The sequence below is a fragment of the Alterinioella nitratireducens genome (assembly GCF_013155465.1).
Taxonomy (GTDB): Bacteria; Pseudomonadota; Alphaproteobacteria; order Rhodobacterales; family Rhodobacteraceae; genus Alterinioella; species Alterinioella nitratireducens.
In genome coordinates, this window is sequence record NZ_JABJVX010000007.1 from 164,029 (window position 1) to 218,560 (window position 54,532).

Sequence of the window (54,532 nt, forward strand, 5' to 3'; positions counted from 1 at the left end):
GGTGGTGGGGATCGACCTGGTCGAGGTCGCGCCGGATCATGACGCGGGCGATGTGACCTCGGTGCTGGCGGCGCAACTGCTGCTGAACCTGATCGGGCGGGTATTGCACGCGGGCCACGCGAGGTAACGCTTGACCGGATGGCGGCAGGCGGCGTCTGCTGCGGGTCAAAAGGAGCCTCTGCAATGTCCGATCTGATGACTGTCCAGAACGCCGCCGGTCCGGTGGCCGAGATACGCCTCAACCGCCCCGCCAAGAAAAACGCGGTGACGCTGGAATTGCTGGCCGACCTGGTCGCGGCCTGCGAGGCGCTGGCCGACGAGCCGGGTCTGCGGGCCGTGGTTCTCTCAGGCGAGGGCGGCGATTTCAGCGCCGGGATCGACCTCTCGGTGCTGATGTCCCTTGCGGGCGACCTGGAGGGCGTGAAGGCCGAAATGCTGGCGATGGAGCCGGGCCAGCCGAACCGGTTCCAGGCCCCGGCCAAGGCGCTGATGGACCTGCCTGTGCCGGTGATCGCCGCGATTGAGGGCGTGTGTTTCGGGGCCGGGATGCAGCTGGCGTTGGCCTGCGACTTCCGCATTGCCGCGCCCGGTGCGAAGCTGTCGATCATGGAGGGCAAATGGGGCCTCATCCCCGATATGGGCATCAGCCTGAGCCTGCCGCGCCTGATGGCGCCGGATCGCGCCAAGGCGCTGATCATGACGGCGCGGGTGCTGTCGGGCGAGGAGGCGCTGGCCGAGGGGCTGGTGACGCGTGTGGAAGGTGATCCGCACGGGGCCGCGATTGCGTTTGCCGAGGAACTGGCGGCACGCTCGCCCGATGCGGTGCGGGCGTCGAAGGCGCTGGTGGATCAGCTCTGGGGGCAGGCGGGCGACGGCTTGCGGCTGGAGGCGGAGTTGCAGGCGGCACTGATGGGGGCGCCGAATCAGATGGAAACGGTGATGGCGCAGATGCAGAAGCGCGCGCCGGTCTACAAGTGAGCCCGGGCGGCATCGACCGGCGCGCCGTCCTGTTGGGCGGTCTGGCGGCGGGGCTGGCCGGGCCGGGATCTGCGCAAGTGCCGGGGAAAAACCCCCGGCCCGAGGTGCCGGTGGTGGTCCCGCCGGAGCATCCGCGCGTGGCGGGACTGGTGGGGCAGGTCTCGGCGGTCCGTCTGCGCGCGACGGTCGAGGGGCTGACCGCGTTCCCGACCCGCTGGAGCCCGTCGCCGCAGTTTCCGGCGGTCGAGGATTGGGTGGCGCGGGCGATGGGGCAGGCCGGACAGCCCGTGGCGCGGCAGGGCTACACGCTGCAGACCGGCGTGACACGGCACAATATCGTCGCGGGCAATCCGCTTGATCCGCGCGGGGTGGTGTTGGTCGGCGCGCATTTCGACAGTATATCTGAGCGCCCCGGAACGGACGCGCCGGGGGCCAACGACAACGCCTCGGGCATGGCGGCACTGATCGAGGCGCAGCGGATCCTCGCGCCGCTGTCCTTCGCGCATGAGATCGTTTTCGTTGGGTTCTCGGGCGAGGAGCAGGGGCTGGCCGGCTCCACCGCCTGCGCCAATATCGCCGCGCGCGAGGGGTGGCGGGTGGCGATGATGCTGAACCTCGACATGCTGGCCCGCCGCCGCGACACTCCGGACGCCCCGCTTTTCATCGAGGTCGATCAGGGCAACGCGACACCAGCGAATGACCGGGCGGCGGAGGCCTATGGCGCGCTGGCGGCACGGCTGGCCGCGGAACACACCAGCCTTGCCACTGCCCATACCGATATCTGGGACAGCGATTACATGCCGTTCGAGGCGCAGGGCTTTCCTTGTATCGGGTTCTACGATGGCGGGGCGGAGGCGCCGGAATATCACAGCAGCAGCGACGGGACGGACCGGCTGGATTGGCACCGGCTGGAGCAGGCGGCGCGGCTGGTCGTGGCCACAGGCGCGACGGTGGCACGGCTGGCGTGAGGCTGGTTTCGGGCGGGAAACCGCGGCGACGCGGTTTGCGCCACGCGTTTTCGAAAACGCGTTTCGCGCTCAGCCGTCCAGGTCAGCGACCGGGATGATCGGGAAGAACGTGGCCTGCGACCAGACGCCGAACCAGTCGGTGCCGTCGATCACGTGGGATTCGCCGAGATCGACCAGCCGGTAGAAGCTCTTGCGGTCGATCAGCGCCTCCATGCCCGCGCGCACCATGACGTAAGGTGAAGGCTCGCCCTCCTCGTCGCGCACCACGCGGATAGGATGCTCGGGCCCGGCGATGACGGTATCCTCCACGCTTGTGGTGAAACTGATGACCTGCTCGGCGCCCGCGCCCGCCGCCTCGATATCGACCGCGACGAAGGGCTTGTCGACGACGCGGATGCCGACCTTTTCCACCGGCGTGACCAGGAAATACTGGCCATCCTCCAGTTTCAGGATCGACGAGAACAGCTTGACCAGCGCGTGCCGCCCGATGGGCGTGCCCATGTAGAACCAGGTGCCGTCGCGCCGGATCTCCATGTCCAGATCGCCGCAGAATTCAGGGTTCCACAGGTGGACGGGCGGAATTTTGCCGCCCTTCTGGGCCTCCCTGGCGGCTTTCATCAGGCTGTCGGCGGTTGGTTTCACGATGATTTGTCCTGTTTCGGCTTTTGCCATTTGTGGTCGGCGCGATAGTTGTCTTTACTGAGCCGATATAAATCCTCGAGCGGAGCATTGCCATGTCTGACCCCGAAAAGCTTGTCGACGAGATAGAAGCGCTAGGCCGCCGGTTGGCCGAGGCGCGCGCCTCGATCGCTACGCGGATCATCGGCCAGGGGCAGGTCGTGGACCTGTCGCTTGCGGCCCTTCTCTCGGGCGGTCATGCCCTGTTGATGGGGTTGCCGGGGCTGGGCAAGACATTGCTGGTGGACACGCTGTCGACGGTCATGGGCCTCACGGCGGCGCGCATCCAGTTCACGCCCGACCTGATGCCCGCCGACATCCTTGGCTCCGAGGTGCTGGAGACCTCGGATGACGGCGCGCGGTCGTTCCGGTTCATCCAGGGCCCCGTCTTCTGCCAGCTTCTGATGGCCGACGAGATCAATCGCGCCAGCCCGCGGACGCAATCGGCGCTGTTGCAGGCGATGCAGGAGCGTGAGGTAACCATCGCGGGCGTGCATCACCCGCTGCCCGCGCCGTTTCACGTTCTGGCGACACAGAACCCGATCGAGCAGGAGGGCACCTATCCCCTGCCCGAGGCGCAGCTTGACCGCTTCCTGGTCAAGATCGACGTCGATTACCCGGACCGCGAGACCGAACGCGGAATCCTGTTGGCCACAACGGGGACCGAGGAGGCCAGCGCGCACCAGGTCTTTACCGCCGAGGATCTGATGGCCGCGCAGCAGGTCGTGCGCCGGATGCCGGTGGGCGACGGGGTGGTCGAGGCGATCCTGGACCTCGTGCGCGCCTGCCGCCCCGAGGATGAGGGCGCGCCGCAGACGGTGCGCGATCACGTCGCCTGGGGGCCGGGGCCGCGCGCGGCGCAGGCCTTGATGCTGACGGTGCGGGCGCGGGCGCTGCTGGACGGGCGGCTGGTGCCCTCGGTCGAGGATGTCGTCGCGTTGGCACGGCCGGTGCTGTCGCACCGCATGGCGCTGAGCTTTGCCGCAAGGGCCGAGGGCGTGGTGCTGGAGGATGTGATCGACGAGGTGACGGCCCGCGCGACGCGGATCGAGGCGGCCGCTTGACCCTGAACACCCGCCATACGCCGGAATCCCTGCGCTCCCGCTCCGAGGCGGTGGCGGGCAGCCTGCCGTCGCTTCTGGCCGATGCGCAGCACCTGGCGGCGACGATCCTGCTGGGCGAACATGGCCGCAAGCGGGCGGGCACGGGCGATGAGTTCTGGCAATACCGGCAGGCCGAGGCGGGCGATGCGTTGCGGTCGATCGACTGGCGGCGCTCGGCGCGGGCGGATGTGCATTTCGTGCGGCAGACCGAATGGCAGGCGGCGCAATCGGTGATGATCGGCGTCGATGACGCGCGCTCGATGACCTATTCGGGGTCGAAGGCGCGCCCCTCGAAGCTGCGCCGTGCGCAGACCCTGGCGATGGCGCTGGCGATCCTGGCGGTGCGCGGCGGCGAACGGGTCGGGCTGACCCATCTGGCGGAACCCCCGCGCGGCGGCGAGGCGCAGTTGATGCGCATGGCCAGCGCCCTGATGGACCCCGAGGATGCGGGCGACTATGGCACGCCGCGCCCACAGGTGATGCCGCTGGGCGCGCGCGCGGTGGTTTTCTCGGATTTCCTGGGCGAGGTCGGCCCGGTCGAGGAGGCGCTTGGCCAGGCCGCCGACCGGGGCGTCAAGGGCGCGCTGGTGCAGGTGCTGGACCCCGACGAGGAACGGTTTCCCTTCGACGGGCGGACCCTGTTCGAGAGCATGAGCGGCGCGATCCGCTTCGAGACGCTGAAGGCGGGGGGCCTGCGCGCGGCCTATCTGAAACGGCTTGCGCTGCGCAAGGCGCAGCTGCGCGACATCGCGCGGCACACCGGATGGCGCTATCACTGCCACCATACCGGAGAGGGGGCGGAGCCGAGCCTCTTGTGGATCTATCGCGCGCTTGAAAAGGTGCGGTTGTGACGGGCGGGCGGGGCATCTTTACGGGGGCGGAAAGCGGGCCACGCGTCGATGCGCGTTTTCACCGTTCAAATTCTAGGGGGCACCCATGATCGGAGGTCTCTCCTTTGCCGCGCCGGGGCTGTTGCTGGCGCTGATCGCCTTGCCGATCCTGTGGTGGCTGTTGCGCGCGGTGCCGCCTGCGCCGATCCGCAGGCGCTTTCCCGGTGTGGCACTGCTGATCGGCCTCAAGGATGATGACAGCCAGACCGACAAGACACCCTGGTGGCTCTTGCTCTTGCGTATGCTGGCCGTGGCCGCCGCGATCATCGGCTTTGCCGGGCCGGTGCTGAACCCGCCCGAGGAGCGGGAAACCGACGGGCCGCTGCTGGTGCTGATGGATGCCTCCTGGGCCTCGGCGCGCGACTGGCCGGTGCGGCTGGACCGGGCGCGGGGGCTGATCGAGGAGGCGGGGCGCGATGGCCGCCCGGTCGCACTGGTGCAACTGACCGACCTGCCGGCGGGCGAGGGCGTGGCATTCCAGGCCGCGAATACCTGGCTGGCGCGGCTCGACAACCTGGAACCGCAGCCCTTTGCCCCCGACATGGGCGCGGCGCTTGACTGGGTGCAGGGGATCGAGGGCGAGTTCCAGAGTTTCTGGTTTTCGGACGGGCTGGACCATCCCGGCCGCGACGACCTGGCGCAAGCGCTGGCGGATGCGGGCGGTGTCATTGCCTTCGAGGGCGGGCGCGACGTGTTGGGCCTTGGGCCCGCGCGGTTCGAGGATGGCGTGATCCTGGTGCCGGGATACCGGCTGGAGACCGAGGCCGACCGAGCCGTTACCGTGCAGGCCTTCGGGCTGGACCCCACGGGGGTCGAGCGGGAACTGGCGCGCGGAGACCTGGCATTCGCGGCGGGCGACGGCGAGGCCGAGCTGGAGCTGGACCTGCCGCCGGAGCTGCGCAACCGGATCAGCCGGTTCCAGATCGCGGGCGAACGCAGCGCGGGCGCGGTGAGCCTGACCGATGACGGGTTGCAACGGCGCGAGGTGGGGCTTCTTGCCGGGGCCTCCGAGGCCGAGGGGCAGGAGCTTCTGTCGCCGCTGCATTACTTGCGGCAGGCGCTGGCGCCCACGGCGGACCTGCTGGAGGTGGGGCTGTCGGACCTGCTGCTGGCCAGCCCCGATGTGATCATCCTGGCCGATGTCGCCACGCTTTCGCCCGAGGAAACGCAAGGCTTGCAAGCCTGGGTGGAACGCGGCGGGATGCTGGTGCGCTTTGCCGGGCCGCGGCTTGCGGGCTCGGACGTGGCGCGCGACCAGCTTGATCCGCTGCTGCCGGTGCGGCTGCGCGAAGGCGGGCGCACGGTGGGCGGCGCGATGAGTTGGGGCGAACCGAAGGCCCTGCGCGCCTTCGACGAGGACAGCCCGTTTTACGGGCTTCGCATCCCCGCCGATGTGCGGGTGAGTTCCCAGGTCCTGGCGCAGCCCGACCCCGAGCTTGCCAGCCGCTCCATCGCGGCCCTTGCCGATGGCACGCCGCTGGTGACGCGGGCGCGTCTGGGGCAGGGACAGATCGTGCTGTTCCATGTCACCGCGAATGCGGAATGGTCGACCTTGCCGCTGTCGGGCCTGTTCGTGCAGATGCTGGAGCGGCTGGCGATTTCCACCCGCCCCGTGGACCCCGACGCGATCGACCTGGCCGGAATCACCTGGGTGCCGGAAGTGTTGCTGGACGGGTTCGGCACGCGGCGCGAGGCGGGCGTGATGCCCGGTGTCGACGGGATCGACCTGGCCACCGCGCCGCTGTCGGCAGCGTTGCTGCCCGGTCTCTATTCCGGGTCCGAGCGCCGGGTGGCGCGCAACGTCCTGGGGGCCGAGGAAATGCTGAGTGCCGCCAGTTGGCCCGCCGCCATCCCGGTCGAAGGCATGGATGCGCGCCCGGTGGTGACGCTGGCCTGGGCCTTCCTGAGCGGGGCGTTCGTGGCTCTCTTGATCGACTCGCTGGCCGCGCTGTGGCTGTCGGGGCGCTTGCCGGGGCTGGCGCGGACCGCCGTGCTGCTCCTGGCCGTGACGCTCGCGCCCGAGGCGCAGGCGCAGGAGGAGTCGGACGAGGCGCTGGCACTGCTGGCGACATCGGAGGTCACATTCGGCTACGTCCTGACGGGTGACGCGCGGCTTGACGAGACATCCCGCGCGGGGCTCTACGGGCTGGGCCTGACACTGGCGCGGCGCAGTTCGGTGGAGCCCGCGCCGCCCATCGGGATCGACCTGGAAAATGATGAGCTGGTCTTTTTCCCGATGATCTACTGGCCGATCAGCCCCGATCAGCCGATCCCGTCGGATGCCGCCTATGCCCGGCTCAATGCGTATTTGCGCGGGGGCGGCATGATCGTGTTCGACACGCGCGACGCCGATATCGGGCGCTTTGGCACCTCGACCCCCAATGGCCGCGCGCTTCAGGAAATCGCCCGCCCGCTGGACATTCCGCCGCTGGAGCCGGTGCCCGCGGATCACGTGCTGACGCGCACCTTCTACCTGTTGCAGGACTTCCCGGGGCGCCATCTGGGCCGGGATGTCTGGGTCGAGGCCGCGCCGCCGGATGCCGAACAGATCGAGGGGATGCCGTTCCGCAACCTCAACGATGGCGTCACGCCGGTGGTGATCGGCGGCAACGATTGGGCCGCGGCCTGGGCGATGGGGGAAAACGGGCGGCCTCTCTATCCCATCGGGCGCGGGTTTGCCGGGGAACGTCAGCGCGAGATCGCGCTGCGCTTCGGTGTCAACCTGGTGATGCATGTGCTCAGCGGCAATTATAAGTCCGACCAGGTGCACGTGCCCGCCCTTCTGGACAGATTGGGGCAATAGCGATGACCGGAACCCTTCTTTTCGATCCGCTGCTGCCCTGGCTGGTGATCTGGGCCCTGGCCGCGCTGGCCGCGCTGTTCCTGGCGCTTCAGGTCTGGCGCAACCTGGCCGGTTGGCCGTTCCGCGCGCTGGCGGCCCTGGCGCTGCTTCTGGCGCTGGCGAACCCGTCGCTGCAGGACGAGGAGCGCGAGCCGCTGACCGATATTGTGCTCATGGTGATCGACGAAAGCGCCTCGCAACGCATTTCCGACCGGCCCGACCAGACAGAGGCGGCGGCAGAGGCGGTGCGGCGCGAGGTTGACGCGCTGGATATGGAATTGCGCGAGGTCCGGGTGGGCGACGGGCCGGACAATACCGGATCGCTGGTCATGGGCGCGCTGACCGAGTTGATGGCCGAGGAGCCGCGCGCCCGGATTGCCGGCGCGATCGTGATTACCGACGGGCAGATCCACGATGCCGAGCTTGCGCCCGATCTGCCCGCGCCCCTTCACGCGCTGATCACGGGGGCCGAGGAGGACTGGGACCGGCGGCTGATGGTGCAGAACGCGCCCGCCTTCGCCATCCTGGGCGAGGAGGTCGTGCTGACCCTGCGTATCGAGGATGAGGGCGCGGTGCCCGACAGTATCGGCGGGCTGGCCGAGCTGCGCATCTCGATCGACGGGCAGGATGCGCGCAGCTTCATGATGCCGGTGGGCCGGGAGTTCGACCTGCCGCTGACCCTGCCGCATGCGGGCATGAACGTGATCCAGTTCGAAGTGCCGGAGGCGGAGGGCGAGATCACCGATCGCAACAACGCCGCCGTGGTGCAGATCAACGGGGTGCGGGACCGGTTGCGGGTTCTGCTGGTCTCGGGCCAGCCGCATCCGGGGCAACGGACCTGGCGCAACCTGCTGAAATCGGACCCCTCGGTCGACCTGGTGCATTTCACCATCCTGCGCCCGCCCGACCGGCAGGACGGGGTGCCGGTGACCGAGTTGAGCCTCATTGCCTTTCCAACCCGCGAGCTGTTCCTGGAAACGCTGGACGAGTTCGACCTGGTGATTTTCGACCGCTACCGGCGGCGCGGCATCCTGCCGATGATCTACCTCGACAATGTGCGCGCCTATGTCGAGAATGGCGGCGCATTGCTGATGGCGACGGGGCCGGATTTCGCCAGCGCCGCCTCGCTCTACCGCACGCCGCTATCCGAGATTTTGCCGGGGCGGCCCACGGCGCAGGTGATCGAGCAGCCGTTCCTGCCGCAAATCTCCGACCTCGGCCAGCGTCACCCGGTGACGACGGGGCTGGAGGATACGCATACGCCGCTGCCCGGCAGCGATGCGCCCTGGGGCCGCTGGCTGCGCCAGATCGACATCACCGAGCAAAGCGGCCAGACCGTGATGACCGGGGTGGATGGGCGGCCTTTGCTGATGCTGGACCGGGTCGGCGAGGGGCGGGTGGCGCTCCTGGCCTCGGATCACGCCTGGCTGTGGGATCGCGGCTATGAGGGCGGCGGGCCACAACTGGAGCTTCTGCGCCGTCTTGCGCATTGGATGATGGGCGAGCCGGAACTGGAGGAGGAGGCCCTGCGCGCCGAGGCGGATGGGCAGACCATCGTGATCACGCGCCAGACGCTGGAGGACAGCGCGGGCGATGTCACCGTCACCGCGCCAGACGGGTCCGAGGTGGTGGTCGAGCTTGAGGAATCCACGCCGGGGCGCTTTACGGGCGAGTTCACCGGGCCGGAGATCGGGCTTTACCGTCTGCGCGAAGGCGACCGCGAGGCGGTCATCGCGCTTGGCCCCGCCGCCCCGCGCGAGTTCGAGGAGACGCTGGCCAGCGGCGCCCTGCTGGAAGAACCGGCGGCGGTTCTGCGCGGCGGCGTGATGCGGCTGGAGGACGGGATGCCGGATATCCGCACCGTCTCGGAAGGGCGCAACGCCTCCGGGCGGGGCTGGATCGGCGTGACCCCGCGCGCGGCCTACCTGACCACGGATATCACCGTGACGCCGCTGCTCCCCGCATGGCTGTTCCTGTTGCTGGCGGCGGGGCTGATGCTGGCGGGCTGGATCCGCGAGGGGCGGCAATAGAGCGTTCCGGGAAATACTGAAACGCCAGGACCCTGCCACGCCTTCAGCGCTCCCGTGTTCTTGGCGATACCATGAGCAATTGGTGTTTCCCGAACCGCTCTGGTCAATCGAGCGCGTGGATGGTTGTCTCTTCGGCCCATCCCGTCACGTTGGTCGAGGTCCGGATATGGACCGTGTCGGCGCCGTCCGGGATTGCCACGTCAAAGAGGCTGCGGGTAAAGGGTTGCTCATCCACATGCGGATGCGCCAGCACGCGGGTCTCCAGGATCGTGCCGTCGGCCAGTTCCACCCGCCATCCATCGGCGTAATCCTCCCACCCCGTATCGGCATGTGCGACGGTCACGTCGAAGCGCCAGAGGCCGCCCGATTCGGACGCCTCCATGGCCACGATCCGGGCGGGATCGGCCATGGCGGGCAGGCCGAGACCAAGCAGAACGGGCAAGGCGTGCAGCAATCTCATGCCCCCTTATCCCACGCCGGATTCCCCTTTGTCATCTGACGCCTGCGTGAGCCCCGTCATCCGATAACAGCTTTCCGACATTGCGTGTCAGGGACACGAACGGTCAGTCTGAGAGCAGCGCCCGGACAGAACCGGACGAATTTTCGCAACAAAGGACTTTAGACCCATGTTCAAACCGTTCCTCAAACCCCTTGCCGCCGCCGCGGTCGTGGCCGGTGCCCTTGCGGGCGTGGCCGCCCAGGCCAACGGCGTCGCCTTCATGGTCGTCGACGGCAATGCCACCGTCGCGCCGATCGGCAACACGCGCATGGTCGCGCAGGAGGCGCGGCCCGCCGCAACGCCCGGTCTGCAACTGGAATGTGCCGTCGCCGGCACGCCGGTGGAGTTCCCCAACGACATCAAGGTCTGGTCGAGCCAGGCCATTGCCGCGGGCACCCAGGTGGCCTGGAACGTGCCGGGATCGACATTCGACGGGTTTTTCGAGTTGCCCGCCCTGGCCGCGAACCAGCACGCGTTCCTGTCCAGCGTCCTGCCCGGCGGCTTGCCTGCGGGCACGCCCTGCGAGGCGGTGGCGCAGTAGGCACCAGCCAGCGGGGGCCGCTGCCCGTAGCGGGCCCCGGCCCAATTTTTGCCCCACTCGGCGCGTAAACCTTGCCGCGACACCGTTCCCGCCAAGGACCAATGCCCCATGCGCGCGCTCCTGTTCCTCCTCTTCTCGGCGCTGGCCGCCCCGGCGCAGACCCTGCCCGTCATCGCCCCGGCAGGCCCTCCGCTGGAGGCCGTCACCGGCGTCGGCACGGATCGGCAATGGCAGGCCGTAGGGCGGATCGACACAGGGCCGGGGTTCTGCACCGGCACGCTGATCGCCGCCGACCTGGTGCTGACGGCGGCGCATTGCCTGTTTCACCCCCAGACCGGAGAGCGCCTGCCCGAGTCCGGGTTCAGTTTCAACGCGGGGCTGCGCAACGGTCGCCCGGTCGCCTTTCGCACTGTCCGGCGCAGCGTGATCCATCCCGGCTACGCCACCGACCTGGCCGACCAGCTGGACCAGGTGCGCACCGATATCGCCATCCTGGAGCTTGACCGCGCGATCCCCGCCGAGATGGTTCAACCGATCCCCGCGCGGGGGCAGGCGGCGGTGGGCGATCTGGTGCAGATCGTCTCCTACGGGCGCGACCGGGCGGATTACGCCTCGCTGGAGGATGGGTGCGATGTGCGCGCGGGCGAGGGTGGATTGCAGGTGCTGTCGTGCCATATCGACCCCGGCTCCTCCGGCGCGCCGGTGTTCCTGCGGCAAAACGGGCGGCTTGGCATCGTCTCGGTCATTTCGGCCCAGGCCGAATGGTACGATGATCCGGTGTCGCTGGCCGCCGATCTGGGCGGCGGGCTGGCCCCGATCCTGGACCTGCTGGACCGCACCGACGACGTTTTCAGCCGCGAGGCCAGCCGCATCCGCACGCTGAGCGCGGGCAATGACGGGACCGAGGATATCGGCGCAAGGTTCATTCGCGTCACCCCTTGACGGGCGGGCGCAGGGTTCCCAAATCGCATGTTGTTCCGGTGCCCGCAGAAAAGGGGCCGGGACAAGACTCAAAGGGCGGTGCCATGACGGACCGCCCGACAGATCGTTATCGCTCAAGACAAGCAAAGAGGATGACCACCATGCGTACCCATGATTTCACCCCGCTTTACCGCGCCAGTGTCGGCTTTGACCGTATGGCGGACCTGCTGGACCGGGTCATGACCCAGGATACCGGCGCCACGACCTATCCGCCCTACAATATCGAAAAGACCGACGACGACGCCTATCGCATCTCGATCGCGGTGGCCGGTTTCGCCGCCGAGGATCTGAATATCGAGCAGCGCGAAAACGGCCTGATCGTTTCGGCCCGCCGCGAGAAGGACGAGTCCGATCGCACCTACCTGCATCGCGGCATCGCCACGCGCGCATTCGAGAAGCGGTTCCACCTGGCCGACCATGTCCGCGTGACCGGCGCCAGCCACGAGGCCGGCATGCTGCATATCGACCTGGTGCGCGAAGTGCCCGAGGCGCTGAAACCGCGCCAGATCGAGATCGCGACGGAGACGCCCAAGGCGATTGAATCCGAGGCCGCGTAAGCCCTCGCGCCCGGATCCGAGTGATCAGACGCAGCCCCTCGGGGCTGCGTTTTTCGTCTCGGGGGCCCCGTTAGCGCTGCGGAAACCATTTCATGGCCTTATGGGCGCGACTGACAGCGATAGCCGGGCCAAGGGACATGGACGATCAGCAGCCATTGGGGCGGGAAATGCTCTGGCCCGACCTCGACGAGGCGGGTGCTGCGCCGACGCGCGGGGCCGATCAGTTCGTGGTGCGCGAAGGCCCCGGCCATGAGGTGATCGCGGGGTTCTCGCCCGGTGTCGGCGACCGCATCATCTTCGACCGCTACGAGATGCAGACGATGGCCGATATCCGCTCACGGCTGCACCCCTCGGGCCGTGACGCGCTGATCCGGTTCGACGATGGCGGGTCGCTGCGGTTGACGGGTGTTGCTCCGGGCGCGCTTGAGGATCGTCATTTCGTCTGCCTTGGCGGGCCGGTGCAGCTGACCGCCGACACGTTGGTGCAGACGGCGGAAGGTTCCAGACCGGCGCGCGACCTGGTCGAAGGCGATCTTCTGCGCACCCGCGACCATGGCCTGCAACCGGTGCGCCAGATCATCCGCCAGGCCCGTCGCTTTGCCGGACCGGATGACCCCTCGCGCCCGGTCATGATCTCGTTCGGCGCGCTCGGGCGCGGGGTGCCGTGCCGTGCACTGACCGTCGCCCCCTATCAGCGCATCGTGATCCGACATCCCGTCACCGGGGCGGAGCTGCTGATCGCGGCCAGCAAGCTGGTCGGACGGGCCGGTGTCACGCGGGTGCGCGGCTGCGCCGAGGCCGGTTTCATCAACCTTGCGATGGACGCGCATGAGGTGATCCTGGCCGAGGGGCTGGCCACCGAAACCCTGCTGATCCATCCGCGCGACCGGCTGATCGCGGGCCAGACCGCGCCGTGCCGGATGACGCCCGCGCGGCCCATCTACCTCAAGGATCCGGCCTTTCACCCCGACCGGCTGGATCCGCGGTTCCGGGGCCTGTCACGGCCCGACGTGGCCTAGAACCACTGGCCCGGTTCCATCAGCCCCAGTTCCATCAATTGCTGGGACGACCAGAAGAAACGGGTCGATTTGTGCCAGCGGAAACTGTCCACGTCATGGCGCGATCCGGGGTTCGACCGCAGCGCCTTGGCGACGCGGAAGGAACAGACCGTGGCCGACATCGAGTGATGCCAGGGGCAGGTATAGGTGTTCATCTCGGGGTCGGACAGCGTGTGATCGTCGTTGAGCGTCAGCCCCGGCATGGCCTGGAACAGGCTCGACCGGTCGATGCGGCGTTTCGGGGCCGGGACATGCTCCTCGAACCGCCAGCGCAGCCCGCCGTAGAAGTTGAGCTGCCGGTCCAGAACCTCGTCATCCGCGTTGCGCCGGGTCTCGGCGTAATAGCCTGAGCTGTCCAGATGCGCGGTTTCCAGCGACACGGCATCGGTATAGCGGGTCAGATCCTCGGCATAGAGGTCGATCACATAGGTCGGCACGACATTGCGCCGCTCCTCCATGACAAAGGCGATGGCCTCGCCGATGCGGCGCTGTTCGCAGAAGGGGAAGAACAGGTATTCGGCGTTGTAGCAGTAGTGAATCCACTCACCCGGCACCAGCTTGATCAGGGCATTGACGATGGCGGGCGCGGTGCCCGGCTGGCGGGTCGGGTGGCGGATCACCTCGACGATGGAGGCATCGTCGATATCGTCGGGCAGGTCGACATCGTCGGGCGCAACCAGGAACAGGCGGCGAAAGCCCAGATGGGTCAGGTGATCCAGCGTCGTCGTCAGCTCGGTCCGGTCCTCGGCGATGACGATGGCGAAGGGGCCGCGCCCGAGCGGTGTGCGCCGCGCCTGGGCGGCGAAGCTGGAAATGGAGGAATGGATCATCTGGGTTGGCCCCGGTTTTTCTGCCCGGCGCATACTCTGCCCTTTGGCTTTCGATTTTGCAAACACCCGTGCGCATTGAAGCGGGGCGGGGCATGGGGTAGATGGCGCAGGTGATCCGCCCGCAATGGAGGCCCCCGCCATGTCCGCGCCCAAGAAGCTTTTCGTCAAGACCTATGGCTGTCAGATGAATGTCTATGACAGCGAGCGCATGGCCGAGGCGCTCGGGTCGGAAGGTTATGAGCAGGTCGCAACGGCGGAAGAGGCCGACATGATCCTGCTCAACACCTGCCATATCCGCGAGAAGGCCGCCGAGAAGGTCTATTCCGAGCTTGGCCGCTTCCGCCCCCTGCGCGAGGCCAAGCCCGACCTCAAGATCGGCGTCGCCGGATGCGTGGCGCAGGCCGAGGGCGAGGAGATCATGCGCCGCCAGCCGATGGTCGACCTGGTTGTCGGGCCGCAGACCTATCACCGCCTGCCCGCAATGGCGCGCGCGGTCGAGGCGGGCGAAAAGGCGCTGGACACCGATTTCCCGGAAGAGGACAAATTCCTGCACCTGCCGAAGGCGCGCAAGCCCAGGCGGGGCCCGACCGCGTTCCTGACCGTGCAGGAAGGCTGCGACAAGTTCTGCGCCTTCTGCGTGGTGCCCTATACGCGCGGGGCCGAGGTGTCGCGCCCGGTGGAGCGGTTGCTGACCGAGGCGCGCGAGTTGGTCGATCGCGGCGTGCGCGAGATCACGCTTCTGGGCCAGAACGTGAATGCCTATCATGGGCAAGGGCCGGATGGCGAATGGGGTCTGGCGCGGCTCATTCGGGCGATGGCCGAGATCGACGGGCTCGACCGTATCCGCTTCACCACCTCGCATCCCAATGACATGGAGGACGACCTGATCGCCGCGCATGGCGATTGCGCCAAGCTGATGCCCTATCTGCATCTGCCGGTGCAATCGGGGTCCGACCGGGTGTTGAAGGCGATGAACCGCAAGCACAATGCGGCGGAATATGTGGCGCTGATCGCGCGCATCCGCGCGGCGCGGCCCGACCTGCTGCTGTCGGGCGATTTCATCGTCGGCTTTCCCGGCGAAACGGAAGAGGAGTTCCAGGCCACGCTGGACCTGGTGGAGGCGGTCGGCTACGGGCAGGCCTATTCCTTCAAGTATTCCGCACGCCCCGGCACGCCTGCCGCCGAGAAACCGCCGGTGCCCGATGAGGTCGCGTCGGAGCGGTTGCAGCGCTTGCAGGCATTGCTCGGGCGTCAGCAAAGGGCGGCGCAGGACGCCATGGTTGGCCGCGAGGTGCGGGTGCTGTTCGAGAAACCGGGCCGCGAGGCGGGGCAGCTCATCGGCAAGTCCGACTATCTGCACGCCGTCCATGCCGATGCGCCGGCGGACCTGATCGGTCAGATTGCCACCGTGCGGATCGTGGAAAGCCGGGCCAATTCGCTGAAGGGCGAACTGGTGACGCAGAGCGTTTCGGCCTGAAGAGGTATCGGTTTTCCCTGCCTGGTCCCTTTTCGGAGCCGAACGCGAAAACCGATACCTTGGGTCCGGTGGAACCTGAAACGCTCGGGAAGGGGCCGCCTGATACGGCCCCCTCGCATCACTGTTGCCAGCGCGGCGGTTCGCTTTCGATGATGTTCAGCATGGTCGATCGGATATTCTCCGGGTTGCCGACCCCGGTGGAGTCGCGGCAAACCCGTTCGCCGATGGCATGCGCCTCGGGGTAGGTATAGCCGATGCCGACCAGGCTATCGACGAAGACCGGCTCGGGGCGGTCCCAGATCACCTCCTCCCAGGGGCCGCGGAAGCAGCTGATCGTGACCGTCGCGCTGATGACGCGGACGTTGCGGTACTGGTGGCCTTGCTGATTTGCATAACCGTGCTGGTGGCCGTGGCCATAGCCGCCATGCACGCCGCCGGCCACGGCGGGCGCGGCGGTGGCCAGGGCGGCGATGAGGGCAGTGGCAATCAAGGGGCGTTTCATTATCTTCCCATCCTTTTTCGTGACGTAGTGATGACCATCTGCACGATGATGGGCGGGCCGGTTCGCGCCGATCCTCTTCCCCCCTTGCCTGTTAATCCGATTTTAACTTTTTGGCAGCGGCTGTGAAGTCCGGTCGTACCCGGCCTGCCGTTTTGCGAAACAAAGGGGCGGTCTTGGCCTATTGTTCGCAGGGCCGGGACAAAGCGGGCCGTTGCCCGCCATGTTTCCTGCAATTTTCCTAAAATCCGCCACAATCCGGGGGTTCCGAACATGGGGGCGCCCGAATCGGTTAACGCGTCGCGCGGTCCCGATCCGGGCGTTTCGCGGCGATCGGCGGCGCGGGGTTCTCCTGCGATTTCAGCCATCTTCGAGGCCGGTCTTTTCGCGCGGCGCGTGTGTTTTTGCCAATTCAGGCTTCCAATGGCGCGCAATCTTGCTACTGTTTGAAAAACAACCGGGATTTTTCCACTCGGCCCTGCCAGGCCGGGACATCAAGCAAGAAACGCGCCAGGAAATTGGCCGACGGACAAAGGGGGTGCTGCCGCAATGCGTTTACTATTACCGAAATTCGGGTCTGCCATCGTGGGGGTCATTGCAATCGGGGCGGCGTCTCTGCTGCCGGGCTTGGCCGCCGCGCAAAGCACGGCCACGATCACCGGCACCGTGGAGCCGACCATCTGGATCGACCCGGATGGCTGCATGCACTGGGCCGCCGATGGCGGGGTCGAGGGCTATATGGAGGGCCGGGTGAACCCGCAGAACGGGATGCCGGTCTGCCTGGACATGAACACCTGCTCGGTGGAAAACACCGACACGCTGTTCCACACCGACAGTGCCCGCCTGATGCCGGGCGCGCGCGAACGCCTGTCGCAGTTCTTCACCAGCGCGGGGGCCTTCGCCTATGCGATCTACGGCCATACCGACAGCCGCGCCTCGGATGAATACAACATGCGGCTGTCGCAGCGCCGTGCCGCCTCGGTTGCCGCCGTGGCGCGTTCGGTCGGTGCGCAGGTGGCGCGGGAGATCGGATATGGCGAACGCCGTCCGGTGGCCCCGAACAACAGCGCTGCGAACATGCAGCTGAACCGCCGCGTCGAAATCGTATGCTACAGGTGACTGCCATGATGACTTTTTCCACACCGCTGAAGTTCACGGCCACCCTTGGCACGGCGCTGCTGCTGTCGGCTTGTGCCGAAAACTTCGAGGGCGTGACCTCGACCAGCGATCCCGCCCCGCTGCGCGCCATCGGCGATGACCGGGGCCGCGACGCCGCGCATCTGTCCACGATGGAGGCCGGGATCTATATCGACCCCGACGGCTGCCAGATCTGGATGATCGATGACGGGCTGGAAGGCTACTGGTCGCGCCGCCGCGATCCGGTCAGCGGGCTGCCGGTCTGCACCAATGTGGCGCCTCCGGGCTCCATCGTCGGTGACACCCAGGCGGGCGCCGGTATCCGCGACCGCGTGCCGCGCACCCCGTAACCGGGACGACCATTTTCCAGGCGGGCGGTCCATGACGGGCCGCCCGTTTGCCGTTGGGGGCCTCCATTTCGGTCTTGCAGCGTTCTGGCGGTTGCCTTGCCCCGGCTGGCTTGCCACAGTGGAGACAGATTCACCTTCACGGGAGACGCCCTTGGCGACAACCTCCATGTCTCCGGCCCAGGCCGAGACCCCGCCGGAACTGACCCTCGAATTTCCCGACAATCGGTTGTTGATCGCGCTATGTGGCGAATTCGACCGCAACCTTGCCCAGATCGAACACCTGATGGATGTGCAGATCATCCGCCGTGGCAACGCGGTCGAGGTGCTGGGCGGCGCGCGCGAGGAAGCGGCGAAGGTGCTCGAGGTGCTCTATGAACGGGCCGAGGCGGGGCGCGGCCTCAGCCCCGGCGATATCGACGCCATCGTGCGGCTTGGCAATTCCGGCGAGGGAACCGGCGCGCGCGACGGCGACCAGATGGAGATGTTCCAGGGCGGCGCGCTGGAGATCAAGACCCGCAAGAAGACGATCGAGCCGCGCACATTGGCGCAGCAGGCCTATGTGCGGGCGCTCTTCGACAATGAACTGGCCTTCGGCATCGGGCCGGCGGGCACCGGCAAGACCTATCTGGCGGTCGCGGTGGCGGTGAACCAGATGATGGGCGGCCATGTCGACAAGATCATCCTCAGCCGTCCGGCGGTCGAGGCGGGCGAACGCCTGGGTTTCCTGCCCGGCGACATGAAGGACAAGGTCGATCCCTACATGCAGCCGCTCTATGACGCGCTGAACGATTTCCTGCCTGCCAAGCAACTGGGCAAGCTGATCGAGGAAAAGCAGATCGAGATCGCGCCGCTGGCCTTCATGCGGGGGCGGACGCTGTCCAACGCTTTCGTGGTGCTGGACGAGGCGCAGAATGCAACCACGATGCAGATGAAGATGTTCCTGACCCGGCTTGGGCGCGGCAGCCGCATGGTGATCACCGGCGACCGCAGCCAGGTCGATCTGCCGCGCGGCGTGACCAGCGGCTTGCGCGATGCCGAGCGGATTCTTGAGGGGATCGAGGGAATATCCTTCAACTATTTCACCGCCAAGGACGTGGTGCGCCACCCGATGGTGGCCAGGATCATCGAGGCCTATGATGCGGATAGCCCTGCGTGAGGTGGTGCGAAAAATCTTTCTGAAGATTTTTCCACCCGAAGAATTTTGCGGAAAATTCTTCCTGCCAAGGACCGCGCGATGAGCGTCGATGTCATCGTCGAGGCGGGCGACTGGGACGATGCGGCGTTCACCGCGCTGGCCGAGGCCGCCTGCGATGCGGCGCTGCGCCATCTGGAGTTGGACCCGGACCGCTTCGAGATCAGCCTCCTGGCCTGTGACGATGCCCGCATCGCCGATCTCAACGCCGATTTTCGCGGCAAACCCACGCCCACCAACGTGCTGAGCTGGCCCGCCGAGGAGATTGCCCTGCCCCTTGGCGAAAGGCCCGACCTGCCCACAGCCCCGGCAGGCGGCCCACCCGTCGAACTGGGCGATATCGCCATCGCCCATGAGACCTGCGAGCGCGAGGCGCGCGACCTCGGGCGGCCTTTTGCCCATCATCTCAGTCACCTTCTGGTGCATGGCACCCTGCATCTGTTGGGTTTTGATCACATAAACGACGCCGATGCCGCCGTCATGGAGGGGCTTGAGACGCGCATCCTTGCAATTTTGGGGGTGCCTGCCCCATATTAGGGTCGCGGGCGCAATTTCCGCGCGCGCGTCACCTTTTGGAAAGGAGCCATGAGCTCAAACCCCGACAGCTCGTCTAGCGCGGCGCAAAGCGCGCCACCCGAAGATGAGAGCGCAGACCAGAGGCCGGGCCTTTTCGCCCGCATTTTCGGCAGCGCCAGCCCCGATGACACCCCCGAGCCCGAGGCCAACCCGTCCGAGCCGCATCACCCCGTCGGCAACGGCGCGCTTGCGGCGATCCGGATGCACAACCTGCGCCGGCTCAGGATGGACGACGTCTCGATCCCGCGCGCCGAGATCACAGGCGTGGCCAACGATATCTCGATGCCCGACTTGGTCGAGGTGTTCCGCCAGACGGGCTATACAAGGCTGCCGGTCTATGACGGCACGCTGGATACGCCCGTGGGGCTGATCCACCTCAAGGATCTGGCGCTCGGGCATGGCTTCAACGGCAAGTCCAACGATTTCGACGTCACCACCATGCTGCGCCCGCTGCTCTATGCGCCGCCGTCGATGCCCATCGGCGTGATGCTGCAAAAGATGCAGAGCGAGCGCATCCACATGGCCCTGGTGATCGACGAATATGGCGGTGTCGACGGGTTGGTCACGCTGGAAGATCTGATCGAGCAGATCATCGGCGAGATCGAGGATGAGCACGATGTCGACGAGGACCAGCTCTGGACCGATGAGGGGGGCGACAGCTGGCTGGTGCTGGCGCGCGCGCCGCTCGACGAGTTCGAGGAGGCCATCGGCATGACCCTGACCGAGGATCTGGACGATGAGGAAATCGACACGCTCGGCGGGCTGGTCTTCGTGCTGACGGGCCGGGTGCCCGCGCGCGGCGAGGTCATCCCGCATCCCTCGGGCGCCGAGATCGAGGTGATCGACGCCGACCCCCGCCGCATCAAGCGCCTGCGCGTGCGGCTGCCGAAACTGGGCGCGTGATCTTGCGGGCGCGGCTGGTCAGCCTGATATGGATCCTGCCGGGGCTGGTGGCGGCCACCGGGCAGGCGCCGCTGAACCTGTGGTGGCTGGCCCTGATGGCCTGGGGTTTGGCGCTCTACGCGATTTCGCGGGCGGCAAGCTGGAAACAGGCGGCCTGGTTCGGCTGGCTGGTCGGCGTGGGTTATATCGGCGGCACGCATTTCTGGATCGTGGCCCCGTTCTATGTCGATGCCGAAGCCTATGCCTGGATGGCCCCCTTCGCCCTGGCGGGGATGGTCGGGGGGCTGGCGCTGTTCTTCGCGGCGGCCTACGGGGCGGCTTTTGCGCTTGGCCGGTCGCAGGGCATGCGCCTGGTGGCGCTGGCGCCCTGCCTGATCCTGGCCGAGTTCCTGCGCGCGACGCTCTTCACCGGGTTTCCCTGGGCGCAGATCGGATCGCTCTGGCTCAACCATCCGCTCATGCAGCTGGCGGCCTGGATCGGTGTGCCCGGCGTGGGCCTCCTGACCCTGCTGGCCCTGGCGCTGCCGCTTGCCGCGCCAGGGTCACGGGCCTGGCCCGCCCTGGCGGTCTCGACCGCTCTTCTGCTCGGGGGATCATGGATCGGGGCGCAGCGTCTGGCCGCGCCGGTCGCCCTGTCGGAAACGCAGATCCGCATCGTCCAGCCCAATGCGCCGCAGCATCTGAAATGGCGCCCCGACATGGCCCCGGTCTTCTTCCAGCGTCTTCTGGACCTGAGCGCCGCGCCGGCGGATACCCCGCCCGACGTCGTCATCTGGCCCGAGACCGCGCTGGCCTGGCGGCTGGACATCGCCGAGGAGATTTTCCCCCTCATCGCGGATGCGGCTGGCGGCGCAGAGGTGATTTTCGGCGCGCAGCGGCTGGACGAGCAGGGCTACTACAACAGCCTCGCCGTGCTTCAGCCCGACGCCACGATCAGCCATGTCTATGACAAGCATCACCTCGTCCCCTTCGGCGAGTATATCCCTCTGGCCTCCCTGCTGGCCGCGACCGGGCTGATGCCCGATGCCGAACGGCGCGGCTATGCGAGCGGGCCGGGGGCGCGGGTTCTGGACCTTGGCGCCGCGGGCCGCATCCTGCCGCTGATCTGCTACGAGGCGATCTTTGCCCGTGACGTGGCCGCGGCGCCCGAACGGCCCGACTGGATCGTGCAGATCACCAATGACGCCTGGTTCGGCAACAGTGCCATGCCTTATCAGCATCTCGACCAGACCCGGCTGCGCGCCATCGAGCAGGGCCTGCCGGTCGCGCGCGCCGCCAATACCGGCGTGTCGGCCCTGATCGACCCTTACGGGCGCATCCTCGCCTCGCATCCCCTCAACGAACAGGGCGTCATCGACGCGGTCCTGCCCGCAGCCCTTGCGCCGACGATCTACGCGCGCCTTGGCAATTGGCCCGTGTGGGTGTTGCTTTTGACGCTCGTTGGCGGCCTGGTCCTGGTGCGGCGCACGCGGGGCCATTGAACTCCCCCCGAGAACCCCGTAATGGCAAGGCATACCGCGCCACAACGGCTTCCTGACGTGGCGAGAAGACCAGATACCGGAGCACTTCCCATGGCACGAAACAATTATACCTTCACCTCCGAATCCGTGTCGGAGGGGCACCCGGACAAGGTCTGCGACCGGATCTCCGATGCGATCCTCGATGCGCTCATCGCCGAGGAACCCGAGGCGCGCGTTGCCTGCGAGACCTTCGCCACCACCGACCGCGTGGTGATCGGCGGCGAGGTCGGGCTGAGCGATCAGGACAAGCTGCACGACTACATGGCCCAGGTCGATCCCATCGTGCGCGCCTGCATCAAGGATATCGGCTACGAGCAGGACAAGTTCCATCACGAGACGGTCGAGATCACCAACCTGCTGCATGAGCAATCTGCCCATATCGCGCAAGGCGTCGATGCGGCGGCGGGCAAGGAGGAAGGGGCGGGCGACCAGGGCATCATGTTCGGTTTCGCCACCAACGAGACGCCCGAGCTCATGCCCGCGCCGATCCACTTTGCCCATGCCATCCTGCGCCGCCTTGCCGAGGTGCGCAAATCGGGCGAAGTGCCGGTTCTGGGGCCGGATGCGAAATCGCAGATCTCGGTGAATTACCGCAACGGCAAGCCGGTGGGGATCCATTCGCTTGTGCTCTCCACGCAGCACCTGGATGAAAGCCTCACCAGCCCCGACATCCGCGCCATCGTGGAGCCTTACATCCGCGAGGTTCTGCCCGAGGGCTGGCTGACCGATCAGACCATCTGGCACGTCAACCCGACCGGCAAATTCGTCATCGGCGGCCCCGATGGCGACGCGGGCCTGACCGGGCGCAAGATCATCGTCGACACCTATGGCGGTGCCGCCCCGCATGGCGGCGGCGCGTTTTCGGGCAAGGATCCGACCAAGGTGGACCGCTCGGCGGCCTATGCCGCGCGCTACCTGGCCAAGAACGTGGTGGCCGCCGGCATGGCCGAGCGTTGCACGATCCAGCTGTCCTATGCGATCGGGGTGGCGCGGCCGCTGTCGATCTATGCCGACACGCATGGCACCGGCGACGTGGAATCGCTTGAGATCGAGCGCGCCGTTGCCCGCGTCATGGACCTGACCCCGCGCGGCATCCGCGAGCATCTGGGCCTCAACCGCCCGATCTACGAGCGCACCGCCGCCTATGGCCATTTCGGCCGCACGCCCGACGCCGATGGCGGCTTCAGCTGGGAGCGCACCGACCTGACCGGCAAGCTGTCAGCCGCCGTTTAGATATTCGCCGGGGCTGTGATAGAGACAAGGGCGGTGCCGGTGACGGTGCCGCCCATTTTCATGCCCAAGAGGTTTTTCATGCCTGACATTTCCCCCGGCTTTATCGCCCGGTTCACGCGCATCTACGCCATCGTCGCGGTGGCAATCACCCTCGTCTTCGGCGTCGCCATGGCGGCGTTCCCGAACCTGCTGGCCTCGCCCATCCTGCGCGGCGCGCTGATCGGCGGCTCGGTGGGGGCGATCCTCTGGCCCGTCACCGATTTCGCGCAGCGATACCTGCAGTCGGAAGGCCGGAAACCCGAAAGCCGCGCATCCTGGGCCTATGCGATCCGCTTCGCGCTGCGGGCGCTCTTGGTCAATCTGGGGATTGGCGTGGTGGCCGTGGGCCTGTCCTTCGCGCTTGGCGGGGTGCGCGGCGACGAGATCGGCATCGCGCTTGGCGTCATGGGGATCGGCGTGGGCGTGGGTTTTGTCCTGCTGATCCCGCTCTTCCGCCTGTTCATCTGGTCCGCCTTCAAGGGCGCGGAAAAACGCGCCGCGCGCGGGTGACATGGTTGAGGCCGGGGCGGATATTGGTTAGGCACCGCTGGTCCGATTTCCTGCCAAGGGCTGCATGACCCATGCCTGACAAGACCCACCCAAAAACCCATCCTTCAGGCGCGCCCTGGCGTAATTTCTATGGCCGCCGGAAAAGTCACCACATGAAGGACAGCCAGCAGCGGCTGATCGAGGCCGATCTGGAGGGGCTCAGCCCCGGCCCGGTGGACTGGGAGGCGAACCCCGACCGGCTGCCGCTGGACATCGACGCGCTGTTCGGCGGGCGCGAGCTCTGGCTGGAGGTGGGCTTTGGCGGTGGCGAGCACCTGGTGCATCAGGCCGCGGCCAACCCGGATGTGGGCCTGATCGGCTGCGAGCCTTACATCAACGGCGTCGCCATGCTGCTGGCCAAGATCCGCGACGCGGGCGTGGACAACCTGCGCGTCCATCCCGGCGATGCGCGCGATCTGTTCGACGTGCTGCCCGAGGCGAGCCTGTCGCGGGTCTTCCTGCTCTATCCCGACCCGTGGCCCAAGAAACGCCACCACCGCCGCCGCTTTGTCACGCAGGAGCATCTGGAGCCGCTGGCCCGCGTGATGACACCCGGCGCGATCCTGCGGGTGGCGACCGATATTCCCGATTACGTGCGTCAAACCTTGCAGGAGGTGCCGAAGGCGGGGTTCGACTGGCTGGCGGAACGCCCGCGTGATTGGCGGGAGCCGTGGGGGGATTGGCTGTCCACCCGCTATGAACAGAAGGCGCTGCGCGAGGGCCGGGTGCCGCATTACCTGGCGTTTCGCAAGACCTGAGGGGTTTCGGCGCTGACGCGCCGATCCGCCGGGGCTCTGCCCCGGACCCCGGGATATTTTCAGAACAAAGAAGCGGGGACAGGGGAGTGGACGGCCCCCGGGTCTGGCGCTATCAGCGGGGCTGACCTGTTCTGAGAAGGAAGCGCGCATGTCCGGCCATGGCACCCCGATCCCGATGACCTCCCGCCCCTCTGGGCCGCTTTCCGGCGTGGCCGAGGTGCCGGGCGACAAGTCGATCAGCCACCGCAGCCTGATCCTGGGCGCGATGGCGGTGGGCGAGACGCGGATCTCGGGGCTTCTGGAAGGGCAGGACGTGCTGGACACCGCAAGCGCGATGCGCGCCTTCGGGGCCGATGTGCAGGATCTGGGCGGTGGTGACTGGGTCGTGCATGGCGTCGGTGTCGGCGGCTTTGCCGAGCCCGGGCAGGTGATAGATTGCGGCAATTCGGGAACCGGCGTGCGGCTGATCATGGGGGCGATGGCGACCACCGCGATTACCGCCACCTTCACCGGCGATGCCAGCCTGAACGGGCGGCCGATGGCGCGGGTCACGGACCCCCTGGCGCTGTTCGGGGCCCGCGCCGTGGGGCGCGCGGGCGGGCGGCTGCCGATGACTCTGGTCGGCGCGGAGGAGCCTCTGCCAGTGCGCTACACCGTTCCGGTGCCGTCCGCGCAGGTGAAATCGGCGGTGTTGCTGGCCGGGCTGAACGCGCCGGGGCAGACCGTGGTGATCGAGACGGAGGCCACCCGCGACCATACCGAGCGGATGCTGGCGGGGTTCGGCGCCGAGATCACCACCCAAGAGACCGCGGAGGGCCGTGTCATCACCCTGACCGGCCAGCCCGAACTGACGCCCCAGACCATCGTGGTGCCGCGCGATCCGTCCTCGGCGGCCTTCCCGGTCTGCGCGGCGCTGATCGTGCCGGGCTCGGACGTGCTGGTGCCGGGGATCGGGCTCAATCCGACGCGGGCGGGGCTCTTCACGACGTTGCAGGAGATGGGGGCCGACCTGAGCTATGAGAACATGCGCGAGGAAGGCGGCGAGCCCGTTGCCGACCTGCGCGCGCGGTTCTCGCCCGACATGACAGGGATCGAGGTGCCACCCGAGCGTGCCGCCTCGATGATCGACGAATACCCCATCCTCTCGGTCGTCGCGGCCAATGCGACAGGCACCACGATGATGCGCGGCGTCAAGGAGTTGCGGGTCAAGGAAAGCGACAGGATCGAGGCCATGGCCAGCGGCCTGCGGGCCAATGGCGTGACGGTCGAGGATGGCCCCGATTGGTGGTGCGTCGAGGGGCAGGGCGCGGGCAGCGTCAAGGGGGGGGCGACCGTGGCCAGCCATCTCGATCACCGCATCGCGATGGCGTTCCTCTGCCTCGGCATGGCAGCGCGAGAGCCGGTCCATGTCGATGATGGCGGGCCGATCGCCACCTCCTTCCCGATCTTCGAGCCGCTGATGAAGGGGCTCGGCGCGGACATCGTGCGGAATAACAGCTAGGACCGCTTGACCGGGGCGTGCGGCGCGACGCATCGTTTCGCGAGGGACTGCAGCGGGAGGCCACGCCAATGATCACGGGATCCTGTCTCTGCGGGGGTATCCGGCTGCGCATCACCGGGCCGCTCGGCCCCGTCACCTATTGCCATTGCACGCAATGCCGCAAAAGCACCGGCCATGTCGCGCCGGGGGTTCCGGTCAGGTGGAGCGATATCGAGATGGACGGCACCCCCACCTGGTATGACAGCACCCCCGGCAAGGCGCGGCGCGGGTTCTGCGGCACCTGTGGCAGCACGCTGGTCTGGGAGGAATTCGACGGGCTGGCCTACCTGATGGCGGGCCTTCTGGATGCGCCGACCGGGCTGAAGGCGGACGGGCACATCTTCTATGCCGACAAGGGCGATTATTACCGGGCCAGCGACGGTTTGCCCTGTTTCGCCGCCGGGCGCAGCGGCCCGCAGGTGGACCCGTGACGCGCGGATCCTGCCTCTGTGGCGCGGTGACATACACCGTCTCCGGCCCGTTGCGTCCGGTGATCGCCTGCCATTGCCGGCAGTGCCGCAAGACCTCCGGGCACCATGTCGCGGCAACCTCGGCCCTGCGCGAGAGTGTTGCGATCCGGGGCGAGGTAACTTGGTATCGCTCCTCCCCTGGGGCACGGCGAGGGTTCTGCCCGACCTGTGGAAGCAACCTCTTCTGGGACGGGCCGGGGACGCATCTGTCGATCTTCGCCGGTACGCTCGATGCCCCGACCGGGCTGCGGATCAAGGGGCATATTTTCTGCGCCGACAAGGGCGATTACTACGAGATCGCGGACGGCCTGCCGAAGGTCGAGGGCGCCGATCCGAGCCTGACGACACAGGTGGGCTGATGCGGGCAGGCAACATCCTCTACGGACTGGTCTTCCTTGCGGGGGCGGGGGTCTATGCCGCGATGCTGCTCTGGACCCTGCCCGCGATCACCGAAGCGGCGGGCGGGCTGATGCCTTTCGACATGCGCCCCTTCGGCTATACCCACACGGAGGCGGTGAATTTCCTCGCCGCGCTGACACCGGATGGGCTGGCGCTCTATCTCGGGCCGCAGGCTTGGCTGGACCGGGCCTACCCGGCGCTTCTGGGGCTCTTCCTGGCCTGGAGCTTTCTCCGGCTCGGGCCCGGAACTCTGCCGCGTGTGGTTCTGGTCGTGGCGGCGCTGGCTGGGGCCGGGTTTGACTATTTTGAGAACGCCCGCGTCCACGCCATGCTGCAGGCCGGACCCCAGGGAACCACCGAGACGATGGCACAGGCGGCGTCGCTGGCGACTGTGCTGAAATCGGGGCTGGTCACATTCTGCCTCACGGCCCTCCTCCTGTTGGTCCTGTGGCGGGGCTGGCGCAGGTTGCGCGGCGTATCGTGACCCTTGCGGTTCCGTTCCGGCACGGCTAGCCATTGTCCATGGCATTCACGGTTGCAATCGACGGGCCGGCGGCGGCTGGCAAGGGGACCATCTCAAGGGCGGTGGCCGAACATTTCGGCTTTGCGCATCTCGATACCGGGCTGCTTTACCGGGCCGTGGGGCAGCGCACCCTGGCAGGCGAGGATGCGACCGAGGCCGCGCGCGCCTTGCGCCCCGATGACCTGGAACATCCCGACCTGCGCACCGCCGAGGCCGCGCAGGCCGCCAGCCGGGTCGCCGCCATCCCCGAGGTGCGCGCGGCGCTGCTGGATTTTCAGCGCGCCTTTGCCCGGCGCATGGGCGGCGCGGTGCTGGACGGGCGCGATATCGGGACGGTGATCTGCCCCGATGCCGAGATCAAGATCTACGTGACCGCCGACGACCAGACCCGTGCCGGGCGGCGTCACAAGGAACTGATCGAGCGGGGCCGCGACATCACCCTGGCCCAGGTGCTGACCGATCTGCGCGACCGCGATGCCCGCGACAGCGCCCGCGCGGCGGCGCCCTTGAAACCCGCCGAGGATGCGCTGCTGCTGGACACGTCCGAGATGACGGTCGACCAGGCGGTGGCGCGCGCCATCGCGTTGATCGAAGCGCGCCAATGACGGGACGCGCGACGCTGATCCTGCGCCGTGGCGGCGGCTATGCCGACCGCATGCGCGCCTATCGGATCCTCATCGACGGGGCGGATGCGGGCGAGGTCAGGCGCAATGACCGGGCCGAGTTCGACGTCGCCGCCGGACCCGTGACCGTGCAGGCCCGCATCGACTGGGCCCGGTCAAAACCGATGCAACTGACGCTTGGCGATGGCGAAGTGGCCGAGATAGAAGTCTCCAACACCCATGGCGCGATCCTCGCGGTGTGGGCGATCACCTTCGGCATGCACAATTACCTTACCCTGACGCGCAAGTGACGCAGAACGGGCGGGGCGGCGCGATTGCCGGTCCCGGACCATTTCCCCTCGACTCCTCGCTTGCGCCGCGCCACGGGCTCTAGTATACGCGCCCCCGTCGACAAGGTGGAAACCACCGCAAAACATCGAGACGGGCAGGGTCGGGACACCTCCGGCCCTCTTTGTTTTGCATCCCGCCTGACCAACGATCATCCCAAGACCGGCGGAGACAACCGCGCGGCCAGAAAAACGACCACAAAAGGAACCTGAGACCACATGGCTCAAAACGCATCCATGGAGGAATTCGAAGCCCTCCTTGAAGAAAGCTTCGAGATTGACACCCCCCAGGAGGGATCGGTTGTCAAAGGCAAGGTTCTGGCGATCGAAGCCGGACAAGCCATCATCGACGTCGGCTACAAGATGGAAGGCCGCGTTGATCTGAAAGAATTCGCAAGCCCCGGCGAAGCCCCCGAGATCGAGGTCGGCGACGAGGTCGAGATCTTCCTGCGCTCGGTCGAGAACGCGCGCGGCGAAGCCGTCATCAGCCACGAGATGGCCCGCCGTGAGGCCGCCTGGGATCGCCTGGAGAAAGCCTATGCCGACGAGGAGCGTGTCGAAGGCGCGATCTTCGGCCGCGTCAAGGGCGGCTTCACCGTCGATCTGGGCGGTGCCGTGGCGTTCCTGCCCGGCTCCCAGGTCGATGTGCGCCCGGTGCGCGACGCAGGGCCCTTGATGAACCTCAAGCAGCCCTTCCAGATCCTGAAAATGGACCGTCGCCGCGGCAATATCGTCGTCTCGCGCCGCGCCATCCTGGAAGAGTCCCGCGCCGAGCAGCGCGCCGAGGTCATCGGCAAGCTGTCCGAGGGCGACGTGGTCGACGGGATCGTCAAGAACATCACCGAATACGGGGCCTTCGTGGATCTGGGCGGTGTCGACGGCCTCTTGCACGTCACCGACATGGCCTGGCGCCGCGTCAACGACCCCAAGGACGTCCTGTCCATCGGCGAGACCGTCAAGGTGCAGGTCATCAAGGTCAACAAGGAAACCCACCGTATCAGCCTCGGCATGAAACAGCTGCAGGAAGATCCGTGGACCCTGGTGGAAGGCAAGTACCCGCTCGGCTCGGTGCATACCGGCCGTGTCACCAACATCACCGATTACGGTGCCTTTGTCGAGCTGGAGCCCGGTGTCGAAGGTCTGGTCCACGTCTCGGAAATGTCCTGGACCAAGAAGAACGTGCATCCCGGCAAGATCGTCTCCACCTCCCAGGAGGTCGAGGTCATGGTGCTGGAGATCGACACCGCGAAACGCCGCGTGTCGCTCGGCCTCAAGCAGACCATGCGCAACCCGTGGGAAGAGTTCGAAGAGAAGTATCCCGTCGGCACGCAGGTCGAGGGCGAGGTCAAGAACATCACCGAATTCGGTCTGTTCGTGGGTCTCGACAACGACATCGACGGCATGGTGCACCTCTCCGACCTGACCTGGGAAGGTCGTGGCGAAGACGTGATCGGCAACTACCGCAAGGGCGATGTCGTGCAGGCCGTGGTCTCCGAGGTGGATACCGACAAGGAGCGCATCTCGCTGTCGATCAAGGCGGTGGACGGCGATCCCTTCGCGGAAGCCATCGACGGGATCAAGCGCGGCTCGATCATCACCGTTGAAGTCACCTCGATCGAGGATGGCGGCATCGAGGTCGAGCATGAGGGCATGAAGTCCTTCATCCGCCGCTCGGACCTCAGCCGCGACCGGGCCGAACAGCGCCCCGAGCGCTTCCAGGTCGGCGACAAGCTGGATGTGCGCGTGACCAATGTGGACAGCCGTTCGCGCCGTCTGGGTCTGTCGATCAAGGCGCGTGAGATCGCGGAAGAGAAGGAAGCCGTCGAACAGTATGGCTCCTCCGATTCCGGCGCATCGCTCGGCGATATCCTTGGTGCCGCGCTCAAGGGCGACGACGACTGATTTTCAGTGTCAGACCAGTGAATTGGGGCCTCGCGGCAACGCGGGGCCCTTATCGTTCCGGCCCCGAATCAGATGCCGATACAACCTGTGGTTTTGCCGCCCGCGGTGGCACCGACCCCCGTCGGATCGGCGGCAAGCTGCCGGATGCGGCCCTATGCCCACAGATTTCCCCGCTTTTCCAACGGCTTTCCGTTTCCCTCGCCGGTCTTTCTGCCTATAGTCGGTGGGTAGCGACAAGAATCCGTAACCGGGGGGTTTGGATGATACGTTCGGAATTGATCCAGAAACTGGCTGATGAAAATCCGCATCTCTATCAACGCGATGTCGAGCGGATCGTCAGCGCTATTTTCGAGGAGATCATCGGCGCCCTGACCCAGGGCGATCGGGTGGAACTGCGCGGTTTCGGCGCGTTTTCCGTCAAGCAGAGGGATGCAAGGATCGGGCGCAACCCGCGCACCGGCGAAAGCGTCCAGGTCGAAGAGAAACATGTTCCCTTCTTCAAGGCCGGCAAGCTGTTGCGCGACAGGCTGAACGGTTTGGAGGGGAACTGACCCGTGCGTTTCATCAAGTATCTGTTTCTGGCCGTCGTGGCCCTGGTGCTGGTGCTGCTGGCGCTGGCCAACCGCGAGCCCGTGACCCTGACCGTGCTGCCGGACAACCTGGCCGAGTGGGTGAACTGGAACTTCATCGTCACCCTGCCGCTCTTCCTGGTCATCCTCGGCGGCATCGTGGCCGGTCTGCTGATCGGCTTCGTCTGGGAATGGTTCCGCGAACACCGCCAGCGGGCCGAGGCCAAGGCGCAGCGCAAGGAACGCGACCGCCTGGCCCGCGAAGTGGCCCAGTTGCGCGGCCAGAAACGCGAGAGCCAGGATGACGTGCTGGCATTGGTCGAATAGGCCGAACCGGCGGCGCAGATGACCATCTCCGTCAAGATCTGCGGCCTGTCCCGGCCCGAGGATATCCGTGCCGCCGCCGATGCGGGCGCGCGCTATGTCGGCTTCGTGCATTTCGCCAAATCGCCGCGCCATGTCGATCCCGACCGGATGGCCGCGCTGGCCGTCGAGGTGCCGGCGGGGCTGGCCAAGGTTCTGCTGACAGTCAATGCCGACGATGCGCTGCTGGACCGGATCACGACCCGCGTGCCGCTGGACATGCTGCAACTGCATGGACGCGAAACGCCCGCGCGCGTGGCCGAGGTCAAGGCGCGCTATGGCCTGCCGGTGATGAAGGCCATAGGCGTGGCCGAGGCGGCAGACCTTGACGCGATCGACGCCTATGCCCCGGTGGCCGACCAGCTTCTGATCGACGCCAAGCCGCCCAAGGGGGCCGACCTGCCCGGCGGCAACGGGCTGGCCTTCGACTGGCGGCTGCTGGCAGGCCGCAAATACTGGACCAGACCCTGGATGCTGGCCGGTGGCCTGACGCCCGAGAACGTGGCCGAGGCGGTGCGCCTGACCGGCGCGCGCCAGGTCGATGTCAGCTCTGGCGTTGAAAGCGCGCCGGGGGTCAAGGATGCGGGGCGCATCGCGGCTTTTGGAATGGCTCTCATTGACTGAAAGACTGGAAGTGGCGAGACAATGTCCGAAACGGATAAACACCTGATCGCCCATGTGGGGCAGGGGAAGACCGGCACCAGTGCCATTCAGACGGCTCTCGCTCTTGGTGTCGAGGCTCTGAAAACCCACGGTATCGTCTATCCCGACAATCGTTCCCTCGATCAGGCCAGAGCCGGCAGGATCTCCAGCGGCAATGTTAATGGCGTGTCTTTTTTCGAGACCTGCAGCACGGAGCTTGAGGCGTGCGATCCGGGCGAAACGGTTCTGGTCTCTAACGAATCGCTTCATAGAGTTTTCTTTGAAGACGTGTCGCCGCTGAAACGCATCCTGGCACATGCCGATAGCGTAAAACTGATATACTATATTCGCGATCCCCTGTCACAGGCCCTCTCTGCATACGGCCAATCTGTCAAACGAGGGGGATCGATGGCATCTGTCTCTGAATATCTTCTGTCTGACATAAATTTGAAAATCTCAATAGAGTTCCTGGAGCTTTTGGATGCACTTCCGGTCCAGGTTGAAATCGTGAATTATTCGCGCCATGAAGATCGCCATATCGCGCGCTTCGGCCAGGCTTTGGGCCTGGCCGATGATGTGCTTTCTTTGCCCGAAGGACGACGGGTCAACCGGTCGCTGACAAGGTCCGAGCTGTATTTTCAACAGCAGTTGAGCAGCCATGCAAAGAACCCAAAAGTTGCCAATATTTCCGATGCACTTTGCAACGAGCTGCCAGATATTCCTTCTGAAATTCCTTATTTCAGTGCTGAAACCCATCGGGCCTTCATCGAAGCGCAGCTTCCCTGGGTTGAAAAACTGAACTCTCTGATCCCGGCCGAAGAAGCGTTGGCGCTGCCGCAATATGACGACATTGCCCCAAATCTCGCACCGAAGGACGAGACAGTGTTGGAATTTTCCACGGCCCAGATCGACGTTTTGGCAAGAACGCTGATGCAGAGAATTCCGTCTCAGATCGTTAATAAGGACGTGCGCGAGCTTGCTTCGCGAATCCGGCCTGATCACCAATTGACCGAGACCGATGCGGTTATCCTGCTGGATATGGCGGCGGCGTTCTTGCCGAACGCTGAAGGTGTCCGCAGGAAAAGGGACAGGCTGCGTGAAAAAATTGCTGGTCGGACAAGGGGGAAAGCTCCGGCGCGAAACAAGTAGGTCGTTTTCCCCACTCTAAGGATTGTAATGTCGCGAGCGTGGGTCACGCGGTGGTGGGTCTCTCAATCAGATGTGGGGTCGTCCGGTTTTGTGGGCGAATTGAACCTGATGGGCAGAACAGTATCTGAAGCGGTCCGATTGAGATCTTGCGGCTGACCGAAGGAACGGAGTAGGCAGTGGGCGACCCGCGAAGGAGGCCCAATGACCGAAGAATTCCTGAACAGCTTCATGACCGGACCCGACGAACGCGGCCGCTTCGGCGATTTCGGCGGGCGCTTCGTCTCGGAAACCCTGATGCCGCTGATCCTGGAGCTGGAAAAGCAATACGAACACGCCAAGACCGATGACAGTTTCTGGGCCGAGATGAACGATCTCTGGACCCATTACGTGGGCCGCCCCTCGCCGCTCTATCATGCCGACCGGCTGACCGCTCACTTGGGTGGGGCCAAGATCTACATGAAGCGGGACGAGCTCAACCACACCGGCGCGCACAAGATCAACAACGTGTTGGGCCAGATCATCCTCGCCCGCCGCATGGGCAAGACCCGAATCATCGCCGAAACCGGCGCTGGCCAGCACGGCGTCGCCACCGCCACCGTCTGCGCCAAGTTCGGCCTGAAATGCGTCGTCTACATGGGTGCGCATGATGTCGAGCGTCAGGCCCCCAATGTCTTCCGGATGAAGCTTCTTGGGGCCGAGGTGGTCTCGGTCACTTCCGGGCGCGGCACGCTCAAGGACGCGATGAACGACGCGCTGCGCGACTGGGTCACCAATGTGCGCGACACGTTCTACTGCATCGGCACCGTCGCGGGCCCGCACCCCTACCCGGCCATGGTGCGCGACTTCCAGACCATCATCGGCAAGGAAGCCAGGGAACAGATGCAGGCGCGCGAGGGCCGCCTGCCCGACACGATCATCGCGGCCATCGGCGGCGGGTCGAACGCGATGGGCCTCTTCTACCCGTTCCTCGACGACAAATCCGTGAACATCATCGGGGTCGAGGCGGGCGGCAAGGGCGTCAACGACAAGATGGAGCATTGCGCCTCGCTGACCGGCGGCCGCCCCGGCGTGCTGCATGGCAACCGCACCTACCTGCTCCAGGACGATGATGGCCAGATCCTGGAAGGCTACTCGATCTCGGCGGGGCTGGATTACCCCGGTATCGGGCCGGAACATTCCTGGCTGCACGAGATCGGGCGCGCGAAATATGTCTCCGTGACCGACAAGGAGGCGCTCGCCGCCTTCCAGCTCTGCTGCGAGACCGAGGGGATCATCCCCGCGCTGGAGCCCTCGCACGCACTCGCCCATGTCATCAAGATCGCGCCGGAGCTGCCCGAGGATCACATCATCTGCATGAACATGTGCGGGCGCGGCGACAAGGACATCTTCACCGTCGCGCGGCACCTGGGTTTCGAGATGGGCGGGCATTAGGCTCTGTCGGTCGGATTCTGGAAAGACGGGGGCAAGGCTGCGGTCTCTGCCTCGGTTTTCCGGTCGTAAACCTCCGTTTATTCCCCTCATCCGGTGTTTATGCGAGGCTGGCTAAACGCCGGGCCAATGGCGTCATGGCCCGGTTCAGGCCATCTGGGGTCTCAAGCGGCGAGGGCCAATCCCTTCCCGCATCACCCTTTGGAGAAGGAAAACCCCATGTCCATCAAACGCCTTACCGTCCTTATCGGCGCCGCCAGCCTGATCGCCACCGTCGGCCTCGCCCAGACCGCACCCCAGGCCGGATCCTCGCCCTGGCTCGCCACTGTGATGGAGGAGCTTGCCGCCGCCGGCTACGGCCAGTTCGAGATCGAGACCGAGGGGAACCAGGTCGAGGTCGAAGCGCGCAACGGGGCCGATGAGATCGAGCGCTACTATTCCCTGGACGGCACCTTGCTGCGCGAGGAGGTCACGGTGAACGGTGTCGAAACCGAACGCTATTTCGATGCCGATGGCAATGTCATCCGCGAAGAGATTGACCGCGACGATGACTGACCCCATCTGAAAATGGCACCTGCTCCGCCAGCGATGGCGGAGCGACCCATCGGAGAAAGCGCATGCGCGCCCTCATCACCCTTTTGTTCTTGACCCTCGCCACGCCCGCGCTGGCCGATGGAGCCGCTGCCGCGAGGCTCTGGATGGCGCAATTGCAGGCCGAGGGCTATACCGAGATCGAGGAAAGCTACACCTGGCTGTGGCGGATCCGCATCCTGGCCGAACGCGGCAATGTCGAGCGTGAGATCATTCTCGACCGTGCCACGGGCGAGGTCTTGCGGGACATCTCGCGCGCCGAAGATGGCTATCTGCACCATCCCGATGAAGACGATGATGACGAGGATGACGCCGATGACGACTAGGCGCATGACCTGGGCATTGCGTCTTCTGGTGGCCTTTCAGGCCGCTTTTACAGCGGTGTTCCTGTGGGATCTGGCGGCCAGCATCCTGGGCCTGCGGACAACGCCCATATCGTGGCAAATGCGCGAATTGATCGAGGTCGGGGCAGCACTCGGCCTGCTCGCCGGACTGGTTGCCGGCACATTGGTGCTGCGCCGCGCCCGGGCGCGCCAGCTCCGCGCCGAGGACAGCCTGCGCGCGGCCTCGGGTCATTTCATGGATCTCGTGCAGGACCGCTTTGCCGATTGGGCGCTGACCCCCGCCGAACGGGAAGTGGCGCTCTTCGCGCTCAAGGGGATGTCGCTGTCCGAAATCGCGGCGTTGCGCGACACCTCCGAAGGCACGGTCAAGGCGCAGACAAACGCGATCTACCGCAAGGCGGGCGTCACCGGCAGGCCGCAATTGCTCAGCCTCTTCATCGACGATCTGCTGGCCGGGGCGCCGCCCCTGATCACGACGCCGCCGCGTGCGCCCGCAAGACCTCCAGAGGTACGATCTCCAGCGCCTTTTGATGTGTCGCGGCCAGGTTGACCTGCGGCGCGCAACCCTCGTCATGGGCCTGCAGGAACCGCGCGGCGCAAAGACACCAGTGATCGCCGGGGTCCAGCCCCGCGAACCCGAACTCGGGGCGCGGCGTGGACAGGTCGTTGCCGACATATTTCGAGAACGCCAGGAACTCCGCCGTCATCAGGGCACAGACCGTGTGACTGCCTGCATCCTCGACGCAGGTATTGCACGCCCCGTCGCGGAAAAACCCGGTCATCGGCGCGGTGGAGCAGCTTTGCAACGCCTCGCCCAGAACATTCACCGACGGATCCATATCACCCATGTCTCATCCTCCTTTGCGCCAGCCTACAGGCTTTCGGCGATCAGGCGAAAGATGCGGATATTCTCTTCATTTACCCCTGGCTCCCGGAACTGCCGGTCGGCGGCATTGGCCGCGATCACCACGCCGTTCACCTGATCGACATAGACATATTGCCCGTAAATGCCGCGCGCCATGAACTGCCCCGGTTCCGCGCCGACAGGAATCCACCATTGATAGCCATAACCGATCCGCCCCGGTTCCGTATTGGCCGAGGGTGTGGTGGAGGCGTCGACCCAACCCTCCGGCACGATCCGCGTTCCGTCATAGACCCCGCCTTGCAGGAACATCAGCCCAAGCCGCGCATAGTCGCGTGTGGTCAGGTTCAGCCCGCCCAGGACGAAGGCGACCCCCTCGCCATCGGTGATGTAATAGGGCTCCCGCTCCAGCCCCAGAGGCGCGATCACGCGCTCGGAGAGGAGGTCGGGGATGCTGCGGCCCGTGGCCCCCCGGATGACCATGCCGATCACATGCGTGTCGATCGAGACATATTGCCATTGCTCCCCCGGATCGCGGTCCCGCGCCTCCAGGTCGGCGGCGAACCGGTCCATCGACCGGCCAAGCGCCAGCGCCCGGCCCATCCGGTTGATGTCGGAATCGTAATCCAGGTAATCCTCGTCGAATGTGACGCCCGATTGCATCTGCAACACGTCGCGGATCGAGGCCCCCTCATAGGCCGACCCCTCCAGCAGCGGCGCGTAGTCCGTCACCGGGGCGTCGAGATCGGGGATGGTGCCATCGGCGACCAGCGTTCCCATCAGCGCGGAAAGATAGCTCTTCGCCACCGACCAGCTGATCCGCAGATCGTCCGGCCCGGTGCCAAGATGATAGCTTTCATGCACCAGATCGCCCTCGTCGAGGATGACCAGCGCGGTGACCGATCGCTCCTCGATCCAGGTCTCCACCTCATCCGGCAGGTCGTAGGGCGCGCCCTCGGGCAGGGGCGACACGGGGCCATCGCCGCGCGGTACGGGGGTGGTCAGGAAGGCGCGGTCCATATGGCTGAAATTCTGCACGATCCGGTCGGGCGCAAACAGCGTGTTGACCGCCCAAAGCCGCATGATCTCCTCGCGCTTCCAGACGCCCAGGGCGGCCGCTGCCAGCAGCAGAACCAACAGAATTCGCAGGCTTATCCTCAACACGCGCCGCATGATCGCTCCTCCCCCGTTTGGCCTGCAGCAGATCACGGGCGACCCGCCCCGATCAATCCGAACCCGACGTCACGCGGCCCATTTGATCCAGCGGCCATGGAAATCCACCCGCGCCAGCGTCTTGCGCGCGCCACCCGGCCACAGACGCACCGTCAGCGCCGCGCCATCACCGAGCGCATCGGCCTCCATCGCCAGATGCGCCAGCGGGGCGTGTTGCGTGGCCCGTGCGCCCGCGTCTTGCAGCGCCGCTTCGCATCTTGCCGCGGTCTCGGGCGGGAAATACTGCCAGGCGATGGTGTTGTAGACAAGGTGCAGGGCGCCGGGGCAGGGGGGTGCCAGTCTGGCCTCCAGCCAGGGCGCGGCATCGCCCCGCGCGGGCCGGGTCGTGGCAAGCGCAATGGCGTTCCGGGTCAGCGCCGCGCGATAGGGCTGGTCGGGCCAGAGATAGGCCAGGATGCGCAGCGCATCGCCCGCCTCGGAGGGGTCCAGCGGGTTCAGGTCGATCCCCGCACGGTCCTGCACGGTGATGGGGGCAGGGGCGGGGGCCGCCGCGCCCTGCCAATCGGGGGTAAAGCGCACCGGACTGCCGCCCGCGCCGATCACCCCGCAGGGCGTCTCAAGCGCATAGGCGTCAAAGGCCATGTTCAACCCGGCGCTCGCCCCCAGTTCCGACAGCACAAAGGGCAGCCCGCAGCGCCCCGCCAGCCATGCCGCGCCTGCCAGCAGGGCCGCCGAGCGGCGCACTTCATTGGTCTGCGGGGCCGAGTCCAGCCAGCGCAGGATCTGCGCCTCGTGGGTCAGCACCGCGGCCGCAAGCGCGGGTTTCAGAACGTCATCCCCCACATCCTGCGGCGGATAGGCCGCGACCAGCGCCGCATCCTTGCCCTGAAGGACCAGCGCATGCAGCGCGCCCGCCAGCCGCAAAGGCACCGAATGGCCCGAGGGCGACAGATCGCCCGGCCACGCCTTCACCCGCGCCGCCACCGCGCCGGTGTCACTTTCCAAGACCTGCCACAGAAGCGGCAGCATCCGGCCCATGAAGGGCGAGTCAAGCTTGGCACAGGCACGAGACTGGATGGCAAAGGCGTCTGCCGCCCTCACCGAAACTTGTCCATCAGCTTCTGCATCGCGCTGCGCGTGTCGGGCGCCTCGGCGGCGGGCTGCTCGGCGGGCTTTTCCGCCACCTCGCTGCTCGCCTCCCGCGCCGGCTGCATCCGCAGGGCAATCGCGTTCATGAACCGGCCCTTGTCGCCCGCCGCCAGGTCCGGCGCCCCATCCGCGATCCCGCGCAACAGGTCGTCCAGCCCGTCCTGCTCGGCCTTGGCGAAATCCGACAGCACATATCCCGACACCCGGTCCTTATGCCCCGGATGCCCGATGCCGATCCGCACGCGGTCATACTCCGCCCCGATATGCGCGTGCAGGGACCGCAGCCCGTTATGGCCTGCGTGACCGCCGCCCGTCTTGACCCGCACCTTGCCCGGCGCAAGGTCCAGCTCATCGTGAAACACGGTGACGTCACCGGGCTCCAGCTTGAAGAAGCGCATCGCCTCACCCACCGATTGGCCCGAGAGGTTCATGAAGGTCTCGGGCTTCAGAAGCGCCAGTTTCTCGGACCCGAACCGCCCCTCGCTCAAGCTGCCCTGGAACTTCGACCGCCAGGGCGAAAACCCGTGCTCCTCGGCGATCCGGTCCAGCGCCATGTAGCCGATATTGTGCCGGTTGCCGGCGTATTTTCCGCCGGGATTGCCCAGGCCGACCCAAAGTTGCATCCCCGTCCCCTGCGATTGTCCGTTCCTGCCGTTCTATAGGCGGGCCGCCGGGATCTTTCAACAAATCCGGGGCTTGGCGGGGCGGTGTCCCGGTCTTACCTTTGGCCCCGGCGCAAAGCGGACAAGGGGGCGGGCGCATGTGGGACTGGCTGTCGGAGAACGCGGGGATCATCCAGGTGGCCGTGGCCGCGATCACCGCGCTTGTCTGGCTGGTCTACCTGCACATCCTCGTCTCGGGCCTGCGCCGCCAGCGCCGGACCGAGATCCTGATCCACCTGGGCGGGGCCGAGGACACCGATGCCCGCGTCATCGTCAGCAATCTGGGGTTTGAGCCGATTTACGTGCTGGAGGTCATCCTGTCGATCTGGAACGCCGATGGCGGGCGCGAAAGCTCGGTCGCCGACCGCACCGAGATCGCGCGGCAAGACCTGACCTCGCCGCTTGAATCGACCCTGCAAGGCCCCCTGAACAGCGGCGAGTTTGTCGATATCGGCAGTTTCGAGAACCTGTTGCAGCGCACCCGCTGGAAGACCGCGGACGACCTTGACATCGCCGATCTGGAACGCGCCGAGATCAAGGTGGCCGCGATCACGGCGGGGCGCAGCAATATCGTCGCGGCCTACCGCCAGTTCCATATCGAGGCCAAGGGGGATGTCTGCCGCATCAGGCCCGACACGCTTTCGGCCAGACAAATCCGATCCTGGTGGGGGCGCAGCAAGGTCAGGCGGCAATTGCAGGCGCGGCTGGACGGCCAGCAGGGCGACCGTGGGAATGGATGAGAGGGCCAAACTTCCGGTTGCGGGCTTGCTGGCCCTTCTGTCATTTCATCTGGCAATCGTGTTGGGCGCTTTCATCGTCGCAGATGGCGAGATGGCGATCCTCTTTCTGTTGGGAATTGGGTATATCTGGGTACTTAATGCGGTGGCGCATATCCCGTTCCTGATCGTTCCGTCGATTGCGGCCCTTGCCGCCTTTGCCGCGATGCTCTGCCTTGCCCGCACCCGGCATTGGAGTTTCGGGATCGCCACGGGCATCGCCCCGATCATGGTCTTTGTCCTTATAGCGGAAATCTCGACCCTGGCGGCGATGCGGATCGCCCGCGCAGGTCTCGACGCGCCGACCTGCCTCTACGGTGTGCAGTCCTTCACGTCCTCGACTGCTGATCTGTTCGCAAACCTTGAACCGCTCTGGGGCGACACGCGGCGTTACCGGCACCACGCGCATCTGGCTTTGCCGGACGAGCGTTTGATGATGTGGAGCTATTCAGAGATGTCCTTCGTCACGTTCGAGCCGAGCCCGTTTGACGTAGATCACGTTCCGCCTGACTGCGCGGACCTCCTCGCGACACCGTAGCAGGAGGCTGGAGGAGGCATACCCCAATGAAAAACGCGAGGCCGTGACGGCCCCGCGTTCCTTGAAAAACCTTGCGTTGGACGCCGGGCTTACTCTTCGGTCTTTCTTTCGCCTTCGCCCTCGCCAGCCTCGTCCGATCCGTCCTGATCGACATTGATGGCTTCGACCTCATCGGCGGCCACCTCATCCTCGTCCTCGGCTTCTTCAGCAGCGGTGAGGGCGGAGGGAGCGGTGATGTTGGCGATCACGAAATCGCGGTCGATGGTCGGCTTCGCGCCCGAAGGCAGCTTGACCGAGGAGATCGAGATATTGTCGCCGATCTCCATTTCCGACACGTCGATGGTGATGTGATCGGGGATATCGCCCGCGGTCACCTTCAGTTCGACTTCCGGGCGGATCAGCGTCAGTACGCCACCGCGCGACAGGCCGGGGCTCTCCTCTTCGCCGACAACCTCGACGGGGATGTAGAGCGCGATCTTGGTGGTGCGGCGCAGGCGAATGAGGTCGATATGCGTCGGCAGATCCTTGACCACGTCCCGCTGCACGGCGCGGCAGATGACGCGCACGTCCTCCTGGCCTTCCATCTTCAGGTTGAAGAGGGTGGCAAGGAAGCGGCCCGCCTTCAGGTGCTTGATCAGCGCGTTGAAGGGGATCTGCAACGCCAGCGGATCAGCACCGCCACCGTAAACGACTCCGGGCACCATGCCATCACGGCGTGCTTGGCGGGCGGCCCCCTTGCCTGTCCCCGCGCGTGCCTCGACTACGAGATCGGGAATCTCTTTAGCCATAGGTATTCTCCATATATTAAAGGGCGGCCTCCAAGGGTGTCCGCCACGTGAAGCCGCGCGTATAGACCAGGATCGCCTGCTTGGAAAGGGGCAAAGGCGCTTTGGCGATTGCTTTGGATAAGGCCCCGTGGCAAGGGCCGATCCATGTCGATCCTTTCCGCCCTGCGCCTCAGCCATCGCCCCGCCCGCGGCTTTGCCGTGATCGGCGTCCTGTGGGGCAGTTTCGCCGCCCAGGTGCCGGTGTTCAAGGCCGGGTTGGGGGTGGATGACACGCTTTTCGGCCTGATCTTCCTTGGCACTTCCCTGGGGCTGGTGACGACGATCTGGCTGGCCCCGCTTTTCGACCGCATCCTGGGCCGCTCCGCCATGCCGGTTGCCGCGATGCTGGTGGCCAGCGCCTTCCTGATGCCGGGGCTGGTGACACATCCCGCCCTCTTCATGGGCGTGATGATGGCGCTCGGCCTCACCTCCGGCCTGCTCGACGTGGTGATCAATGCCCGCGTGTCCGAGCTTGAGGCCGCCAACAACCGCTCGCTGATGAACGCCAATCACGGCATGTTCTCGCTGGCCTATGCGATCTCGGCCATGCTGACGGGCCTCGCGCGCGAGGTCGGGCTGCCGCCCGTCGCCGTTTTCGCCTGCCTCTGGCTGGTCATCGCGGTGCTGGCCTCTGGCATGCGCCTGACCCCCGCCCCCGTCGATGAGGCCGAGCGCGCGGCCCAGGGCGCCTTCCCCTGGCGCGTTGTCCTCATCTGCGGCGGTATCGTCCTCATCGCCTTCTTCGTCGAGGCCACGGTCGAAGCCTGGTCGGCCCTGCATATCGAACGCACCCTTGGCGGGCGGGCGGCAGAAGGCGCGTTCGGTCCCGCCGTCCTGGGCCTCACCATGGCCTTCGGACGCTTCTCGGGGCAGGCGATCTCGGGCCGGTTCTCGGAGACCTCGGTGATCGTGATCGGCTCGGGCCTTGCCAGTATCGGCGCGCTCATTGCCGCCGCCGCGCCCGGCCCCGCCATCGCCTATCTGGGCTTCGGCACCATGGGGCTTGGCATTTCCGTGGTCGGGCCGATGGGTCTGGCGCTGGTCGGTCGCCTCGTGCGCCCCGGCAGGCGCACCGCCGCCGTGGCGCGCGCCGCCGTGATCGGCTTCGTGGGTTTCATGGCCGCACCCGCCGTGATGGGCCTGATGTCAGGCGCCTTCGGGTTGCGCATGGCTTTCGTCGCGGTGGCGATGCTGGCGCTGATCGGCCCCGGCCTGGCGCTGGCGATCCGCGTTCAGGCCCAGTTTCCCTCGAAATCGGCGGGGATCAGCAGGTTGTGACGGCCCAGGTTGCGCACGTCGCGCTCGCCTGACAGGGCCATGGCGGTGTCCAGCTCCTTGTGGATCACCTCCAGCGCCCTGGTCACGCCCGCCTCGCCCATCGCCCCCAGCCCGTAGACGAAGGCGCGCCCGATATAGGTGCTTTTCGCGCCCATCGCGACCGCCTTCAGCACGTCTTGGCCCGACCGGATGCCGCTGTCGAAATGCACCTCCACCTTGTCGCCCACGGCCTCCAGGATCGAGGGCAGCATCCGGATCGCGCTCAACGCCCCGTCCTGCTGCCGCCCGCCATGGTTCGAGACGACAATCGCATCCGCCCCAACATCGACGGCGCGCTTGGCGTCCTCCACGTCGAGGATGCCCTTCAGGATCACCGGCCCATCCCACCAGCTGCGCAGCTCGCGGATCCGGTCCCAGTCCAGCGCGTGATCGAACGCCTTCGAGGTCCATTCGCTGAGCGACCCGGTCGCATCCACCCCCTTGGCGTGGCCCACGACATTGCCGAAGGTGTGCCGCCTGGTGCCAAGCATCCCCAGGCCCCACCGCACCTTGGTCATCATGTTGGCGACAGAGGCAGGTGTCAGTTTCGGCGGCGCGGAAAGGCCGTTCTTCACGTCCTTGTGCCGCTGCCCCATGATCTGCAAATCGGCGGTGATGACCAGCGCCGAGCAGTTCGCATCCTTCGCCCGCGCGAACAGGCGGCGCATGAAATCGTCGTCCTTCAGCGTGTAGACCTGGAACCAGAACGGCTTGTCCGTGTTCGCGGCCACATCCTCGATGGAACAGATCGACATGGTCGAGAGCGTGAACGGCACCCCGAACCTCTCCGCCGCCCGCGCCGCCTTGATCTCGCCATCGGCGCATTGCATCCCCGTCAGCCCGACCGGGGCCAGCGCCACCGGCATCGCCACCTCCTGGCCCACCATCGTCGTCGCGGTCGAGCGGCCCGTCATGTCCACGGCGACCCGCTGGCGCAGGCGGATCAGCTCGAAATCGGTGGTATTCTCACGAAAGGTCTGCTCGCTCCAACTGCCCGATTCCGCGTAATCGTAGAACATCTTCGGCGTGCGGCGCTTATAGATGCGCTTGAGATCGTCGATATTGGTGATGACGGGCATCGGGGCGTCTCCGCGTGTGACTGGTAAGATAGTTTTACCAATCAAGCCTAGACCGCGCAATGCCCTTCGCCCGCGCCCCTCAGGCCCGGTGCGCGCCCTCGGCCAGCGAGCGCACGAAATCCAGAACTTCGGCCACCGGCTTGCCCGCCGCGATCTCGGACACGATGGCCGAGCCCACGACCGCCCCATCCGCGATCCGCGCGATGCCTTCCGACATCTCGGGCGTGCGGATGCCGAAGCCCACGATGATCGGCAGGTCGGTCTGCGACTTGATCCGGGCCACTTCGGGCGCCACGTCACCCGCTTCGGGCGCGGCGGCCCCGGTGATGCCGGTGATCGAGACGTAGTAGACAAAGCCCGACGTGTTCTCCAACACCTTGGGCAGGCGGGCATCATCGGTGGTGGGCGTGGCCAGCCGGATGAAGTTCAGCCCCGCCTTCTGCGCCGGAATACACAGTTCCTCATCCTCTTCGGGCGGCAGGTCCACCACGATCAACCCGTCGATCCCGGCCTCCCTGGCGTCCCTCAGGAACGCCTCCACCCCGTGGTTGTAGATGGGGTTGTAATAGCCCATCAGCACGATGGGGGTGGTGTCGTCGCCCGTGCGGAACGCGGCGGCCAGCGCCAGCGTCTTCTTCAGCGTCTGACCGGCCTCCAGCGCGCGTTGGCCCGCAAGCTGGATGGTGGGGCCGTCGGCCATCGGATCGGTGAAGGGCAGGCCAAGCTCGATGATGTCGACGCCCGCGGCGGGCAGGCCCTTCACCACCTCCAGCGAGGTGTCGTAATCGGGATCGCCCGCCATCACATAGGTGACGAAGGCTTTCTTGCCCGCGCTGGCAAGCTCGGCGAATTTGGCGTCGATCCGTGTCATTCTGGGTTCCCCATCTGGCGTCCGGCCCGGTTTGGCGAATGCCGCGCCGGAAATCAATGGGGTCCGCACAGGCGAGGACGCCCGGCAGGGGCGGAGGAGCGGCTCCTCGCCCCCGTTCCGGGCGCTCCTCGCCCTATCCCGTTGCGCCCTATCCCGCATCCGCATAGAAGGCGCGCAGGATCAGCCAGGCGGAGAGGGATCATGGGTTTCAGGATGGGAATTGTGGGTCTGCCCAATGTCGGCAAATCGACCCTTTTCAACGCGCTCACACGCACCGCCGCCGCGCAGGCCGCAAACTTTCCCTTCTGCACGATCGAGCCCAATGTGGGCGATGTCGCCGTTCCCGATGCGCGGCTGGACCGCCTCGCCGCCATTGCCGGATCGAAACAGATCATCCCCACCCGCATGACCTTCGTCGACATCGCGGGCCTGGTGAAAGGCGCCTCGCGCGGCGAAGGGCTCGGCAACCAGTTCCTCGCCAATATCCGCGAGACCGACGCCATCGCCCATGTGCTGCGCTGCTTCGAGGATGGCGATGTCACCCATGTCGAGGACCGCATCGACCCCGTCGCGGATGCCGAAACCATCGAGACCGAGCTGATGCTGGCCGATATGGACTCGATCGAGAAACGCCTGCAGACCATCACCCGCAAGCTGCGCGGCGGCGACAAGGAGGCGGTGCAGCAGGAACGCCTGCTCAAGGCGGCGCTGGCGATGCTGGAAGACGGCAAGCCCGCCCGCATGGTCGAGGTCGCCCCCGATGACGCCAAGGCCTGGAAGATGCTGCAACTTCTGACCACCAAGCCCATCCTCTATGTCTGCAATGTCGAGGAGGCATCCGCGGCCAGCGGCAACGCCTTCTCCGCCAGGGTCGCCGACATGGCCGAGGCCCAGGGCGCCGCCCATGTCGTGATCTCCGCCCAGATCGAGGAGGAGATCAGCCAGCTCGACGCCGAGGAGGCCGCCATGTTCCTCGACGAAATGGGGCTGGAGGAGGCGGGCCTCGATCGCCTCATCCGCGCCGGATACGAGTTGCTGCACCTTGAGACCTATTTCACCGTCGGCCCCAAGGAGGCGCGCGCCTGGACCATCCGCACCGGCACCACCGCGCCCAAGGCCGCAGGCATCATCCACGGCGATTTCGAACGCGGCTTCATCCGCGCCGAGACGATTTCCTATGACGATTACATCGCCCATGACGGCGAACAGGGGTCAAAAGACGCGGGCAAGATGCGCGCCGAGGGCAAAGCTTACGTCGTCAAGGATGGCGACGTGCTGCACTTCCTGTTCAACACCTGACGGGCGGCGCGGCGGGATCGCCAGGTGTCGCCGCCACCAGCCAGCCCCGGTAGCGCACGATCAGCGCCCCGGTGATCGGCGCGCGCAGGCTGACGTCGAAATGGAACCGGCCGTCCTGCACATGCTCCCGCGCCTCCGAGACCGGCAGCAACCAGCGCGGCATCGGGATCGGCCCGACGCGGCCCGACCTTACCGGATAGAGCAGTTCCTCCCCCGCGACCCTCAGCCCCAGGAGGAAGGTGAACGGTCCGAAGCGTTCCGTCATCCCGGCGCGTGTCGGGGTCAGATGCGACCGGAACCGCCGCGTGCCGAACCGCCTCTCCCAGGTCTCGCCGCGCCGCGTCACGGTCTTCGTGACCTCCACCTCCAGATCCGGGCTGGCGGGCGGAAACCGGACCAGCGCGGCCAGCAGCCGGGGCCAGAGCCCCGCCCCGCGCATCACCTCGCTCCGCCCCTGCCAGCGGCTCTTGTCCGCCGTCACGTGGGTCTGCCGGATCGGCGCGGGCAGGGCCGCGAAGCTCTCGCCGAGGACGGCCTCGAAGATGGGCATGAAAGGCACGGTATCGCGCTCCGTCCGCACCTGAAGGTCGCGCATCGCGGCCTCGGCCTCGGATAGGTTGACCACCCCAAGCGCGGGCCGCGCGCCCGCGGGCAAGGCGTCCCGGCGCAGGAGGGCGCGCGCGGCAATCGCCGGGATGAACGGCCCGTCGCCATCCTCGGCCAGCAACCGCCACCTGCGCCGCTCGCGCCCCGTGATCACGGTCACCGACATCGCGCCGCGACCGCTGCCGAATGGGGCCAGCAGGTCGGCCAACCCCTTGAACACCGCCAGCACCGGCCCGGAGATCGGCACCGGCATCACCCGGCGCAGCATGGCGAAGGCGGCCAGCCCGTAGCGCATCACGGCCAGTTCCAACCCGGCCCGGAACACCACCGTCCCGGCCCCGAAATGCGCCGGGAAAAGGCGCAGGTCCGGCACCTCGATCATCCATCCCTGCCGCCTTGTGCCACCCGGCAGAGTGTAGCGCGCCGGGCTGGACCATCCCGGCACCTCCTCCCACGTCCCGCCGCGCCAGACCGCCATTGGCCGCCCGGCCTGTGACAGGATCGAGCGCATCACCGACCGCCCGCGCGGGCTGCGGTTTCCGGGCAGGATCGCGGTGTCGATCACCCGTGGCCGCTCCTCGCCCGCCAGCGCCGTGACCGCCGCCGAGGACAGCGCCGGAACCGACGAGAGGCCCGAGATCACGCAGACCCCGGCGGCCCGCGCCGCCCCGTCCAGCGCGGTAATCCCGGTGCAGAAATCGGCGTCGTCGCAGAGGTCGAGGTAATGCGCCCCCGCCGCGATCGCCGCGCGCGGCAGGCGGTAGGGATCGCCGCCATAGGCGTGAAACGGCCCCGCGGCGTCGATCACGACCTCAAAGCCCGCCAGCCCGTCCAGCGCCCCCGCCCGGTCCATCCGCAACCCCCCGGCCCCGATCTCGGTGGCCAGGCGCTCGGCGGCCCCAAGGTCGCGCCCCGCGATGGTGACCGCATGGCCATCGCGCACAAGAAGCCGCGCCAGCCGTTCGCCGAAGACGCCATAGCCGCCAAGCAAAAGCACCTTCATCGCAGCAACCTCGCCTGGAAATCCGGGTCCGGCAGGGCGCAGAGATCGGCCCGCCCGAACAGCCGGTAGCGGTTGCGCGCAAGTGCCCGGTAAAACCAATCCCTCACCGGACGCGGCAGCACGCGCAGCCCCCCGGCGATCCGGCCCCATCCGCCAAAGCACCGCCCCGCTTTCATGATTGCATCGCTGTCGGCATACGCCACGCCATCCACGAGGAACAGCCAGCTTTCAGGATCCTCCGCCTCCAGCCCGTAATGCGCCATCAGCGCGGCGCCAAGCGGCGTCTGCATCGGGCAGATGCGCACGCGCCCGGTCTTGTCCAGCCGGTGGATCATCCGCGCGCCCCAGCTGCAAATCGCGCAGCTTGCATCCAACACCGCAACCGGCGCGCTGTCATCGAAGGCGGGCACGTCGGGGTCGTCGCGATAGGAATTGGGCGGGGTCATTGCGGGGCCGACTATCCGCCAGGTCCGTCCCCGCCACAAGCCCGCGCTTCAGCCGGAAACGCCGACGGCTCCCTATTCGGCGGCGATCCGTGCGGCGGTCGGCAGCGCCTGTTCCAGATCGGCCAGAATATCCTCGACCTCTTCCAGCCCCACCGACAGGCGGATCAGCCCGTCGCCGATGCCATGCACCGCGCGTTCCTCGGGCGTATAGACCGAATGTGTCATGGATGCCGGATGCTGGATCAGCGTTTCCGCATCGCCAAGCGACACCGCGCGCTGGATCATCTGCAACCGGTTCATCATGGCGCGGCCCGCCTCAAGCCCGCCCTCCAGTTCAAAGGCGATCATCGCGCCGGGCTGGTCCATCTGGCGGCGTGCCAGCGCGACCTGCTCAAAGCTCTCCAGCCCCGGATAATGCACCTTGGTGACACCCGGCTGCGCCTCCAGCCAATCGGCGACCACCTTGGCCGAGGCGCAATGCCGGTCCAGCCGCAGCGCCAGCGTCTTGAGACCGCGCAGCACCAGCATCGCGTTGAAGGGCGCCATCACCGCGCCCGTCATGTCCTTCATGCCCACCATGCGGATCTCGGTGATCTCTTCGGCGCGGCCCACCACGATTCCGGCCACGACATCGCCATGCCCGCCCAGGTACTTGGTCGCGGAATGTACCACGAGGTCGGCCCCAAGCGCGATGGGCCGGGTCAGGTAGGGCGTGGCATAGGTGTTGTCGACCACGACCGTCGCCCCCGCCTCATGCGCGATCTCCGCGACCGCGCGAATATCGACCAGCCGCATGTTGGGGTTCGCGGGCGTCTCGAAATAGACCACGCGGGTCTTTTCGCCGATCGCGGCGCGCAGGGTCTCCGGCTCGGTCAGGTCGATATGCGTGACGGTGACGCCCCATTTCTCCAGCCCGTGATGCAGGTAGGTGAAGGTGCAGCCGTAAAGCGTCTTGTCGATGATGATCTCGTCGCCCGGTTTCAGCAGCGTCCACAGCGTCGAGGTGATCGCCCCCATCCCCGAGGACAGCGCGAGGCCCGCCTCGGCCCCCTCCAATGTCGCCATGCGGTTCTCCAGCAGGTCGCAGGTCGGGTTCGAGATGCGCGAATAGAAATGGCCCTGACGCTCGCCCGCGAAAATCTCGCCGCCCGCCTCGGCGGTGTCGAAAGTGAAGGTCGAGGTCAGGTGCAGCGGCGGAACCAGCGCCCCCTCGTTCTGCCGCGGATCATATGCGTGGTGAATTGCGCGCGTGGAAAAACCTTTGCCGACAGCCATGACAGCCTCCTGATGTGCGATTTGCGGCAGGATGGCATGGGGGCAGGGGCATGTGCTTGCTATCTATGCCACTTTGGCGATAGATATTGGCATTAAATGCCGGTACTGGCCGATATTGGGGGCAGAATGGATAGCAAGGATCGCCAGATCCTCCGCGCCTTGCAGCAAGATGGCCGGATGGCCAACCTGGAGCTGGCCGAGCGGGTCAGCCTCTCGCCCTCGCCCTGCCTGCGCCGGTTGCGAAACCTTGAGGCATCGGGGGCCATTCGCGGCTTTCACGCCGATGTCGACCGCGCCGCCTACGGCCTGCCGATCCTGGCCTTCGTCCAGATCAGGCTGGAGCGTCACAGCGATGAGATCGTGCGCCAGTTCGAGGCCCGGATCTCGACCCTCGCCGAGGTTCTGGAATGCTACATGCTGACCGGCGGGACGGATTATTTCCTCAAGGTCGTGGTCTCGGGTCTGGATGCCTACGAGGATTTCATCCGCCACCGCATCCACACCATCGGCGGCATCGGATCCATCGACACCAGCTTCGTCTACGGCACGGTCAAGCGCTCGGGCGTGTTCCCCCGGATCGACTGAGGCGGCGGGACGATCCGCACCGGGGGGTGTACGGGGGGTGCATCGGGGGGTGTACGGGGGGCACCCCCCTCATTTCGGGCATTTCTGGGTCAGACGCGGACGATCAGTTTGCCGGTGTTTTCGCCCCGGTAGAGCATCCCGATCGCATCCATCGCGGCCTCGGGCCCGTCCAGAAAATGCTCGCGCACGGTCAGTTCTCCCTCGCGCAACCACCCCGCCAGCGCGGCCAGCGCCTCCTCGGTCCGGTCGGCGTAATCGAAGGCGAGGAAGCCCTGCATCCGCGCCCGCGCGACCAGCAGCTGCCGATGCACGCGCGGCCCCATTGGTGTGGGATTCCAATCGGTTACGGCAGCCGTCCCGCAAATCGTGATGCGCGCGCCGAGGGCCAGATGTTCCATCACCGCATCCGAGATCGGCCCGCAGGTATTGTCGAAATAGCAGTCCACGCCATCCGGGCAGGCTTCCGCCAGCGCGCCACCAACGTCTTGGGACTTATAGTCAATCGCCGCGCCATATCCGAAGTCTTCGATGCAGGCCCGCCTCTTCTCAGCCCCGCCCGCGATTCCGACCGTCCGGCACCCCATGATCTTCGCAATCTGCCCCACAGCCGACCCCACAGCCCCCGCCCCAGTCGACACAACGACGGTATCCCCCGCCTTCGCCGCACAGCTCTCGCGCAATCCGAAATAGGCGGTCACGCCGTTCAGCCCCATGATTCCAAGGGCATAGCTGCGCGGCAGATCGGTCTCTGTCACCTTGCGGCTGATCTCGCGGCCATCGCTGATCTTGTGCGTCTGCCAGCCGAAAAGGCCGTGAATCACGTCGCCCTCGGCGTAATCCGGATGCCGGCTTTCGAGCACCTCGCCAACGCCAAAACTGCGCATTGGATCGCCAAGCGCCACCGGCGGCGAGTAATTCGGCACATCGTTCGCCCATCCCCGCATCGCCGGATCGACCGACCAATGCGTGACCCGGATCAGCACTTCACCCTCACCCGGTTCGCCCACGGGCACCTCGCGCCGCTCGAAATGCTCAGGCCCCGGAACCCCCACGGGCCGATTGGCAAGAATGATCTGCGTGTTCATCATGGCGGACCCTTTCGCTTTGCTGACGCGCCGCAGACTGCGCCAGGGCCGCATCCGCGACAACACGAAATGCCGCCCCGCATGATCTTTTCCGGGGCAGGCAACTGCTGCGAACAGCATCAAGGGGAACAAGAGACCCCTACCGAACGTTGGCCGTGCGGAGATGGGAAAAGGACCAGAAAGCCCTTGCTGAACGACGCATGGATCGGAACCTATTGCGGACCGGCACCCGGTCCGGGCGACCTCTGGTTGCGCTGGAACCTCGATCCGATCTTGCTGGTTGCCCTCTTTCTCCTATCCATCGCCGTCGCGCGCAGTCGAGGCCATGGCGCTAGAGGCGCGCTGTCCATCGCCGTTCTGGCTTTGGCCTTCGTCTCGCCCCTCTGTGCACTCTCCTCGGCGCTGTTCTCGGCCCGGGTGGTGCATCACGTGTTGCTTGTCGCCGTCGCCGCCCCGCTTCTGGCTGAGGTCTGGCCCGCCCGCCGGGTTCGCAGTGCGGTGCCAGCCTTCATCGTTTCGACAGCCGTTCTCTGGGCGTGGCATGCCCCGCTGGCCTATGACCTCGCGCTTGGCCATGTCGGCGTCTACTGGGTCATGCAGGTATCCCTTCTGGCCAGCGCGACCTGGTTCTGGCGCGAGGTGCTCGCCCCGGACCGCTCGCCCATCGAGGCGATCGCGCTGATCGTGGCGGGGTTCGCGCAGATGGGGATGCTTGGCGCGCTCCTGACATTTGCGCCGGACCCGCTTTATGCCGCGCATGCGGTCGCGCCCTTCGCTTGGGGCCTGACCCCGCTGGCCGACCAGCAGCTTGGCGGATTGCTGATGTGGGTGCCGGCCGGTCTGCCCTATGCGGTGGCCGGCGTCGTGGTGGCGCGCCGGAGTTGGGCGACGCTTCGTGCCGGTGCCGCATGATCGACTGGAACACCATCCTGGTCGCGCTCTTCAAGGGCGTGCATATCGCCGCGCTGATGCTCTGGTGCGGAGGATTGCTGGCCTTGCCGCTCATGCTGTCGCGCCACGATCCGGCGGTGACCCCGGACGATTACCGTCGCATCCGCAGCGCCACGCACACGACCTATGCCATCATCGTCACGCCGGCCGCCATCATTGCCGTGGTGGCGGGCACCTGGCTCATCTTCCTGCGGGAGGTCTTCGTGCCCTGGCTCTATGCCAAGCTGCTGTTCGTCGCGGCGCTTTCGGCGGCGCATGTCTGGATCGGCCACCTGGTCGTCCAGGTCGCCGAGAAACCGGGACGGTCCCGCTCGCCCTGGCCCTACCTGCCGGTGACCGCCACGCTGGTTCCGGTCCTCATCATTCTGATCCTGGTGCTGGGAAAGCCCGAACTGGGTGAAATTCCGCTGCCCGACTGGTTGCGTGAACCGCGCGGCGGTCAATTGCCCTTAGACGTGCCGAGCCGATAATCGAAGACGAGTTTGCCGCCATGCCATCCCGTGAATGCCACCATGACCGCACCGAGCCCCGACAGCAGGAGGCCATAGGGCAGCACGGCCTCCTCGTAGCCGTCGAGCCTGTGGCCCCAGTTCGTCCCCAATACCGCCAGCAGGGTGACGGCGATGATCGCATGGGTCCAGGCCGCCGCGCGCGACCGGATTCCGCGGACCAGCAGAAGCTCGGCGGTTCCGGAAAAACCCGCCAGCATCCCGAAGAGAAACCCTGTCCCCGCAGCCCACAGCGCCGCTCGCGCCCAGAAGGGATCGCCGGTCCACCAATAGAGCAGATCGGCCCCCAGAAGGCAGAAGGACAGCGCGATGGGGAAGGCGACGCTCATGGCGTGGATCGGGTGACCACTCAGCGCGATGCGGGTCTCGGTCTCGTCATAGCCGGGTTGGGCTGCGATCGGGTCGTCAAGCCTATCCGGCGTTTCGGGTGCAGTGTCCTTGGTCACGGTCGCGGTCTCCTCCGGGGCATGGCTGCAGGGTCAACGTCCATCTTGCTGATTGGTTGCAGCGGCGACCTCTCAATCGTCGATCCCGCCGGTCCCGCCGCGCGCAGCATCGCAACGCTCTGGTGGGTGATGCTGGCCGGTGCGGTGGCGATCCTTGTGATGGTGACAGGGCTTGTCGTGGCCGCATTCAGGGTGCGACAACCCGTGGCCGGTGACGCCCGACGCGAGAAGATCTGGATCATCGGCCTCGGTCTCGGGTTCTCCATGACGGTCCTTGCGGCGTTGCTGGCCTATGGTCTGGCCGCCGGTGAGCGTCTCATGCCCCGCGCCGCCCCCGACGTGGTGCGCGTCGCCGCAGAGGCCCGCCAGTGGGAGTGGCGTTTCACCTATGACGATCGGCCCGGCCATGTCACCGCCAACCTGCTGCATATCCCCGCCGGTCGTCCCGTCGATGTCGCGATCACCAGCGTGGACGTGGTCCACAGCTTCTGGGTGCCGCGGCTGGCCGGAAAGCTGGACGCCATACCGGGGCATGTCAACGTGCTTAGAATCGAGGCCGACCTGCCCGGCACCTATCGCGGGCTGACCGCTGAATATAATGGCGAAGGCTATCGCGGGCACGTCTTCGCGGTTCAGGCCCATGACGCCGAGGGTTGGGCCGCATTCCTCGAAGGGAGCACGCCATGACCGCCCTGCGCCGCCATCGCAAGCTGAGCGCCATCTGGGCCTCCGAACCCGGCTGGAAGGGCTGGACCAGCAGCGTCAACCACACCGATCTAGGCCGGATGTTCCTGGTCACCGCCTTTTTCTTTTTCCTGGTGGGCGGCCTTCTGGCCATGCTGATCCGCGCGCAACTGGCGACGCCGGACTCGGCCTTCGTCGATGCGGGCGCCTTCAGCCAGTTCTTCACCATGCACGGAACGATCATGATGTTCCTCTTCGCCATCCCCACCTTCGAGGGGCTGGCGATCTACCTGCTGCCGAAGATGTTGGGCACGCGCGACCTGGCTTTTCCGCGCCTCACCGCCTACGGCTACTGGTGCTACGTATTCGGCGGATTGATGCTGCTGGTGGCGCTGGTCTTCGGCATCGCGCCGAATGGCGGCTGGTTCATGTATCCGCCGCTGACCGGGCCGCTGTATTCGCCGGGGATCAACACCGATTTCTGGCTGATCGGGATCACCTTCGTGGAAATCTCGGCGATCTGCGCCGCCGTCGAGTTCACCGTCTCGATCCTGAAATACCGCGCGCCGGGGATGTCGCTGGACAAGATGCCGATCTTTGCCTGGTATGCCCTCGTCACCTCGCTGATGATCCTGACGGGGTTTCCGCCGCTCATCCTCGGCTCGATCCTGCTGGAGGTCGAGCGCGCCTTCGGCCTGCCGTTCTTCCAGGCCGATCTGGGGGGCGACAGCCTGCTGTGGCAGCACCTCTTCTGGCTGTTCGGGCATCCGGAGGTCTATATCATCTTCCTGCCCGCCGCCGGTGTGATCTCGACCATCCTTCCGGTGATGGCACGCACCACCCTGTTGGGCTATGGCTGGATCGTGGCCTCGGCGGTGGCACTGGCCTTCCTGAGTTTCGGGCTCTGGGTGCATCACATGTTCACCACCGGCATCCCCCAGATGGGGCTGGCCTTCTTCTCGGCGGCGTCGACGCTGGTGGCGGTGCCGACGGGGGTGCAGGTCTTCGCCTGGATCGGGACGCTGTGGAAGGGGCGGCCCGAATTGCACCTGCCGATGCTGCATATCCTGGGCTTCTTCGTCACCTTCGTCATCGGCGGGCTGACCGGCGTGATGGTGGCCGTCGTGCCCTTCGACTGGCAGGCGCATGACACCGCCTTCATCACCGCGCATCTGCATTACGTGCTGTTCGGCGGCTTCGTCTTTCCGATCCTCGCCGGGATCTACTACTGGCTGCCGCTGGTCACCGGGCGCAGGCGGTTCTTCCGTTTGGGCGAGATGGCCTTTGCGCTGATCTTCCTGGGCTTTCACGGCACCTTCCTTGCCATGCACT

61 protein-coding genes and 1 riboswitch (2 of these 62 running past the window's edge) are annotated in these 54,532 nt (G+C 66.4%); of the genes, 45 read left to right on the forward strand and 16 right to left on the reverse strand.

The genetic code is table 11. From position 1 onward, the window contains the following. The 3 genes in view from speB to HNS34_RS13255 are tightly spaced (at most 56 nt apart) and all read left to right on the forward strand, a layout consistent with a single transcriptional unit that may run on beyond the window. Positions 1–127 carry the final stretch of an agmatinase gene (speB, locus tag HNS34_RS13245; RefSeq protein ID WP_172320549.1) on the forward strand. 830 nt of this gene lie to the left of the window's left edge, so the window shows 127 of its 957 coding nt (coding positions 831–957); its start codon lies off the left edge, out of view; it ends in the stop codon at positions 125–127. A 56-nt stretch (positions 128–183) separates the two neighbouring features. Beyond that, positions 184–978: a crotonase/enoyl-CoA hydratase family protein gene (locus tag HNS34_RS13250; protein ID WP_172320550.1), complete on the forward strand. Its 795-nt coding sequence runs from the start codon at positions 184–186 to the stop codon at positions 976–978. Continuing rightward, complete coding sequence (locus tag HNS34_RS13255; protein WP_172320551.1) at positions 975–1,946, forward strand: M28 family metallopeptidase; 972 nt, start codon at positions 975–977, stop codon at positions 1,944–1,946. Before HNS34_RS13250 ends, HNS34_RS13255 begins: the two co-directional genes overlap by 4 nt. 69 nt (positions 1,947–2,015) lie before the next feature. Here HNS34_RS13255 and HNS34_RS13260 read toward each other — a convergent pair whose 3' ends face one another. Continuing rightward, entirely contained in the window at positions 2,016–2,594 is a 579-nt protein-coding gene (locus HNS34_RS13260) for a DUF1285 domain-containing protein (protein ID WP_172320630.1), read from the reverse strand. 86 nt (positions 2,595–2,680) lie between these two features. On the opposite strand from HNS34_RS13260, the gene HNS34_RS13265 reads away from it, so the two are divergent. The 4 genes from HNS34_RS13265 to HNS34_RS13280 all read left to right on the forward strand — a co-directional run bounded on the left by HNS34_RS13265 (position 2,681) and on the right by HNS34_RS13280 (position 9,489). Further along, positions 2,681–3,688, forward strand: coding sequence for an AAA family ATPase (locus HNS34_RS13265; RefSeq protein ID WP_172320552.1), 1,008 nt, complete (start codon positions 2,681–2,683; stop codon positions 3,686–3,688). Then, a complete protein-coding gene (locus HNS34_RS13270) occupies positions 3,685–4,578 on the forward strand; it encodes a DUF58 domain-containing protein (RefSeq protein ID WP_172320553.1) in 894 nt (297 codons plus the stop codon). The genes HNS34_RS13265 and HNS34_RS13270 overlap by 4 nt, the downstream gene beginning before the upstream one ends. A gap of 85 nt (positions 4,579–4,663) precedes the next feature. Next, the gene (locus HNS34_RS13275) at positions 4,664–7,420 is read left to right on the forward strand and encodes a DUF4159 domain-containing protein (RefSeq protein ID WP_172320554.1); all 2,757 of its coding nucleotides are present in this window, start codon (positions 4,664–4,666) and stop codon (positions 7,418–7,420) included. A gap of 2 nt (positions 7,421–7,422) precedes the next feature. Beyond that, on the forward strand, positions 7,423–9,489 hold the full coding sequence (locus HNS34_RS13280; RefSeq protein ID WP_172320555.1) for a hypothetical protein: 2,067 nt from the start codon (positions 7,423–7,425) through the stop codon (positions 9,487–9,489). Between the two features lie 103 nt (positions 9,490–9,592). Here the strand turns inward: HNS34_RS13280 and HNS34_RS13285 are convergent, their stop codons facing one another. Next, positions 9,593–9,949, reverse strand: a complete 357-nt coding sequence (locus HNS34_RS13285) for a hypothetical protein (protein ID WP_172320556.1) — start codon at positions 9,947–9,949, stop codon at positions 9,593–9,595. 166 nt (positions 9,950–10,115) lie between these two features. Here HNS34_RS13285 and HNS34_RS13290 point away from each other — a divergent pair, with 166 nt between their 5' ends. The 4 genes from HNS34_RS13290 to HNS34_RS13305 all read left to right on the forward strand — a co-directional run bounded on the left by HNS34_RS13290 (position 10,116) and on the right by HNS34_RS13305 (position 13,086). After that, entirely contained in the window at positions 10,116–10,529 is a 414-nt protein-coding gene (locus HNS34_RS13290; RefSeq protein WP_172320557.1) for a hypothetical protein, read from the forward strand. 108 nt (positions 10,530–10,637) lie between these two features. Beyond that, entirely contained in the window at positions 10,638–11,471 is an 834-nt protein-coding gene (locus HNS34_RS13295; protein ID WP_172320558.1) for a trypsin-like serine peptidase, read from the forward strand. 140 nt (positions 11,472–11,611) lie between these two features. Continuing rightward, a complete protein-coding gene (locus HNS34_RS13300) occupies positions 11,612–12,067 on the forward strand; it encodes an Hsp20 family protein (RefSeq protein WP_172320559.1) in 456 nt (151 codons plus the stop codon). A gap of 137 nt (positions 12,068–12,204) precedes the next feature. Then, a complete protein-coding gene (locus HNS34_RS13305) occupies positions 12,205–13,086 on the forward strand; it encodes a Hint domain-containing protein (protein WP_172320560.1) in 882 nt (293 codons plus the stop codon). Here the strand turns inward: HNS34_RS13305 and HNS34_RS13310 are convergent. Continuing rightward, positions 13,083–13,955: a glycosyltransferase family 2 protein gene (locus HNS34_RS13310; protein WP_172320561.1), complete on the reverse strand. Its 873-nt coding sequence runs from the start codon at positions 13,953–13,955 to the stop codon at positions 13,083–13,085. The two genes, HNS34_RS13305 and HNS34_RS13310, sit on opposite strands and share 4 nt — an antisense overlap. 139 nt (positions 13,956–14,094) lie before the next feature. Between HNS34_RS13310 and miaB the strand changes: the two genes are divergently transcribed. After that, positions 14,095–15,432 (forward strand): tRNA (N6-isopentenyl adenosine(37)-C2)-methylthiotransferase MiaB, encoded by a 1,338-nt coding sequence (miaB, locus tag HNS34_RS13315; protein ID WP_172320562.1) that lies wholly within the window; start codon positions 14,095–14,097, stop codon positions 15,430–15,432. A gap of 118 nt (positions 15,433–15,550) precedes the next feature. Here miaB and HNS34_RS13320 read toward each other — a convergent pair whose 3' ends face one another. After that, entirely contained in the window at positions 15,551–15,934 is a 384-nt protein-coding gene (locus HNS34_RS13320; protein ID WP_172320563.1) for a hypothetical protein, read from the reverse strand. Positions 15,935–16,516: 582 nt separating this feature from the next. Between HNS34_RS13320 and HNS34_RS13325 the strand changes: the two genes are divergently transcribed. The 24 genes from HNS34_RS13325 to HNS34_RS13440 all read left to right on the forward strand — a co-directional run bounded on the left by HNS34_RS13325 (position 16,517) and on the right by HNS34_RS13440 (position 35,607). Further along, positions 16,517–17,050: an OmpA family protein gene (locus HNS34_RS13325; protein ID WP_328700532.1), complete on the forward strand. Its 534-nt coding sequence runs from the start codon at positions 16,517–16,519 to the stop codon at positions 17,048–17,050. Between the two features lie 5 nt (positions 17,051–17,055). After that, positions 17,056–17,418 carry a hypothetical protein gene (locus HNS34_RS13330; protein WP_172320565.1) on the forward strand — a complete coding sequence of 121 codons (363 nt, stop codon included), beginning with the start codon at positions 17,056–17,058 and terminating at the stop codon, positions 17,416–17,418. Between the two features lie 166 nt (positions 17,419–17,584). Then, the gene (locus tag HNS34_RS13335) at positions 17,585–18,574 is read left to right on the forward strand and encodes a PhoH family protein (protein ID WP_407925864.1); all 990 of its coding nucleotides are present in this window, start codon (positions 17,585–17,587) and stop codon (positions 18,572–18,574) included. 78 nt (positions 18,575–18,652) lie between these two features. Then, positions 18,653–19,147 carry an rRNA maturation RNase YbeY gene (gene ybeY / locus HNS34_RS13340; protein ID WP_172320567.1) on the forward strand — a complete coding sequence of 165 codons (495 nt, stop codon included), beginning with the start codon at positions 18,653–18,655 and terminating at the stop codon, positions 19,145–19,147. A 48-nt stretch (positions 19,148–19,195) separates the two neighbouring features. Next, entirely contained in the window at positions 19,196–20,089 is an 894-nt protein-coding gene (locus HNS34_RS13345) for a hemolysin family protein (RefSeq protein WP_172320568.1), read from the forward strand. Continuing rightward, positions 20,086–21,570 (forward strand): apolipoprotein N-acyltransferase, encoded by a 1,485-nt coding sequence (gene lnt / locus HNS34_RS13350; RefSeq protein ID WP_328700533.1) that lies wholly within the window; start codon positions 20,086–20,088, stop codon positions 21,568–21,570. The genes HNS34_RS13345 and lnt overlap by 4 nt, the downstream gene beginning before the upstream one ends. 33 nt (positions 21,571–21,603) lie before the next feature. Further along, positions 21,604–21,654: riboswitch (SAM-SAH riboswitch) on the forward strand. 6 nt (positions 21,655–21,660) lie between these two features. After that, entirely contained in the window at positions 21,661–22,842 is a 1,182-nt protein-coding gene (gene metK, locus HNS34_RS13355; protein ID WP_172320569.1) for a methionine adenosyltransferase, read from the forward strand. A gap of 78 nt (positions 22,843–22,920) precedes the next feature. Further along, positions 22,921–23,391 carry an ABZJ_00895 family protein gene (locus tag HNS34_RS13360; protein WP_172320570.1) on the forward strand — a complete coding sequence of 157 codons (471 nt, stop codon included), beginning with the start codon at positions 22,921–22,923 and terminating at the stop codon, positions 23,389–23,391. Positions 23,392–23,462: 71 nt separating this feature from the next. Continuing rightward, complete coding sequence (gene trmB, locus HNS34_RS13365; RefSeq protein ID WP_172320571.1) at positions 23,463–24,188, forward strand: tRNA (guanine(46)-N(7))-methyltransferase TrmB; 726 nt, start codon at positions 23,463–23,465, stop codon at positions 24,186–24,188. Positions 24,189–24,336: 148 nt separating this feature from the next. Beyond that, entirely contained in the window at positions 24,337–25,689 is a 1,353-nt protein-coding gene (gene aroA, locus HNS34_RS13370; protein WP_172320572.1) for a 3-phosphoshikimate 1-carboxyvinyltransferase, read from the forward strand. A 68-nt stretch (positions 25,690–25,757) separates the two neighbouring features. Next, positions 25,758–26,159: a GFA family protein gene (locus HNS34_RS13375; protein WP_172320573.1), complete on the forward strand. Its 402-nt coding sequence runs from the start codon at positions 25,758–25,760 to the stop codon at positions 26,157–26,159. Beyond that, on the forward strand, positions 26,156–26,557 hold the full coding sequence (locus HNS34_RS13380; RefSeq protein ID WP_172320574.1) for a GFA family protein: 402 nt from the start codon (positions 26,156–26,158) through the stop codon (positions 26,555–26,557). The genes HNS34_RS13375 and HNS34_RS13380 overlap by 4 nt, the downstream gene beginning before the upstream one ends. Further along, positions 26,557–27,081: a hypothetical protein gene (locus HNS34_RS13385; protein WP_172320575.1), complete on the forward strand. Its 525-nt coding sequence runs from the start codon at positions 26,557–26,559 to the stop codon at positions 27,079–27,081. Before HNS34_RS13380 ends, HNS34_RS13385 begins: the two co-directional genes overlap by 1 nt. Positions 27,082–27,119: 38 nt before the next feature. After that, the gene (locus HNS34_RS13390; protein ID WP_172320576.1) at positions 27,120–27,725 is read left to right on the forward strand and encodes a (d)CMP kinase; all 606 of its coding nucleotides are present in this window, start codon (positions 27,120–27,122) and stop codon (positions 27,723–27,725) included. Then, positions 27,722–28,033: a hypothetical protein gene (locus HNS34_RS13395; protein ID WP_172320577.1), complete on the forward strand. Its 312-nt coding sequence runs from the start codon at positions 27,722–27,724 to the stop codon at positions 28,031–28,033. The genes HNS34_RS13390 and HNS34_RS13395 overlap by 4 nt, the downstream gene beginning before the upstream one ends. A 255-nt stretch (positions 28,034–28,288) precedes the next feature. After that, on the forward strand, positions 28,289–29,971 hold the full coding sequence (gene rpsA, locus HNS34_RS13400; protein ID WP_172320578.1) for a 30S ribosomal protein S1: 1,683 nt from the start codon (positions 28,289–28,291) through the stop codon (positions 29,969–29,971). Between the two features lie 260 nt (positions 29,972–30,231). Continuing rightward, entirely contained in the window at positions 30,232–30,522 is a 291-nt protein-coding gene (ihfB, locus tag HNS34_RS13405) for an integration host factor subunit beta (protein WP_172320579.1), read from the forward strand. 3 nt (positions 30,523–30,525) lie between these two features. Beyond that, the gene (locus HNS34_RS13410) at positions 30,526–30,867 is read left to right on the forward strand and encodes a lipopolysaccharide assembly protein LapA domain-containing protein (protein ID WP_172320580.1); all 342 of its coding nucleotides are present in this window, start codon (positions 30,526–30,528) and stop codon (positions 30,865–30,867) included. A gap of 18 nt (positions 30,868–30,885) precedes the next feature. Then, complete coding sequence (locus HNS34_RS13415) at positions 30,886–31,527, forward strand: phosphoribosylanthranilate isomerase (RefSeq protein WP_172320581.1); 642 nt, start codon at positions 30,886–30,888, stop codon at positions 31,525–31,527. Between the two features lie 21 nt (positions 31,528–31,548). Beyond that, a complete protein-coding gene (locus HNS34_RS13420) occupies positions 31,549–32,694 on the forward strand; it encodes a hypothetical protein (protein ID WP_172320582.1) in 1,146 nt (381 codons plus the stop codon). 201 nt (positions 32,695–32,895) lie between these two features. Beyond that, on the forward strand, positions 32,896–34,125 hold the full coding sequence (gene trpB, locus HNS34_RS13425; protein ID WP_172320583.1) for a tryptophan synthase subunit beta: 1,230 nt from the start codon (positions 32,896–32,898) through the stop codon (positions 34,123–34,125). Between the two features lie 216 nt (positions 34,126–34,341). Further along, positions 34,342–34,677: a toxin-antitoxin system YwqK family antitoxin gene (locus HNS34_RS13430; RefSeq protein WP_172320584.1), complete on the forward strand. Its 336-nt coding sequence runs from the start codon at positions 34,342–34,344 to the stop codon at positions 34,675–34,677. A gap of 62 nt (positions 34,678–34,739) precedes the next feature. After that, entirely contained in the window at positions 34,740–35,039 is a 300-nt protein-coding gene (locus HNS34_RS13435; RefSeq protein WP_172320585.1) for a hypothetical protein, read from the forward strand. Continuing rightward, the gene (locus HNS34_RS13440; protein ID WP_328700537.1) at positions 35,029–35,607 is read left to right on the forward strand and encodes a helix-turn-helix transcriptional regulator; all 579 of its coding nucleotides are present in this window, start codon (positions 35,029–35,031) and stop codon (positions 35,605–35,607) included. The genes HNS34_RS13435 and HNS34_RS13440 overlap by 11 nt, the downstream gene beginning before the upstream one ends. On the opposite strand, the gene HNS34_RS13445 is transcribed toward HNS34_RS13440, so the two are convergent. The 4 genes from HNS34_RS13445 to pth form a co-directional block, all read right to left on the reverse strand. Next, positions 35,528–35,905, reverse strand: coding sequence for a DUF2237 family protein (locus HNS34_RS13445; protein WP_172320586.1), 378 nt, complete (start codon positions 35,903–35,905; stop codon positions 35,528–35,530). The genes HNS34_RS13440 and HNS34_RS13445 overlap by 80 nt on opposite strands. A gap of 23 nt (positions 35,906–35,928) precedes the next feature. Further along, a complete protein-coding gene (locus HNS34_RS13450) occupies positions 35,929–37,092 on the reverse strand; it encodes a serine hydrolase domain-containing protein (protein ID WP_172320587.1) in 1,164 nt (387 codons plus the stop codon). 69 nt (positions 37,093–37,161) lie between these two features. Further along, positions 37,162–38,193 carry a DUF2332 domain-containing protein gene (locus HNS34_RS13455; RefSeq protein WP_172320588.1) on the reverse strand — a complete coding sequence of 344 codons (1,032 nt, stop codon included), beginning with the start codon at positions 38,191–38,193 and terminating at the stop codon, positions 37,162–37,164. Then, positions 38,190–38,864 carry an aminoacyl-tRNA hydrolase gene (gene pth, locus HNS34_RS13460; RefSeq protein WP_172320589.1) on the reverse strand — a complete coding sequence of 225 codons (675 nt, stop codon included), beginning with the start codon at positions 38,862–38,864 and terminating at the stop codon, positions 38,190–38,192. The genes HNS34_RS13455 and pth overlap by 4 nt, the downstream gene beginning before the upstream one ends. A gap of 137 nt (positions 38,865–39,001) precedes the next feature. Between pth and HNS34_RS13465 the strand changes: the two genes are divergently transcribed. Continuing rightward, positions 39,002–39,643, forward strand: a complete 642-nt coding sequence (locus tag HNS34_RS13465) for a hypothetical protein (protein ID WP_172320590.1) — start codon at positions 39,002–39,004, stop codon at positions 39,641–39,643. Further along, positions 39,636–40,217 carry a hypothetical protein gene (locus HNS34_RS13470; RefSeq protein WP_172320591.1) on the forward strand — a complete coding sequence of 194 codons (582 nt, stop codon included), beginning with the start codon at positions 39,636–39,638 and terminating at the stop codon, positions 40,215–40,217. The genes HNS34_RS13465 and HNS34_RS13470 overlap by 8 nt, the downstream gene beginning before the upstream one ends. Before the next feature lie 89 nt (positions 40,218–40,306). On the opposite strand, the gene HNS34_RS13475 is transcribed toward HNS34_RS13470, so the two are convergent. Beyond that, a complete protein-coding gene (locus tag HNS34_RS13475; RefSeq protein ID WP_172320592.1) occupies positions 40,307–41,005 on the reverse strand; it encodes a 50S ribosomal protein L25/general stress protein Ctc in 699 nt (232 codons plus the stop codon). 144 nt (positions 41,006–41,149) lie between these two features. On the opposite strand from HNS34_RS13475, the gene HNS34_RS13480 reads away from it, so the two are divergent. Further along, positions 41,150–42,322 carry an MFS transporter gene (locus tag HNS34_RS13480; protein WP_172320593.1) on the forward strand — a complete coding sequence of 391 codons (1,173 nt, stop codon included), beginning with the start codon at positions 41,150–41,152 and terminating at the stop codon, positions 42,320–42,322. Here the strand turns inward: HNS34_RS13480 and HNS34_RS13485 are convergent. After that, a complete protein-coding gene (locus tag HNS34_RS13485; protein WP_172320594.1) occupies positions 42,277–43,440 on the reverse strand; it encodes an alpha-hydroxy acid oxidase in 1,164 nt (387 codons plus the stop codon). The genes HNS34_RS13480 and HNS34_RS13485 overlap by 46 nt on opposite strands. Before the next feature lie 79 nt (positions 43,441–43,519). Further along, complete coding sequence (gene trpA, locus HNS34_RS13490) at positions 43,520–44,311, reverse strand: tryptophan synthase subunit alpha (protein WP_172320595.1); 792 nt, start codon at positions 44,309–44,311, stop codon at positions 43,520–43,522. Between the two features lie 201 nt (positions 44,312–44,512). Here trpA and ychF point away from each other — a divergent pair, with 201 nt between their 5' ends. Next, complete coding sequence (gene ychF, locus HNS34_RS13495) at positions 44,513–45,610, forward strand: redox-regulated ATPase YchF (protein WP_172320596.1); 1,098 nt, start codon at positions 44,513–44,515, stop codon at positions 45,608–45,610. Here ychF and HNS34_RS13500 read toward each other — a convergent pair. The 3 genes from HNS34_RS13500 to HNS34_RS13510 all read right to left on the reverse strand — a co-directional run bounded on the left by HNS34_RS13500 (position 45,600) and on the right by HNS34_RS13510 (position 48,940). After that, positions 45,600–47,219 (reverse strand): saccharopine dehydrogenase family protein, encoded by a 1,620-nt coding sequence (locus HNS34_RS13500; protein WP_172320597.1) that lies wholly within the window; start codon positions 47,217–47,219, stop codon positions 45,600–45,602. The two genes, ychF and HNS34_RS13500, sit on opposite strands and share 11 nt — an antisense overlap. Beyond that, positions 47,216–47,665, reverse strand: coding sequence for a thiol-disulfide oxidoreductase DCC family protein (locus HNS34_RS13505; RefSeq protein ID WP_172320598.1), 450 nt, complete (start codon positions 47,663–47,665; stop codon positions 47,216–47,218). Before HNS34_RS13505 ends, HNS34_RS13500 begins: the two co-directional genes overlap by 4 nt. Positions 47,666–47,737: 72 nt before the next feature. After that, positions 47,738–48,940 (reverse strand): methionine gamma-lyase, encoded by a 1,203-nt coding sequence (locus tag HNS34_RS13510; protein WP_172320599.1) that lies wholly within the window; start codon positions 48,938–48,940, stop codon positions 47,738–47,740. A gap of 126 nt (positions 48,941–49,066) precedes the next feature. Here HNS34_RS13510 and HNS34_RS13515 point away from each other — a divergent pair, with 126 nt between their 5' ends. Beyond that, the gene (locus HNS34_RS13515; RefSeq protein ID WP_172320600.1) at positions 49,067–49,525 is read left to right on the forward strand and encodes an Lrp/AsnC family transcriptional regulator; all 459 of its coding nucleotides are present in this window, start codon (positions 49,067–49,069) and stop codon (positions 49,523–49,525) included. An 89-nt stretch (positions 49,526–49,614) separates the two neighbouring features. Here the strand turns inward: HNS34_RS13515 and HNS34_RS13520 are convergent, their stop codons facing one another. Continuing rightward, positions 49,615–50,610: an NADP-dependent oxidoreductase gene (locus HNS34_RS13520; RefSeq protein ID WP_235952725.1), complete on the reverse strand. Its 996-nt coding sequence runs from the start codon at positions 50,608–50,610 to the stop codon at positions 49,615–49,617. 186 nt (positions 50,611–50,796) lie between these two features. Between HNS34_RS13520 and HNS34_RS13525 the strand changes: the two genes are divergently transcribed. Next, positions 50,797–51,522 carry a cytochrome c oxidase assembly protein gene (locus HNS34_RS13525; protein WP_235952726.1) on the forward strand — a complete coding sequence of 242 codons (726 nt, stop codon included), beginning with the start codon at positions 50,797–50,799 and terminating at the stop codon, positions 51,520–51,522. Next, a complete protein-coding gene (locus tag HNS34_RS13530; RefSeq protein ID WP_172320603.1) occupies positions 51,519–52,031 on the forward strand; it encodes a CopD family protein in 513 nt (170 codons plus the stop codon). The genes HNS34_RS13525 and HNS34_RS13530 overlap by 4 nt, the downstream gene beginning before the upstream one ends. Here the strand turns inward: HNS34_RS13530 and HNS34_RS13535 are convergent. Then, positions 52,001–52,516, reverse strand: coding sequence for a DUF2231 domain-containing protein (locus HNS34_RS13535; protein WP_328700538.1), 516 nt, complete (start codon positions 52,514–52,516; stop codon positions 52,001–52,003). The two genes, HNS34_RS13530 and HNS34_RS13535, sit on opposite strands and share 31 nt — an antisense overlap. Before the next feature lie 45 nt (positions 52,517–52,561). Between HNS34_RS13535 and HNS34_RS13540 the strand changes: the two genes are divergently transcribed. Further along, complete coding sequence (locus HNS34_RS13540) at positions 52,562–53,203, forward strand: cytochrome c oxidase subunit II (protein ID WP_235952727.1); 642 nt, start codon at positions 52,562–52,564, stop codon at positions 53,201–53,203. Next, positions 53,200–54,532: the 5' portion of a cytochrome c oxidase subunit I gene (ctaD, locus tag HNS34_RS13545; protein WP_172320605.1), read on the forward strand. It continues 1,151 nt past the right edge of the window; 1,333 of the gene's 2,484 nt are visible here — the first part of the coding sequence; the start codon lies at positions 53,200–53,202; its stop codon lies beyond the right edge, outside the window. Before HNS34_RS13540 ends, ctaD begins: the two co-directional genes overlap by 4 nt.

Bases quoted from the DNA above. Each gene is read 5' to 3' on its own strand.
- HNS34_RS13250 (WP_172320550.1), top strand. From the start codon at position 184: ATGTCCGATCTGATGACTGTCCAGAACGCCGCCGGTCCGGTGGCCGAG.
- HNS34_RS13265 (WP_172320552.1), top strand. From the start codon at position 2,681: ATGTCTGACCCCGAAAAGCTTGTCGACGAGATAGAAGCGCTAGGCCGC.
- HNS34_RS13275 (WP_172320554.1), top strand. From the start codon at position 4,664: ATGATCGGAGGTCTCTCCTTTGCCGCGCCGGGGCTGTTGCTGGCGCTG.
- HNS34_RS13280 (WP_172320555.1), top strand. From the start codon at position 7,423: ATGACCGGAACCCTTCTTTTCGATCCGCTGCTGCCCTGGCTGGTGATC.
- HNS34_RS13285 (WP_172320556.1), bottom strand. From the start codon at position 9,949: ATGAGATTGCTGCACGCCTTGCCCGTTCTGCTTGGTCTCGGCCTGCCC.
- HNS34_RS13290 (WP_172320557.1), top strand. From the start codon at position 10,116: ATGTTCAAACCGTTCCTCAAACCCCTTGCCGCCGCCGCGGTCGTGGCC.
- HNS34_RS13295 (WP_172320558.1), top strand. From the start codon at position 10,638: ATGCGCGCGCTCCTGTTCCTCCTCTTCTCGGCGCTGGCCGCCCCGGCG.
- HNS34_RS13300 (WP_172320559.1), top strand. From the start codon at position 11,612: ATGCGTACCCATGATTTCACCCCGCTTTACCGCGCCAGTGTCGGCTTT.
- HNS34_RS13305 (WP_172320560.1), top strand. From the start codon at position 12,205: ATGGACGATCAGCAGCCATTGGGGCGGGAAATGCTCTGGCCCGACCTC.
- HNS34_RS13310 (WP_172320561.1), bottom strand. From the start codon at position 13,955: ATGATCCATTCCTCCATTTCCAGCTTCGCCGCCCAGGCGCGGCGCACA.
- miaB (WP_172320562.1), top strand. From the start codon at position 14,095: ATGTCCGCGCCCAAGAAGCTTTTCGTCAAGACCTATGGCTGTCAGATG.
- HNS34_RS13320 (WP_172320563.1), bottom strand. From the start codon at position 15,934: ATGAAACGCCCCTTGATTGCCACTGCCCTCATCGCCGCCCTGGCCACC.
- HNS34_RS13330 (WP_172320565.1), top strand. From the start codon at position 17,056: ATGATGACTTTTTCCACACCGCTGAAGTTCACGGCCACCCTTGGCACG.
- HNS34_RS13335 (WP_407925864.1), top strand. From the start codon at position 17,585: ATGTCTCCGGCCCAGGCCGAGACCCCGCCGGAACTGACCCTCGAATTT.
- ybeY (WP_172320567.1), top strand. From the start codon at position 18,653: ATGAGCGTCGATGTCATCGTCGAGGCGGGCGACTGGGACGATGCGGCG.
- HNS34_RS13345 (WP_172320568.1), top strand. From the start codon at position 19,196: ATGAGCTCAAACCCCGACAGCTCGTCTAGCGCGGCGCAAAGCGCGCCA.
- metK (WP_172320569.1), top strand. From the start codon at position 21,661: ATGGCACGAAACAATTATACCTTCACCTCCGAATCCGTGTCGGAGGGG.
- HNS34_RS13360 (WP_172320570.1), top strand. From the start codon at position 22,921: ATGCCTGACATTTCCCCCGGCTTTATCGCCCGGTTCACGCGCATCTAC.
- trmB (WP_172320571.1), top strand. From the start codon at position 23,463: ATGCCTGACAAGACCCACCCAAAAACCCATCCTTCAGGCGCGCCCTGG.
- aroA (WP_172320572.1), top strand. From the start codon at position 24,337: ATGTCCGGCCATGGCACCCCGATCCCGATGACCTCCCGCCCCTCTGGG.
- HNS34_RS13375 (WP_172320573.1), top strand. From the start codon at position 25,758: ATGATCACGGGATCCTGTCTCTGCGGGGGTATCCGGCTGCGCATCACC.
- HNS34_RS13385 (WP_172320575.1), top strand. From the start codon at position 26,557: ATGCGGGCAGGCAACATCCTCTACGGACTGGTCTTCCTTGCGGGGGCG.
- HNS34_RS13390 (WP_172320576.1), top strand. From the start codon at position 27,120: ATGGCATTCACGGTTGCAATCGACGGGCCGGCGGCGGCTGGCAAGGGG.
- HNS34_RS13395 (WP_172320577.1), top strand. From the start codon at position 27,722: ATGACGGGACGCGCGACGCTGATCCTGCGCCGTGGCGGCGGCTATGCC.
- rpsA (WP_172320578.1), top strand. From the start codon at position 28,289: ATGGCTCAAAACGCATCCATGGAGGAATTCGAAGCCCTCCTTGAAGAA.
- ihfB (WP_172320579.1), top strand. From the start codon at position 30,232: ATGATACGTTCGGAATTGATCCAGAAACTGGCTGATGAAAATCCGCAT.
- HNS34_RS13415 (WP_172320581.1), top strand. From the start codon at position 30,886: ATGACCATCTCCGTCAAGATCTGCGGCCTGTCCCGGCCCGAGGATATC.
- HNS34_RS13420 (WP_172320582.1), top strand. From the start codon at position 31,549: ATGTCCGAAACGGATAAACACCTGATCGCCCATGTGGGGCAGGGGAAG.
- trpB (WP_172320583.1), top strand. From the start codon at position 32,896: ATGACCGAAGAATTCCTGAACAGCTTCATGACCGGACCCGACGAACGC.
- HNS34_RS13430 (WP_172320584.1), top strand. From the start codon at position 34,342: ATGTCCATCAAACGCCTTACCGTCCTTATCGGCGCCGCCAGCCTGATC.
- HNS34_RS13435 (WP_172320585.1), top strand. From the start codon at position 34,740: ATGCGCGCCCTCATCACCCTTTTGTTCTTGACCCTCGCCACGCCCGCG.
- HNS34_RS13440 (WP_328700537.1), top strand. From the start codon at position 35,029: ATGACGACTAGGCGCATGACCTGGGCATTGCGTCTTCTGGTGGCCTTT.
- HNS34_RS13445 (WP_172320586.1), bottom strand. From the start codon at position 35,905: ATGGGTGATATGGATCCGTCGGTGAATGTTCTGGGCGAGGCGTTGCAA.
- HNS34_RS13450 (WP_172320587.1), bottom strand. From the start codon at position 37,092: ATGCGGCGCGTGTTGAGGATAAGCCTGCGAATTCTGTTGGTTCTGCTG.
- pth (WP_172320589.1), bottom strand. From the start codon at position 38,864: ATGCAACTTTGGGTCGGCCTGGGCAATCCCGGCGGAAAATACGCCGGC.
- HNS34_RS13465 (WP_172320590.1), top strand. From the start codon at position 39,002: ATGTGGGACTGGCTGTCGGAGAACGCGGGGATCATCCAGGTGGCCGTG.
- HNS34_RS13470 (WP_172320591.1), top strand. From the start codon at position 39,636: ATGGATGAGAGGGCCAAACTTCCGGTTGCGGGCTTGCTGGCCCTTCTG.
- HNS34_RS13475 (WP_172320592.1), bottom strand. From the start codon at position 41,005: ATGGCTAAAGAGATTCCCGATCTCGTAGTCGAGGCACGCGCGGGGACA.
- HNS34_RS13480 (WP_172320593.1), top strand. From the start codon at position 41,150: ATGTCGATCCTTTCCGCCCTGCGCCTCAGCCATCGCCCCGCCCGCGGC.
- HNS34_RS13485 (WP_172320594.1), bottom strand. From the start codon at position 43,440: ATGCCCGTCATCACCAATATCGACGATCTCAAGCGCATCTATAAGCGC.
- trpA (WP_172320595.1), bottom strand. From the start codon at position 44,311: ATGACACGGATCGACGCCAAATTCGCCGAGCTTGCCAGCGCGGGCAAG.
- ychF (WP_172320596.1), top strand. From the start codon at position 44,513: ATGGGTTTCAGGATGGGAATTGTGGGTCTGCCCAATGTCGGCAAATCG.
- HNS34_RS13500 (WP_172320597.1), bottom strand. From the start codon at position 47,219: ATGAAGGTGCTTTTGCTTGGCGGCTATGGCGTCTTCGGCGAACGGCTG.
- HNS34_RS13505 (WP_172320598.1), bottom strand. From the start codon at position 47,665: ATGACCCCGCCCAATTCCTATCGCGACGACCCCGACGTGCCCGCCTTC.
- HNS34_RS13510 (WP_172320599.1), bottom strand. From the start codon at position 48,940: ATGGCTGTCGGCAAAGGTTTTTCCACGCGCGCAATTCACCACGCATAT.
- HNS34_RS13515 (WP_172320600.1), top strand. From the start codon at position 49,067: ATGGATAGCAAGGATCGCCAGATCCTCCGCGCCTTGCAGCAAGATGGC.
- HNS34_RS13520 (WP_235952725.1), bottom strand. From the start codon at position 50,610: ATGAACACGCAGATCATTCTTGCCAATCGGCCCGTGGGGGTTCCGGGG.
- HNS34_RS13530 (WP_172320603.1), top strand. From the start codon at position 51,519: ATGATCGACTGGAACACCATCCTGGTCGCGCTCTTCAAGGGCGTGCAT.